The sequence below is a fragment of the Pseudomonas sp. GW456-L12 genome (genome assembly GCF_059424045.1).
This window is the reverse complement of record NZ_JBWKZA010000023.1, coordinates 55324-102330: the sequence shown is the minus strand read 5'-3', so window position 1 is coordinate 102330 and position 47007 is coordinate 55324. Positions and strand designations below refer to the sequence as shown.

Genomic DNA, 47007 nt, shown 5'->3' with positions numbered 1-47007 from the left:
CCCGCTGCCGTTTGTCTTCTAAAAGACCCCGGGCGATGGAATTTCTTGTTATAAACGCACTCCGATAACCGCCGCCAAAGCCAGCCCTGGCGGGCTTTCAGGGCTTATCAGACAAATCTGATGTCATTTCAGTTGCTGACGCCTCGAACCGGCCTTAGACTGCCGCCCCTCGTAAATTGAGTGCCGGGTGGCGCTTGGAATGTATGGCGCCTTTCCGATGCCCCGAAAGGGGGCACGGAAAACAGCTTTAATTCGCCTTAATGCACGTATTTTTTATAGAGAAATCAATGACAAAGGAAAAGTTGCTGGCCATGCCGGCGGATGACTACATGAACGCCGAGCAGCTGGCTTTTTTCACTGAGCTGTTGCAGGCCATGAAGGTCGAAACCCACGAGCGCATCGAACAGAACCGAATCGCCATTGAGAGCCTGGACACCCCGGCCGACCCTGCCGACGCGGCTTCCGTAGAGGAAGAGCGGACTTGGCTGGTCAACGCTATCGACCGCGACCAGCGCATGCTGCCGCAGCTGGAGCAGGCCCTGGGCCGTATCGGCGACGACAGCTTCGGCTGGTGCGACGACAGCGGCGAGCCGATCGGCCTGAAACGCCTGCTGATCAGCCCGACCACCAAGTACTGCATCGAAGCTCAGGAACGTCACGAGCAGATCGACAAGCACCAGCGTCAGGCCTGATCGCCAAGACTTCTTCCCCTCGCGGGCAAGCCCCATCCCAAGGTCGTCGAGACGCCTGGGATCGGCGGCTTGCCCGCGAGTCGTTTGTGGGCGTCTTTAAAGCCCGCGCATTTCTATTGATCTGCTGCAAAGCTGCGACTAATGGACCATGGATAATGGCTTTTTAGTGGCGTTCAATGCAGGCCAAATAATTAGAAAAGCGTGGGGTAATCCAGATGACGCAAGACGGATCTTCGCCGGCTGCCATGGCGCAACCGCTGCCAACAGGCCAAAGCACCCGGCGCTGGCAGGTTCCAACCCTGCAAAGCAGCGCCTTGCTGCTAGTGCTGTACGTCCTGTCCCAGGGGCTGCTTTCTTTCTACCTCGCCGTGCCGCTGATGCTGCTGATCGTCTGGCTGCCGCTCTTGCGCAGGTCCAAGGCAGCAGTGCCGGCGAGCAGCGTCGATAACAGCGAGATCGCCGCGCTGACGCGCGATCTGTCCTGCAGCACCAGCCATAACGCGCTGTCGGCCGCCGGCGTGGCCTATTCGGTCCGGCAACTGGCCGGGCGGGTGCAGTCGCAGCTGGACTCGGCGGCGCGCATCGTCAGCAGCGCCGAGGCGATGATCCACACCGAGCAACTGGCCGCGCAGCTCAGCCAGCAGGCCCTGAGCGCCGCCAGCGAAGCCCACCGCAGCAGCGCCGAAGGCAGCACAGTGCTGGGTGAATCCATCACCCGCATGCACCGCCTCAGCCAAAGCGCCAACGACAGCCGGCAACTGATCGAAGCCTTGAGCCAGCGCAGCGAAGACATCCAGCGGGTGGCGCTGGTGATCCAGTCGATCGCCAGCCAGACCAACCTGCTGGCGCTGAATGCCGCCATCGAGGCGGCGCGGGCCGGCGAGCATGGCCGCGGGTTCGCCGTGGTGGCCGATGAAGTGCGCGGCCTGGCCGGGCGCACGGCCACCGCCACCGACGAGGTCGGGGTGATGGTCGGCGATATCCAGCAGCGCACGGCCCAGGTGGTGGAGCAGATCCGCCAACTGTCCAGCGACCTGAACACCGGGGTCGAGCAGGTCGAGTCCACCGGCCAGCACCTGCAGAACATCGCCCGGCTGGCGGCCGGGGTGGAAAGCCAGGTCGGCGAGATCGCCCGCGGCGCCGAGACCAACCGCCAGCAACTGGACAGCCTGTTCCATGCCGTCGAGCAGGTGCGCGGCGACCTGGCGGTGAGCGACCAGCAGACCCGCCGCCTGGCCGAGGCGGCGGCGCAGATGGAAGGGCAGGCGGAGATCATCAGCGAACGCCTGGCCGAGGTCGGCCTGGATGACTACCACCAGCGCATCTACGACCTGGCCCTGGAAGGCGCCCGGCGCATCGCCGAGCAGTTCGAGGCGGATCTTGCGGCCAACCGCATCAGCCTCGACGATCTGTTCGACCGCAGCTACCAGCCGATCGCCAATACCCAGCCGGTGAAATACCAGACCCGCTTCGACCGTTACGCCGATCAGGTGCTGCCGGCGATCCAGGAACCGTTGCTGGCGCGTCACGAAGGCCTGGTGTTCGCCATCGCCTGCACGCCCCAGGGCTACGTGCCGACCCACAACCAGGCGTTCTCGCAGCCGCTGACCGGCGACCCGCAGGTGGATACCCTGCATAACCGCACCAAGCGCAAGTTCGAGGACCGCACCGGCCTGCGTTGCGGCAGCCACCAGCAGCCGCTGTTGCTGCAAACCTACACCCGCGATACCGGCGAGCTGATGCACGATTTGTCGGTGCCGATCAGGGTCAAGGGCCGGCATTGGGGCGGCCTGCGCCTGGGCTACAAACCGGAGCAGACCGCCGCGGCCGCGCGTGGCTGAGCCTGGACAGGGACCGGCCATTGTTACCGGCCCTGCAACGGAGCTGTGCCAGGGATGGCTTTTTCCCAGCATGGGAACTCATTAGTATGAGCGACATTGTTAGCTAGCTAACTAGTTGCCAGGAGAAGTCCTCATGCAAAGCAAAGTCGATGTCGCAGTGATGATTGGTAGCGGTGTACCGGCCACCTTTCGCGCGGTCGGGCTGAATGTGTGCTGGGTCGTGCTGGTCAATGGCGAGCGCCGCGGTGCGCCGTTCGCCAGCCGCGACGAAGCCCTGGAGTGCCAGGCATCGTGGCTGGCCCAGCTGGCGCGGGACAGGGTCGGGCACCCGCTGTTTAGTCGTTCGGCCTGACGGCGCAGGCCCCCGCGCCTTCAGACCTCGCTGCCGATCACCGCGCTTTCGGCCTGGAACAGCGCCACCTGGGCCATCGACAAGGCGCTGCTGGCGGCCTGCGCCTGGGCCCGGGCGGCGGACAATGCCTGCATGTGCGCGTCGGTTGTGCGATGCCGGGCGGCGCTTTGCACCATCGCCAGGCGCTCGTTGGCCTTGCGCAGCCGTTGCTGCAGCTGTTCGATCTGCTTGCGCAGCAGCTTGATGCGTTTCCTTTTCGCTTCGAGCACGCCGTCGGGCGCGGCATTGGTCGCTCGGGTGATCGCGGTGCGCAAGTCAAACGGATCGCTCGCCGGGCTTTCGCTGGCCGCCGCGCCGGGCAGGGCGAACTCGCCCAGGGAAGGCAGGCGGGTAGGTGGGTTGAGGTCGATCATCATGGCGCTCTTGAAATGAAGGCTCACCAAGGTATCGGTCGTGCGGGGCGTTCCTTTACCGCGCCCGCAGCGTCAGAGGTTCAGGGCACCCTGGTCGACGGCCTGCTTGAGGGCGCGGGCGGCGTCCTTGGCGGCGGCTTCGGCCAGTTCCGCGGTCTTGAACCAGCGGTCCTTTTCCACCTGGTGGCAGCGCACGGTGCGCAGCGGTGGCTTGGCGCGCATCACGATCACGGCCTGGAACTCGCCCTCGACATCCCGGGCCTCGCCATGGATGAAAAACTCGCCTATATCGAATTCCGTCACGTCCGACTTTCCCCTGGAAATTATGCTGGTGAAGCCTGGCCGGTGGCCGGCTTCAAGGTCGCGGCAGTATGGCAGTTGTTGCCGGTCGATGGCTGAGTTAAGTCACGCAAGTGGCTGACCGGCAGGGTGAAAGAGGTTTTTTCAGCGATTTGCTAACGCATGGGTTGCTCTGAATACATAAAGTTGCTCTAGAATTGCCCCGGCAGTCAGAGATTGATGTTTACCTGCAGCACTCCCGTCCCATTAAGGGTGACGAAAGGATCGTGAGGTTTTCCGATCGACAGTGAGTGCGCAGCTTTCTCGGCGGGCTGGAACCACTTCTTCTGCGCTTGATGCGGGCCAAACGGTCCGGTAGTCCTTTCGGTCTTTCTGGGGAGGGGCGCTCCGGTGTTTGCGCCTACGCGTTGGCGGGTGGTGCTTTTTCGGATTGTTTTCATGTGGAGTCACGGCGCCGGTTCGGCCGCCTTTTTCTGCTGTCCGTCGTTTACGCGGGCAGAGTCATTTTCAGTTTCGGGGATCTTTCCTTGGCAGTAAGTAATCTTGATATGCACGCGTTGTTCGTCCTGGGCGACTTGCGCGCAAAGTTGGTCAAACAGTTCCAGTCCCGTTTCGTCTACATCACCGAACAGACGCCGGAAGGCATTTACGTCGCCGAAATCGATACCGAGACGGCGCTGGTCGTGGACGACAAGCCGCGCCTGGAACTCAAGGTCGGCGACCATTTCCGCGCCGCGGTCCTGCCCAGCCGTGAGGGCGGCAAGTTCGAAATCCGGTTTCGCGAGATCAAGCTGGCCGTTTACGGCCTGGGCGAGTACGCCTTTGTCAGCACCGCCGACGGCCACGCCATCCTGTTCAAGGAAGGCCACAGCGTGGTGACGGTATTCGCCGCCAACCAGCAGTTGCAGGAAGGCCTGACCAAGACCCTGAAAGCCGTGACCGGCAAGGCCGCCAAATGGCGCAAGGGTGAACTGGTGAGCTTCAAGGCCAGCGAGTGAGCCGCGCCGAATTCCACCAGCAGCATCTTGCGCGCGCCCGCGCCGAGGCCCAGCGCCTGTTCGAACGCAAGGCCGTGCTGCAAGGCGCCTGGCTGGCCTGGGTGGCCTCGCAGCTGTATGTCCTGCAGCCGGCGGCATACGCCAGCATGGTGCGCCGCGAGTTGCAGCGCCTGCAGGAGCAGGGCGAAAACTGAAGTCCCCGTCGAAAGCAGGAACCTCTACTACAGTCAGATGACTCAATTAGTCAGAGGCTTGCGGTCCCAAACCGCGAGACCATCCTGCAACGCTGTGAACAGCCAAAGGGGCACAGGCATGAAAGGACTGCGGACACTGCTGGGCGGCGCGCTGCTTGGCTTGGGTATTTTGCTGGCGCCCGCCGGCGCCTCGGCGGCACCGTCGGTACAGCCGGCACAGGCGCCGATCCACTTCGCCGACCTGAACTGGGAAAGCGGCAGCCTGATCACCGATATCCTGCGCACCATCGTCGAGAAGGGTTACGGCCTGCCGACCGACACCTTGCCGGGCACCACCATCACCCTGGAAACCGCGCTGGCCAATAACGATATCCAGGTCATCGGCGAAGAGTGGGCCGGACGCAGCCCGGTGTGGGTCAAGGCCGAGGCCGAGGGCAAGGTGGCGGCCCTGGGCGACACGGTGAAGGGCGCGACCGAAGGCTGGTGGGTGCCGGAATACGTGGTCAAGGGCGACCCGGCCAAGGGCATCAAGCCGCTGGCGCCGGGCCTGCGCAGCGTCACGGACCTCAAACGCTACAAGGACGTGTTCAAGGACCCGGAAAGCCCGGGCAAGGGGCGTTTTCTCAACAGCCCCATTGGCTGGACCTCGGAAGTGGTGAACAAGCAGAAGCTCAAGGCCTATGGCCTGACCGACAGCTATGTGAATTTCCGCAGCGGTTCCGGCGCGGCGCTGGACGCCGAGATCACTTCATCGATCCGTCGCGGCCAGCCGGTCCTGTTTTACTACTGGTCGCCGACCCCGCTGCTCGGCCGCTTCAAGCTGATCCAGCTGGAGGAGCCGCCGTTCGATGCCGAGGCCTGGAAAACCCTGACCGACGCCGAGCACCCCAACCCACGCCCCACGCGTTCGCTGGCCTCGAAGCTGTCGATTGGCGTGTCCACGCCGTTCCAGCAGCAGTACCCGCAGATCGCCGAGTTCTTCGGCAAGGTCGATTTGCCGATCGAAGCGCTGAACAAGGCCCTGGCCGAGATGAGCGAGAAGCACACGCCACCCCGGGAGGCGGCGCGGGCATTCCTCAAGGCGCATCCGGACGTGTGGCGGGCGTGGTTGCCCGGGGATGTGGCGGACAAGGTCAGCGCCAGTCTCGACTGAAGACGCTGTGGCGAGGCTGAGATCGCTATCGCGGGCAAGCCTCGCTCCTACAAGGGATGTGTCGTTCATACGGTCGTTGTAGGAGCGCGCGGGCGGCGATCCGTCTTGCTCGCGATGCCTTTAGAAGCGGCTTTGCACTGCCAGCTCGAAGGTCCGCGGCGTACCCAGGTAGTAAGCCGGCGACACATGGGCGAACTCGGCGTAGACCTCGTTGGTCAGGTTGCGCACCCGCCCGGTGATCGAGGTGTGGCTGTCGAGCTGGTAGGTCAGGAAGGTGCCGTACAGGGTGTAGGAGGGCACGGTCAGGGTGTTGGCCGTGTCGGCGTACACCGAGGCCACATAACGCGCATCCACCCCGGTCTGCCAATGCGGCGCCAGGTCATAGGTCAGCCACAGGTTGCCGACCCGGTCCGGCACGTTGGTCGGGGTATTGCCCTTGCGGGACACCACCACGCCCGCGGCGTTCTTCTCGGTGAACGCGTCGTACTGCGCATCGACCCAGGCGAAGTTGCCCTCGAGCAGCAGCTTCGGGGTGACCCGCAGCGAGCTGGCCACCTCGATGCCCCTGGAGGTCTGCTGGCCCACCGGGATGCTCAGGGTCGGGTCCAGCGGGTCGGTCACCGCAAAGTCCTTGCGCTCGATGCGGTAGGCCGCCAGGGTCGCCGAGCCGCGGCCGTCCAGGTAATCGAACTTGCTGCCCACTTCCCATTGCTTGCCCGTGGAGACATCGAAGTCCTGGGTGGCGCTGTTGGGCTGTTCGGCGGCAGTGCTGTATTGCACGTAGACGTTGGCACTGGGCAGGAACTGGTAGGTCAGGCCGACCCGGCCGGTGACCGGCTCCCAGCTGCGCTTGAGGTGCCGCGGGTTGCTCGCCGTCACCTGGCGATGGTTGGTCACGTCCAGGTCGATGTGGTCGTAGCGCAGGCCGCTGAGCAGGGTCAGCCGGTCGGTCAGGGCCAGGCGATTCTCGACGAACAGCGCCTGGGTGGTGACCTCATTGGTCTTGTCGGCGACAAAGCCCTGGCGGGTGCCCGGCAGGTCGTAGAAATGCCCCGGCTGGTAGTTGTTCGGGTCGACGCTGTTGGCCGCCTTGACGTTCAGCGGCGAGTTGGTGGTGCGGTTGACCTTGTACTCGAAGCCGCCGGACCAGGTTGTGTCGAGGCCGAAGAGCGAGCTGTCGTGGCGCAGTTCGAACTGGTTGCCGTTCTGCTCGCCCTGGTGCCGCACCTGATAGGCCGTGGAGCGGTTCACCGCGCTGTTGTCAGCGTTGTACTGGTAGGTTTCCAGGTTACGGTAATCGCGCTGGCTGTCCAGGTGATAGAGGGTGTTGCGCAGGCTGGTGCTGTCGTTGATCCGGTAGTCGACGATCGAGCGCACCCAGATCGTGCGCTGCTCGTAGCGGCCGTCCTCGACGTTGTAGTTGTTGAAGCGGTTGTGCTTGTCGATCTTCAACTCGCCGGCCTTGGGGTTGAGCACCGGGGTGCCCCAGTACGGGCTGTCCTCGTGTTCGTCCTGGTATTCCACGGCCAGGGTGTGGGACAGGTTCGGCGTCAGGTCGCTGAGCAGGGAAAACGCCAGGCTCCAGGCATCCCGCTGCTGGCGGTCGATGTAGCCGTTGCTGGTGTTATGGCTGACGTCGAGGCGGGCGTAGTGCTGCACCTCGTCGCCAGCCTCGCTGAGGGCGTGGTTGAGGCCGAAGGCGGTTTGCGTGGTGTCGTAGCTGCTGTAGCTGACCCGGCCCTCGATGGCCCGCTCCTGGCGATCGGCCAGCTTGGTCACGTAGTTCAGCGAACCACCCACGGAGCCTGCGCCATTGACCAGCGAGGAGGGGCCGCCGAGCAGTTCGACCCGGTCATAGATCCAGGCGTCCACCGGTCGCGCCAGACCGCTGGACACGTTGATGCCGTTGAACATCTGGGTGATCTGGCTATTGCTGAAACCACGGTAGGAGACAAAACCGCCGAATCCCGGCGGGGCGCTGGCATTGACCCCGGGCAGGGTATTGGCGGCGTCCTGGAAGTTCTGCGCGCCGCGCCGCTCGATATCGTTGCGGTTGGCCACCGCCACCGAGGCCGGGGTTTCGCGGACGCTCAGGCCCAGGCGCGAGGCCATGCCGCTGGACTGGTCGAGGGCCAGGCCGGGTTCGGCGGGTTGCTCGCCGTCGATGGTGATCGGCGCCAGGTCGACGCTGGATTGCGCCCAGGCGCTGACGGACAGGCAGCCGCACAGGCTGGCCAGCAGGGGAATGTGTTTCATCGGTAGATCCTGAATTCTTGGCTAGGAAGCAGCCCACGAACCAGGGTCTGTACGAAAAGTGGCTACGCTCGGCCATGCTGCGTTAAAAACAGGCTCGGAATGCTCATGTAGGCCCCTACACTCCGCTTCCTCGCCTGTTTTTGCCTTGCCTGACCTTCGCTCGCCGACTTTTCGTACAGACCCTGATGCCGTGCATTGGCACGGGGCGGGCTGATGACAAGGGCGAAAGACTCAGGCGAAGGCGGGCGGCGCGCGCGGGTGGGCCGCGGGCCAGGTGAAGCGGGTGGGGACGTCGGCGGTGGCGCGCGGCGCCAGCGGCGGGCTGTGGTGCTGCGGCAGGATCGCCAGGGTCAGGCTGGAGTTGAATGCCGGGCCCATGCCGCCGGTGGAGCACAGCGGGCAACCGAAGGCCTTGGACAGGGTCGGCAGCGACTCGTCGACCGGGTTGGAGGAGGCCGGCGCCTGGGTGCGCGGGTCCACCGTACAGAACTGGCCGCCGATACCGTTGAGCTGCTGGCCGACCATTTGCCCGTGGCCGATGCTGCAGGCGAACACGTTGAACAGGACGCAGCAATAGAGCATCCAGGCAACGAGCGAGCGATCGGTTCGGGTTAATTTCATGGGGCGGCACTTTACCATCGCAGGCGACGAACGTACTTACAAAAACGTGCGGGTGGGTCCATTCTTCAGCGACATTTTTTGCCATGGACGTTTGCATATGAATGTTTTGATCGCGCAAGGGATGGCCGGAGCCTTCCTGCTGATCAGCCTGATCCACCTGTACTGGGCCGCCGGCGGCAAGCGCGGCAGCGACGCGGTGATCCCCCAGGTGCCGGGCAGGACGCCGGGCAAGCTGGAGCCGGCGTTCAAGCTCTCGGGATTCGCCACCTTGCTGGTGGCGGTGGGCTTGCTGCTGATCGCGATGCTGGTGTGCCTGCGGGTGGGTCTGTACCTGCCGACGGTGAGCCACCCGGCGCTGCAATGGGTGATCAGCGCGATGGCCTTGCTGATGTTCGCCCGGGCCATCGGCGACTCGAACCTGGTGGGGTTCTTCAAGGAGGTCAGCGGGTCCAGGTTCGCCCGGCTGGACACCCTGTTCTATTCGCCGTTGTGCGTGGTGCTGGGGGCGGGGTTGTTGGTGGTGGCCTGGAACTGAGTACCCTGTAGGAGCAGCCGGTCGATGCTCGATTGCTCGCGATAGCGGCGCCCCTGACACTCCGCAGGGCCTGCATCGCCAGCAAGCTGGCTCCTACAGATGTATTGCGATCTGGCAGTGGATCAACTGCCGCTTTCACTGCGTCGGCTGCTGACCTCCGCCGGTACATCGTGGCCGGCCATGCGCTTGCGGAACAGCGCGGCCCGCGCCAGCAGCAGGGTGGTCACCGGCACGGTGATCGACAGCAGGATCGGGATCAGCCAGGCGTGCAGCACCGGCCCCGATTTCATCCCCGAGAAATACAGGATCGACGCCAGGGCCACGCACCAGGCGCCCAGGGTCGAGGCCAGGGCCGGCGGGTGCATGCGCTGGAAGTAATCCTTCATGCGCAGCATGCCCAGGGCGCCGATCAGCGCGAAGCTACTGCTGAGCACCAGCAGGATCGCCACCGGTATTTCGATCCACCACGACAGTTCACTGACGGCATTCATTCGATCACCTCGCCACGCAGGAGGAATTTGGCCAGGGCGAAGGAGCCGACGAAGCCGAACAGGGCAATCAGCAGCGCCGCCTCGAAGTAGGTGTCGCTGGCGTAGCGGATGCCCAGCACCAGCATCATCAGCATCGCCAGGATGTACAGGTAGTCCAGGGCCAGGACCCGGTCCTGGGCCGAGGGGCCCTTGAACAGCCGGACCAGGGTCAGGACCATGGCCACGGAAAACAGGAACAGGCTGAACAGGATCGCATTCGTGAGCAAGGCACTCATTCGAAGATCTCCATCAACGGACGCTCGTAGGTCGTCTTGAAGTGCTGGATGAAAGCCGCTTCGTCGTCCAGGTCGAACACATGCAGCAGCAGGATGCTGCGGTCCAGGGACAGCTCGGACCACACCGTGCCCGGCACCACCGTGGTGATGGTCGAGAGCGCGGCCAGGCCGTTGGCGTCGCGCAGCTCCAGGGGGATCTTGACGAAGCGCGAGCGCGGCGGGCGGCGCCCGGCGTTGAGCACGCCCCAGGCCACGGCCAGGTTCGACAGCAGCACATCGCGGCCGACCACCAGCAACAGGCGCAGGATGGTCGCGGGGCGACGGATGCGGATCGGCAGCGGGCGCAACGGCCGCATCATCAAGGGTGCGCAGAACCCCAGCAGCGCGCCGAGCAGCAGGTTGCCGGGGCTGACGGACAGGTTCAGCACCAGCCACAGCAGCCACAGCGCCAGCGACAACCAGGGGGCGGGGAACAGGCGCTTCATGGCTGCACCTCTTGCAACGCCGCCTGGGCTTCGGGGCTGGGGACCGCCCGGGTGCCAAGCACGGCCATCACATATTGCTGCGGATCGTTGAGGCTGTCGGCGGCGGCCTGGGTAAAGCGCAGCAGCGGCTCGGCCTTGACGGTCAGCAGCATGCACAGCCCGAGCAGGGCGATGATCGGCACGCACTCGAAGCGCCGCAGCAGCGGCGAGGGCCGTTCTTCCGGGGCCCAGAAGCGCCGGATACCCAGGCGCGAAAAGGCGATCAGCGACGCCAGGCCGGAGAGGATCAGCAAGGCCAGCAGGCCCCAGGCGGCGCCGGACAGCGGCGCATCCGTGGCCTGGCCCAGCCCCAGCGGGTTGAGCAGGGCGCCGATCAGGCTCAGCTTGCCGATGAAGCCCGACAGCGGCGGCATGCCGATGATCAGCAGCGCGCAGGCGATGAAACTCAGGCCGAGGAAGGCCATGGTCCAGGGAATCACCTGGCCGACCACGGCTTTGCGCTCGTCGTCGAGGTTGGTGCCCGGTGGCGGTTGCAGCGACTCCTGGGGGCGGGGCAGGGTTTCGACTTCATCCTCCAGGGGGATCTCGTTGGCTGAACGCGAACGCTCGATCAGCTCGGCCAGCAAAAACAGCGCGCTCAGGGCCAGGGTCGAGCTGACCAGATAGAACAGCGCGCCGGCAATCAGCCTGGGCTGGGCGAAGCCGATCGCCGCCAGGAGGATCCCGGCCGAGACCAGGATGCTCAGGCTGGCCATGCGTTCCAGGCGTTGCGCGGCGAGGATCGCCAGGGCCGCGCCGACGATGGTCGCCATGCCGCCGTAGATCAGCCAGTCGCCGCCGAAGTAGGCCGAGGCCCCGGCCTGGCCGGAGAACAGCAGGGTCCACAGGCGCAGCAGGGTGTAGACCCCGACCTTGGTCATGATCGCGAACATCGCCGCCACCGGCGCGCTGGCCGAGGAGTAGGCCGGCACCAGCCAGAAGTTCAGCGGCCACATGCCGGCCTTGGCCAGGAACGCGGTGGCCAGGATCGCCGCGCCGGCGTGCAGCAGGCCACGGTCGGCTTCCGGCACCAGCGGGATCTTCAGCGCCAGGTCGGCCATGTTCAGGGTGCCGGTGACGCCGTAGATCAGCGCCGCGCCGATCAGGAACAGCGACGAGGCCAGCAGGTTGATCGCCACGTAGTGCAGGCCGGCGGACACCCGCGCCCGCCCCGAGCCGTGCAGCATCAGGCCGTAGGAGGCGGCCAGAAGCACTTCGAAGAACACGAACAGGTTGAACAGGTCGGCGGTCAGGAAGGCACCGTACAGGCCCATCAGCTGGATCTGGAACAGCGCGTGGAAACTGGCCCCGGCGCGGTCCCAGCGGGCCATGGCGAACAGCAGGGCGCTGACGCCGATGATCCCGGTGAGCACCAGCATCAGCGCCGACAGGCGATCGACCACCAGCACGATGCCGAACGGTACCTGCCAGTTGCCCGGCAGGTACACGCCGACGGAACCGGGCACGCCGGTCTGCTGGGTCCAGCACAGCAACAGCACGGAAATGCCCAGGCCGAGCATGCTGGAGAACAGGTTGATCCTGGCTTTGAGCGGGCGATGTTTCTCGCCGAGCATCAGCATCACCGCGGCGGTCAGCAGCGGCAGCAGGATGGGCGCGACGATCAGGTGCGGCATCAGGTTCATTCCTTGGGCTCCCGGCCATCCACATGGTCGGTGCCGGTCAGGCCCCTGGACGCCAGCAGGACCACCAGGAACAGCGCGGTCATGGCGAAGCTGATGACGATCGCCGTGAGCACCAGCGCCTGGGGCAGCGGGTCGGTGTAGTGCAGCAGGTCCTGGGGCACGCCGTCCTTGATGATCGGCTCCTTGCCGATGAACAGGCTGCCCATGCTGAAGATGAACAGGTTGACCCCGTAGGACAGCAGGCACAGGCCCATCACCACCTGGAAGGTCCGTGGCCGCAGCACCAGCCAGACGCCGGAGGCCGCCAGCACACCAATGGCGATTGCAATGACTTCTTCCATCAGGCGGCTCCTGGCTTGGCTTGGGGTTTGACTTGGGCACGCACCGACTGGTGCGCCAGCGCGGTGAGGATCAGCAGGGTCGAGCCGACCACCACGGCATACACGCCGATGTCGAAGAACAGCGCGCTGGCGATATGGATATCGCCCAGCAGCGGCAGGTCCAGGTGCAGGGTATGGGTGGTCAGGAACGGGTAGCCGAACGCCAGGGCGCCGAGCCCGGTCAGGGTGGCGAACAGCAGGCCGGTGCCCATCCAGCGCAGCGGCCGCAGGCTCATCTGGGCCTCGACCCACTGGGTGCCGGCGACCATGTATTGCAGGATGAACGCCACCGACATCACCAGGCCGGCGACGAAACCGCCGCCCGGCAGGTTGTGGCCACGCATGAACAGGTAGAACGACACCACCAGGGCGATCGGCAGCAGCAGGCGCACCAACACCGCCGGCACCATCATGAAGCCCAGGGCGGTGTCGCTGGCCTGGCGCGGGTTGACCAGGTCGGTGACCACGTCGGGCGCCAGCAGGCGCTGCTGGGCCGGCAGCTGCATGCTTTCCTTGGGCGGGCGGAAGCGTCGCAGCAGGGCGAACACGGTCAGGGCCACGGCCACCAGCACGGTGATCTCGCCCAGGGTGTCGAAGCCGCGGAAGTCCACCAGCATCACATTCACCACATTGCTGCCGCCGCCTTCCGGCAGGGCGCGGCTGAGGTAGAACGAGGAAATGTCGTTGGGGGTCTGGCGGGTCAGCATGGCGTAGGACAGCACGGCCATGCCCAGGCCGACGGCGATCGACAGCAGCAGGTCGCGCAGGCGGCGGGCACGGGCCTTGGGCAGGCTGCTGGGCAGCGGCGAAACATCCTCGATCCGCCGGGGCAGCCAGCGCAGGCCGAGCAGGATCAGCACCGTGGTCACCACTTCCACCACCAGTTGGGTCAGGGCCAGGTCCGGCGCGGAGAACCAGACGAAGGTCACGCAGGTCATCAGCCCGCAGACGCTGACCATGGTCAGGGCCGCCAGACGGTGGTACTTGGCTTGCCAGGCGGCGCCCAGGGCGCAGGCGATGGCCAGCAGCCAGAGGGTGACGAAGACGATGGAGCCCGGGATCTTCGGCCGGTCGCCCCAGCTCAGGCTGCTGTAGAGCATCGGGATCAGGCCGGCCAGCACCGCCACCAGCACCAGTAGGAACAGCTGGGTCTGCAGGCGCTGGGTGCTGATCCGCCGTTCCAGGCGCCGGGCCAGGCGCATCATGCTCACCAGGCTGCGCTCGAACAGGCGCTTGCCGTTGAAGCGGCCGATCAGCGGCGGATAGGCGAAATCACCGCGCACCAGCGGGGCACGCAACAGCAGGTAGAGCACGATGCCGCCGGACATGGCGATCAGGCTCATGATCATCGGCGCATTCAGGCCGTGCCAGATCGCCAGGCTGTACTCCGGCAGCGTGCCGCCAACCACCGGCTGGGCGGCCGCGGCCAGCAGCGGGCCGACCATCTGCGCCGGGAAGATCCCCACCAGCAGGCAGGTGAACACCAGCAGTTCCACCGGCGCGCGCATCCAGCGTGGCGGCTCGTGGGGCGTGTGCGGCAGGTCTTCGGCCGGTTTGCCGAAGAACACATCCACGGTGAAGCGCAGGGAATAGGCGACGCTGAAGGTCCCGGCGATGGTGGCGATCACCGGCAGGGCGGCCTCGACCCAGGCGGTGGAATTGATGAACACGGTCTCGGCGAAGAACATCTCTTTCGACAGGAAGCCGTTGAGCAGCGGCACGCCGGCCATGGAGGCGCTGGCGACCATGGCCAGGGTCGCGGTGAACGGCATCAGCTTGATCAGGCCGTTGAGCTTGCGGATGTCGCGGGTGCCGCTTTCGTGGTCGATGATGCCGGCGGCCATGAACAGCGAGGCCTTGAAGGTGGCGTGGTTGAGGATGTGGAACACCGCGGCCACCGCGGCCAGCGGGCTGTTCAGGCCCAGCAGCAGGGTGATCAGGCCCAGGTGGCTGATGGTCGAGTAGGCCAGCAGGCCCTTGAGGTCGTTCTGGAACATCGCGCAGTAGGCGCCCAGCACCAGGGTCGCGGCCCCGGCGCCGCCGACGATCCAGAACCATTCCTCGCTGCCGGACAGCGACGGCCAGAGGCGGGCGAGGAGGAACACCCCGGCCTTGACCATGGTCGCCGAGTGCAGGTAGGCCGAGACCGGTGTCGGCGCGGCCATGGCGTGGGGCAGCCAGAAGTGGAAGGGGAATTGCGCGCTTTTGCTGAGGGCGCCGATCAGGATCAGCGGCAGGAGAATGGGGTAGAGGGCATGGGCTCGGATGAGATCTCCGGCAGCCAGGACCTGGTCCAGGTCGTAGCTGCCGACCACATGGCCGAGCAGCATGACCCCCGCCAGCAGGCACAAGCCCCCTGCGCCGGTGACCATCAGCGCCATGTAGGCCCCGCGCCGGGCATCGGAGCGGTGGTGCCAGTAGCCGATCAGCAGGAAGGAGAACAGGCTGGTCAGTTCCCAGAAGAACACGATCTGGATCAGGTTGCCGGAAATCACCAGGCCGAGCATGGCGCCCATGAAGGCCAGGAAAAACGCGAAGAAGCGCGGCACCGGGTCTTCCGGCGACATGTAGTAACGCGCGTACAGCGACACCAGGGTGCCGATGGCCAGCACCAGCATGGAGAACAGCCAGGCGAAGCCGTCCATGCGCAGGACGAAATTCAGGCCCAGGCTGGGCAGCCAGTTGAACTCTTCACGGATCACGCCGCCATGGGCGATCTGCGGGTACATCGAGGCCACCGCCACGCTACCGGCCAAGGCGACCAGGCCTGCCAGCAGGGACTCGGTGTTACGTGCGTTGTGCGGCAGCAAGGCCGCCAGACAGCTGCCGATAAAAGGCAGAAGCAGTAGAACTATCAGGGACATAGGCTTCTAATCTGCGGGAAATTGTGATGCATCATACGTGCCGACTCTGTGATCACCAACCTTGAAGCTGTGGCAGGATCCTACAAAACCCCTTCGGCCAGCCGTCAAGGCAGGGGATAAGAACCGGCTTGGCCGAAAGCCCTGGCAGTGTGCCCGGGGTGAATGACAACAAAGCGCTGCGCGCGGTGTTATGGTCGCGCCCCTCGGCAACGGACCCGCTTGAAAGGAAGCAGACAGGCCCTTTATGACCCTCGGACCCTTTACCCGCAAAACCCTCGCCAGCCTGCTGTTGATGGCCTTCGGCGGCTGGATCGTCTGGCTGTGGCTGACTCTGGCCGGGCCCACTGCCGGCATGAGCCGCTTCAAGACCCTGGAACCCTTGTCGATCGAGGGGCAAACAGCGGCGGCCTTGCCCGCCGGCACCGTGCTCTATTACGACACCGGCTTTGCCGAGGGCCATGGCCGTTACCTGGCGTACTTCTATCACAAGGGCGTCATCGCCCAGGAAGCCTTGCCCAAGGCCTTCTGGCCGGGGCAGGAGCAGATCAGCCCCTTGTGGTTGTGGAATATCGATCCCGGGCAGATCCCGGATAAAACCATGACGCGAGAGGACATTGTCGCCGCCGTACAGGCCGGTCAACTGTCCCGGCAGGAACTGGCGGCCATTGTCGAGTCGTTGCCGCGTTAGCTCAGCGTTGCGAATCCGCGGTCTCATCCAGCCGATCCGCCTCGACCACTTCGCCGTTCTTACCCTTGGTCTTCAACTCGCTGACGATCACCGCCGCGACGATCAGCGCGCCGCCCAGCAGGGCCAGGGCCGGCAGGCGTTCGCCGGCGATGCGCCCGACCAGCCCGGCCCATACCGGTTCACCGGCGTAGATCAGGGTGGCGCGGGTCGGCGAGACGCTTTTCTGCGCCCAGTTCATCGCCACCTGGATCGCCGCGCTGGCGGCGCCCAGGCCCAGGGCGCTGGCCAGCAGCAGCCAGGAAAAGTCCGGGATGGCTTCCTGGGTCGGCACCACCATCAGGAACGACAGCACCGAGGTCGCGGCCAGTTGTACTACTGTGACCCGGCGCACATCGACCTGGCCGGCGTAGGTGCTGATCAGGATGATTTCCGCGGCGATGGCCACGGTGCTGATCAAGGTGGCGATTTCTCCCGGGCTGAAGTCCAGCGCGGCGCCGCTGGGCCCGGAGAGCAGCATCAGTCCGGTGAAGGCCAGCATGATGCCGATGCTCGGCATCAGCCCCGGGCGCTTGCCCATGAATAGCCATTGCAGCAGCGGCACGAAGGGCACGTACAGCGCGGTGATAAAGGCCGACTGGCTGCTGGGAATGGTTTGCAGGCCCACGGTCTGCAGGCCGTAGCCGAGCATGATGGCGGTGCCGATGAAGACCCCGGCCTTGAGTTCGAACAGGGTCAGCCCGCGCAGGCTGCGCAGGGAGAACAGCCCGACGATGCAGGCCGCCGCGGCGAACCGCAGGCCGACGAAGAACATCGGGCCGCTGACGGTCATGGCGTGCTGCACCGTGAGAAAGGTGCCGCCCCAGACCATGGTGATCAGCACCAGCACGCACTCGGCTTTGCTCAGTTTGAGGAAGAAGGAAGAAGATTTGCAGGAGTTCACCGACGTCATGCCCTTGCGTGCTACCCGGGGCGGCCGCACAATGCGCCGCGAAGTTGGGCAGTATACTGCGCAAACCCATACAGTGAGCAATATAGTGCACAAAGATCCTGGGCAGCGCGCTTCCGTGCTGCAGCATGTCAGTCACAACGTCCGGCGCCTGCGCCACGCCGCCGAGCTGAGCCAGAGCGCCCTGGCGGAAAAGTCCGGGGTCAGCCGGCGCATGCTGGTGGCCATCGAGGCCGGTGAGAAGAATGTCAGCCTCAGCACCCTGGACCGGGTGGCCGAAGCCCTGGGCGTGGCCTTCAGCGACCTGATCCAGGCCCCCGATGCCCGCGACCCGAGCCGGATCAACGAGCTGGCCTGGGCCGGGCTGATTCCCGGGAGCAAGGCGGTGCTGCTGGCCAAGGCTAATGCTTGCCGCGAAGTGGAGCTGTGGGAGTGGCGCCTGGAGCCGGGCGAGCAATACCTGTCGGAACCGGACGCCGAAGGCTGGAGCGAGCAACTGTATGTCTTCGAGGGTTGCCTGACCCTGGTCCTGGGCGAGCAGGAGCGGCGCCTGGACAGCGGTGAGTTCTTCATGTTCGCCAGCAACCTGCCGCATGCCTATCGCAACGATGGGGCGGTGGCGGTGCGTTTCGTGCGCAACGTGGTGATCTGAGCACTGTTGCCTGGGCAACAGTGCTTGAACATTTTGCCTGTTTTCAATTGATGCTGCTTCTTATGAACATCAATCAACTTACTGATTTGTAAGGCTTATAGTCTTCGGCATGACTTCTGCAATCTCCAGGTCAGAACGGATCTTCCGCATTCGACAGGACCTGGAGTCGGCCATGACAGCCACTGCTCAACCCACCCGAACCGCCCACATCATCCACTCCGACGCCGAGGCCATCGCCGTCGCCCGGACCCTGGCCGAGCGTTTCGCCGTCGAGGCCAGCGTGCGCGATCGCGAGCGGCGCCTGCCGTTCGCCGAGCTGGACGAGTTCTCCGCCAGCGGCCTGTGGGGCATCACCATTCCCAAGGCCTACGGGGGCGCCGGGGTGTCCTACGTGACGGTGGCCCAGGTGATCAAGATCATTTCCGCCGCCGACTCGTCCCTCGGCCAGCTGCCGCAGAACCACCTGGGCGTGCTCGACATCCTGCTGCAGACCGCCAGCGAGGAGCAGAAGCGCTATTACTTCGCCAAGGTGTTGCAGGGTTATCGCTTCGGCAACGCCTTCTCCGAAGCCGGCAGCAAGCATGCCGGCGCCTTCGAGACCCGCATTCGTTTCAACGCCGACGGCGCGCGGATCGACGGCGAGAAGTTCTACTGCACCGGCGCCTTGTTCGCCCATATCGTGCCGGCGGTGGCGGTCGACGAAGAGAACAAAGCGTTCATCGCCTTTATCGAGCGGGACAACCCCGGCCTGACCGTGATCGACAGCTGGGACGGTTTCGGCCAGCGCACCACGGCCAGCGGCGGGGTCACCCTCGATGCGGTGCAGGTGCCACTGAGCGCGGTGATCCCGGCCCATCGCGCATTCGACGAGCCCACCGCCGACGGGCCGATCTCGCAGATCATCCAGGCGGCGGTGGACACCGGCCTGGCAGTCGGCGCCCTGGAAGAAGCCAAGCGCCACGCGCGCCAGTCGCGCCCCTGGATCGACAGTGGCCAGGATCATGGCTGGCAGGACCCGTTCACTATCGCCGCCATCGGCGACCTGGAATGGCGGGTGCACGGCACCGAGGCGATCCTGGAAAAAGCCGGCCTGGCCATCGACCAGGCACTGCGCGAACCCAACGAAGACAGCGTGGCCCAGGCCTCGGTGGTGGTGGCGCAAGCCAAGGTGTTGTCGGCACAAAGCGCCTTGCTTGCCAGCAGTAAGCTGTTCGAGCTGGCCGGCACCCGCTCGGTGCTGGGCAAGTACAACCTCGACCGCTACTGGCGCAACGCGCGGACCCACACCCTGCATGACCCGGCGCGCTGGAAATACCACCTGATCGGCAACTTCCTGCTCAACGGCGTCAAGCCGGCCCGCCACGCCTGGAACTGAGGAATCGCCCATGAACGCATTGAGTCAAGCCACCGCCCATGAAACACCCGCCGATGAACAGGCCGAGCACAGCCACCACGACCTGCGCCGCGCCCGCGAGCTGCTGCAATCGACTCTCAAGTTTGTCCGTGAGCAGGCCAAACCCTGGCCCGGCAGCGGCCTGGCCCGAGTCAGCGACGACCCTTATGTGATCAGCCGCTTTGGCGACCTGCTGATTCGTATCGAAGTCGCCGCCGCCTTGCAGGAACGGGCGCAATCGCTGCTCGCCAGGGAGCCCGACGTCGCCGAAATCGGCGTGGCCCAGGCCGAGGCGGCCATCGCCAGCCGCGAGGCCTTGCTCGCGGTGAGCAACGCCGAGTTCGAGCTGACCGGCCAGCGCAGCCCGCTGCCCGCCGCGCAGGGTGAACCTTTGCGCTGGAAATACCCGTTGATCGGCAACTACCGTCTCAACGGCGTGGTGCCGCCCAGTTTCAGGAGTGCGGTTTGATGGCCCGGGAAATCCGTCTCAACGCGTTCGACATGAACTGTGTCGGCCACCAGTCGCCGGGCCTGTGGGCCCACCCCCGGGATCGCTCCTGGCAATACAAGGACCTCGAATACTGGACCGACCTGGCGCGGATCCTCGAACGCGGCAAGTTCGACGGCCTGTTTATCGCCGATGTGCTGGGCATCTACGACGTCTACCAGGGCAACGGCGAGGCGGCGATCCGCCAGGCGACCCAGGTGCCGGTCAACGACCCGCTGCAACTGATCCCGCCCATGGCGCTGGTCACCGAGCACCTGGGCTTCGGCCTGACCGCGTCGCTGTCGTTCGAGCATCCCTATCCCTTCGCCCGGCGTCTTTCGACCCTCGACCACCTGACCCGCGGCCGCGCCGGCTGGAACATCGTCACCTCCTACCTGGAAAGCGGGGCGAAGAACCTCGGGCAGAAAGCCCAGACCGAGCACGACGCCCGCTACGACTACGCCGAGGAATACCTCCAGGTTTGCTACAAGCTCTGGGAAGGCAGCTGGGAAGAGGGCGCGGTGCTGCGCGACCGGGAACGGCGGATCTTCAGCGACCCGAGCAAGATCCATGAGATCCGCCACGTCGGCCCACACTTCCAGGTGCCGGGCATCCACCTCTGCGAGCCTTCGCCGCAACGTACCCCGGTGCTTTACCAGGCCGGGGCGTCGAGCCGTGGCAAGCAGTTCGCCGCCGAACAGGCCGAGTGCGTGTTCGTCGCCGCGCCGTCCAAGGTGCTGCTGAAGAAGACCGTGGCCGATATCCGCCGCCGCGCCGCCGAGGCCGGGCGCGATCCGGCGCAGATCCTGATCTTCAACCTGCAGACGGTGATCCTCGGCGAGACCGACGCCAAGGCCAGGGCCAAGTTCGAGGAGTACAAGTCCTGGGTCAGCTACGAAGGTGCCATGGCGCTGATTTCCGGCTGGACCGGCATCGATTTCAGCCAGTTCAAGCCTGATGAGCCGCTCAAGCATGTGCACACCAACGCCATCCAGTCGGCGGTGGAGGCCTTCTCCACGGCCGACCCGAACAAGGTCTGGACGCCCCATGAGCTGGCGGACTGGGTCGGCATCGGCGGCTTTGGCCCGCTGTTCGTCGGCAGCCCGGAAACCGTGGCCGACCTGCTCCAGGAGTGGGTCGAGGACACTGATGTGGACGGCTTCAACCTGGCCTACGCGCTGACCCACGAAACCTTTGTCGATGCCGTCGAACTGCTGGTCCCCGAGTTGCAGAAGCGCGGCGTGTACAAGACCGAATACGCCCCCGGCACCTTGCGCGAGAAGCTGTTCGGCGCCGGGCCGCGCTTGCCGCAGAGTCATCCGGGCAGCGCCTATCGCGACCTGGCGGCCTGGCATCGCCAGGAGCAGCAGGTGGCCTCCATCCGGATACCTGCCTTGTAGCCGCTGCCGAAGGCTGCGATCGACCGGAACGGTCGCGGCGATGTTGCTGACGCCGAAGCCCCTGCGGGGCTTATCGCAGCCTGCGGCAGCGGCTACAAAGGCGCAGTTGTCAGCTGCAAACCAAAAACCGGCCAGCGGACCACCGCACGCTTTTGCCCAAGGAATCGAGGTCAGTCCATGAGCGTGCATGAACTCAAGCGTTCGCCCCCGGCGGATGCGCGAACACCGGAACACACTGTGCTGCTGCCCGCCGCCCTGGAGCTGTTGCAGCACTGGGCGCAGGTCAGCCCGCTGGCCAGCGCGTTGCGTCACAAGCGCCACGGCCATTGGTACAACTGGCGCTGGATCGATGCCGCGCGGGATGTCGAGCGCCTGGCCGACGGCCTGCGCCAACAGGGTTTCGACGAAGGCTCGCGACTGGCGTTGAGCGGCCTGTTCGAGCCCAACCTGCTGCTCCTGGCCCTGGCCGCGCAACGGGTGGGCGGCCAGGTGCTGACCCTGAGCGACGAACTCGACCCGCAAGCCCTGCGCCAGGCCCTGTGGAACCTGCGCCCCAGCCATGCCTTCGTGCATTCGCGCCAGCAGTTGCTGCGCTGGGTCGCTGCCGGTGAAAACAGTATTGCCCCGCAATTGTTGATTGCCCATCAGGCTGTTCCGCGCCTGCCGCAGGGTTCGCGCCAGCCGGTGCTGGCCTTCAGCGACCTGCTCGGCAGCCGGGAAAAGCCCCAGCGCCAGAACCACTGGCGGCATACGGCCCATGCCGCGCAGCTGTGGAGCGAGGAGGGCACGCACTGGCCGGAAGGCCTGAGGGTCTTGCTGCACCAGTGGCTGCACAGCGGCCATAGCCTGGCCTTCCCGGAAAGCCGCGGTTCGGCCAGCCGCGACCGCCGCGATGTCGCCCCCAGCGGCCTGCTGCTCTCGGGGCCTTGCCTGCAACGCCTGGCCGACGACATCGAAAGCCGCCTGGCGCCCGTGGGCAGTTGGCGCCGCCGCCTGTGCGACTGGGCCATTGCCCAGCCGCACCGCCCCCTGCAACGGCTGCTGAAGAACCGGGTGCGCCGGCTCCTGGGGTTCCAGCGCCTGGATTACATCTGGCAGGCCCCCGGCAACCCCTCGACACCTTCGGCGCCGGTGTGGCTGGCCGAACTCAAACGGAATATCGCATGAGCGCCGCCGACCCCATCCTGCAAGTCAATGCCATCTCCCTGTCGTTCAAGGGGGTGAAGGCGATCAACCAGCTGTCCTTCGCGGTCGCGCGCGGCGAGATCTGCGCGCTGATCGGGCCCAACGGCGCCGGCAAGAGTTCCTTGCTCAATATCCTCAATGGCGTCTATCGCTTCGACGCCGGCTCGATTGTCTTCGACCGCGAAGCGTTCCAGCGCATCGACCCCTTGCAGGCCGCGCGCCGGGGTATCGGCCGCACCTTCCAGAACAACGCGCTGTTCAAGAAGATGAGCGTGATCGACAACCTGCTCAGCGGCCTGTCGCGGCACACCCGCGCCCGCTTTATCGAACAGGCCCTGGGGCTGCCCCGGGCGCGGCGCGAGGCCGAGGCCCATCGGCAGCTGGCCCAGGGCATTCTCGAGTTCCTCGAGTTGCAGGCGCAGCGCGATGTGCCGGTGGGCAACCTGGCCTACGGCCTGCAAAAGCGCGTCGAGCTGGGCCGGGCCCTGATCGCCGGGCCCAGCCTGTTGCTGCTGGACGAGCCCATGGCCGGGATGAACGCCGAGGAAAAACAGGACATGGCGCGTTTCATCGCCGACATCAACCGCGACCTCGGCACCACGGTGGTGCTGATCGAGCACGATATGAACGTGGTCATGGACCTGTCCGACCATGTGGTGGTGCTGGACTACGGGCGCAAGGTCGGCGACGGCACCCCGGCCGAAGTGCAGGCCGACCCCGAGGTGATCGCCGCCTACCTGGGGGCGGTGCACTGATGAGCTTTTTCTTCGAAACCCTGCTCGGCGGCCTGCTGGCCGGCACCCTGTATTCGCTGGTGGCCATCGGCTTCGTGCTGATCTACAAGGCCAGCGGTGTGTTCAATTTCGCCCAGGGCGCGATGTTGCTGTTCGCCGCGCTGACCTTCGTCAGCCTGCACGACCAGGGCGTGCCCTTTGTCCTGGCGTTGCTGGCGACGGTGCTGGTGATGATCGCCGGCGCCTGGCTGATCGAGCGGCTGGTGCTGCGGCCATTGGTCAATCGTTCGCAGATCACCCTGTTCATGGCCACCCTGGGCCTGTCGTTCATCATCGAAGGCCTGGCCCAGGGGCTGATGGGCTCCCAGGTCAGGGCGCTGGACCTGGGCATCGACGACGTGCCGCTGTTGCTCGGGCCGCTGATGCTCAGCCAGTTCGACCTGATCGCCGCGGCCACGGCCGTGGTGCTGGTGACGGTGCTGGCGCTGCTGTTCAACAAGACCCGGATCGGCGTGTCGCTGCGGGCGGTGGCCGACGACACCACGGCCGCGCTGTCGATCGGCATCAATCTCAACCGCATCTGGCAGATCGTCTGGGCGGTGGCCGGCATCGTCGGGCTGGTGGCCGGGCTGCTCTGGGGCGCGCGCCAGGGCGTGCAGTTCTCGCTGTCGCTGGTGGTGCTCAAGGCTTTGCCGGTGCTGATCATCGGCGGCTTCACCTCGATCGGCGGGGCAATAGTCGGCGGGCTGATCGTCGGCGCCGCGGAGAATCTGGCCGAGGTCTACATCGGCCCGCTGATCGGCGGCGGCATCACCCCCTGGTTCGCCTATGTGCTGGCCCTGGCTTTCCTTTATATCCGTCCCGCCGGCCTGTTCGGCGAGCGCGCCATCGAGCGAGTCTGAACCCATGTCCATTCCCCTGACCCAGGCCACCGCGCCTGTGCTGTTGATCCCGCGCCGCCTGCCCTGGGGCCTGGGCAGCCTGCTGTTGCTGGCCCTGGTTGGCGTGCCCCTGGTGGGCAACGACTATTGGCTCAACGCCATTCTGATCCCGTTCCTGGTGCTGTCCCTGGCCGGGCTCGGCCTCAACCTGCTCACCGGCTACACCGGCCAGACCTCGGTCGGCGCCGCCGGCTTCATGGCGGTCGGCGCCTTTGCCACTTATGGCTTCCTGCTGCGCCTGCCGGAGCTGGGCCTGCCCCTGGCGCTGCTCGGCGGCGGCTTGATCAGCGCGGCGGTGGGCTGGCTGTTCGGCCTGCCCAGTTCGCGGATCAAGGGCTTCTACCTGATGGTCACCACCCTGGCGGCGCAGTTCTTCCTGGAGTGGCTGTTCGTCAAGTTTCCCTGGTTCTACAACTACGGCTCCTCGGGGACCATCTCGGCGCCCCGGCTGAGCCTGTTCGGCCATGACCTCAATACCCCGGTCGGGCGTTACCTGCTGACCCTGGCCTGCGTGCTGCTGTTGACCTGGGTCGCGCTGAACCTGGTGCGCAGCCAGGTCGGGCGCAACTGGATGGCGATTCGCGACATGGACACCGCGGCGGCGGTGATCGGCATTCCGGTGGCGCGCTACAAGCGCCTGGCGTTCGCCGTCAGTTCCTTCTACCTGGGCATCGCCGGCGCCCTGTGGGCCTTCGCCTACCTGGGCACCGCCAGCGCCAGCAGCTTCGATATCAATCGTTCGTTCCAGATCCTGTTCATCATCATTATCGGCGGCATGGGCAGCGTGGCCGGCAACTTCGTCGGCGCGGCCTTTATCAGCCTGCTGCCGATCCTGCTCAGCCACGCCGGGCAAGCCCTGGCGGGCGGTGCGGTGGATGCCGGGCAGTTGCAGAACCTGCAGAAAATCATCTTCGGTGTGCTGATCATCCTGTTCCTGATCAAGGAGCCGGAGGGCCTGGTCCGCCTGCTGGGCAATCTCCGTCAACGGCTGGGCCACTGGCCGCTGCGCTTCTGAATTCCACTCCTGAGTAGAGAGAAGATATGCGTGCATCCTTGAAACGTTCCCTGGCCGGCGTCGCGGTGACGCTGGCGATCCTCGGCGGCGCGGCGCCCGTGGCGCAGGCCGCGGCGGACCAGCAGTTCTTTCCGCTGGCCACTTACCGGGTCGGTGCCTATGCCTCCAGCGGGGTGCAGGTGTGGGCCGGCATGATCGACTACCTGAACTACATCAATCAGGTGGAAGGCGGGATCAACGGGGTCAAGCTGGTCTGGCAGGAGTGCGAGACCGAGTGGACGGCGGAGAAGGGCATCGAGTGCTACGAGCGCTTCAAGAATGGCCTGGATGGCGCGCCGGTGGCGGTCTACCAGCCCAACGGCGCACCGGCGGCCTATGCCCTGAGCGAGCGCGCCGAGGTCGACAAGATCCCGCTGATCACCCTGGGTTACGGCCGTACCGAAGCCACCGACGGCACGGTGTTTCCCTATAACTTTCCGGTGATGCTGACCTTCTACAGCGAGGCGTCGACCCTGGTGAACTACATCGCCGAGCGCGAGGGCGGCTTCGACAAGCTCAAGGGCAAGAAGATCGCCACGGTCTACCACGATTCGGCCTATGGCCGGGAAACCCTCGGCCCGCTGAAACTGCTGGCGCAGAAGTACGGCTTCGAGAACATCCAGATTCCGGTGGCCGATCCGGGTAACGAGCAGTCGGCGCAATGGCGCCAGGTGCGCCAGCAGAACCCCGACTGGGTGTTCCTGCGCACCTGGGGCGTCTCGACCCCGGTGGCGGTGAAGACCGCCGCGCGCTTCGGCTTCCCGGTGGACCACATCATCGGCGACATCTGGGCCAGCTCCAGCGAAGACGTATTGCCGGCCGGCGCGGCGGCCAAAGGCTACCTGGCGCTGACGCCTTATCCGGCGGGAAGCGATTTCGACATCCACCGGCGCCTCAAGCAACACATCCTCGACCAGGGCAAGAGCGACCTTGCGGACCTGAAGAACTTCGGCAGCGTGTACTACAACTCCGGGCTGGTGAACGCTGCGGTGGCGGTCGAGGCGATCCGCACCGCCCAGGGCAAGTTCGGCCAGCGCCCGCTCAATGGCGAAGAAGGCCGCTGGGGCCTGGAGCACCTGAATATCGACGACGCCCGGCTCAAGGACATGGGTTACCTGGGGTTGATGCAGAACCTCAAGCTGTCCTGCCGCGATCACGAGGGCGGCGGTTCGGCGCGGGTGCAGCAGTGGGACGGCGCCCACTGGACCCTGATCAGCGACTGGATCGCCGCCGACCGCGCCTTGCTGCGGCCGCTGATCGACGAGAAGTCGGCGGCCTTCGCCAAGGAGAAGAACCTCACGCCACGCAGCTGCACCGGGGATGAATGAAGCATGAGCCAGACTGCTCCGGCCGCCACGGCCGACGACCTGTTGCAGGTGCGCGATATCGAGGTGATCTACGACGGTGCGATTCTCGCGGTGGCCGGGGTCTCCCTGAGCGTGCCCGAGGGCGGCATAGTCGCCTTGCTGGGGGCCAACGGCGCCGGCAAGAGCACCAGCCTCAAGGCGATCTCCGGGCTGCTGCGCGCCGAGCGGGCCGAGGTCAGCCGTGGCTCGATCGCCTTTCTCGGCCAGGACAGCGCCGGCGTCGATCCCAGCCAGCGGGTGCGCCAGGGCATGGTCCATGTGCTGGAGGGGCGCCATGTGTTCCCGCAGCTGACGGTGGAGGACAACCTGCGCAGCGGCGGTTTTGTCCGTGGCTTGAGCCGCCGAGAACTGGCCGCCGACCTGGAACGCATCTACGCCTGGTTCCCGCGCCTGAAGACCAGGCGCGGCACCCGCGCCGGCCTGACCTCGGGCGGCGAGCAGCAGATGGTCGCCCTCGGCCGCGCGCTGATGACCCGGCCGCGCCTGGTGCTGCTGGACGAACCGTCCATGGGCCTGGCGCCGATCATCGTCCAGGAGATTTTCGAAATCGTCGCGCAACTCAATCGCGAGGCGCGAGTGAGCTTCCTGATCGCCGAACAAAACATTAATGTGGCGCTCAAGTACGCCTCCAGGGCCTACGTGCTCGACACCGGGCGCGTGGCCTGGTCCGGCACGACCGATGAACTGCTGGCCCGGGGCGATCTGCAGGACTTCTACCTAGGCAGGCACTGACCCGTGAGAACCCCATGAGCCAAACACCCAACGGACAGGCGAGCGGCGCCACCCGTGATGCCGATGTGCTGATCGTCGGTGGCGGCCTGAGTGGCGCCTTGCTCGCCGCCCAACTGCTGCGCCTGCCGGGCCGGCGCCAGGTGCTGGTGATCGAGCCGCGCAGCGAGCTGGGGCGCGGCGAGGCCTACAGCGCCGTCGAACTGGGCCACACCCTGAACGGCAACGCCGCGCGCATGAGCGTCGACCCGGACAACGCCGATGACTTGACTCAATGGCTGAGCGATTACATCGCCGCCGGCGGCTGGCCGGAATCGAAGCAGCAGCCCGTGCCCATCAGCGAGCTGTTTCCACCGCGCGGGATCTTCGGCCTGTATGTCCAGCAGCGGCTGGCCGAGGCCCAGGCGATTGGCGCCTCGCAGGGCTCGACGGTGGCGCATGTGCGTGCCGAGGTGGTGGACTTGCAGGCCGACGCCGAGGGTGCCTGGCTGACCCTCAACGACAGCCAGCAACTACGCGGCGCCTTTGCCGTGCTGGCCACCGGCATGTTCCCGGCGGCGCGTACGCCGCAGACTCAATCCAGCGGCCTCAATGCCGCCGCGCTGGACCCCTGGGACGTTTCGGCCATGAGCCGGCTCGACCCGCAGGCCACGGTGCTGATCATCGGTTCCGGGCTGACCATGGTCGACGCCGTGGTGTCTCTGGAGCAGGCTGGGCATCGCGGGCCGATCGAGGTGTTCTCGCGCCACGGCCTGTTGCCCCATGTGCGGCGCCAGCCACCGGCCTGGGTCGACTTCCTCGCCGAGGATCCCAGCCTGCGCAGCCCGCGCCAGTTGCTGCGCGAGCTGCGTCGGCAATGTCGCCAGGCGCTGGCGGATGGCGTGGACTGGCAGGCGCCGCTGGACACGGTGCGCGCCCATATCGGGCGCTTGTGGAGCCAGGCCACGGACGTGCAGCGCCGGCAGTTCGTGCGCCATGTGCGGCCGTGGTGGGAAAGCCATCACCACCGTTCGCCGCCGCTGAGCGCCGAGCTGGTGGCGCGTTTGCACGGGGAAGGGCGGTTGCGCATCCAGGCGGCCTCGTTCAAGGGCCTGGAGCCTTCGGCGGATGGGCGCCTGGCGATTTGCATCCGTCGCCGCGGCGAAGCGCAAACCCGCTGGGTCGCGGGGGATGCGCTGATCAACTCCAGCGGCATCGAATACGACTGGCGCCGGGTCGCCCGACCGTTGCCGCAGCAACTGCTGGCCCGTGGCCTGATCACGCCGGGGCCGCTGGCCCTGGGGATTTGGGCCGACAGCGATGGCGCGGTGGTGGATGCCGAAGGGCAGGTTGCCCGCCGGTTGTTCGCCATGGGCCCGCCGTTGCGCGGCATGTGGTGGGAAAGCACCGCGGTGACCGACGTGGCCAGCCAGGCCAAGGCGTTGGCGGCGCGGTTGGTGGGGTTGGCGTAACCGCCGCCGCTTCGCGGCTATCGCGGGCAAGTCGGATCGCCGCCCGCTCGCTCCTACAGACGCACGCATATCCTTGTAGGAGCGAGGCTTGCCCGCGATGACGTCCTCTCTAACGCCATCAAGCCCAAGGTCACACCGCGCCGACATTCACCCAACGCTGCTCCCGCGCCGCGACCCGAATCGCCGCCGCCAGGCGCTCGACCTGCCAGGCCTCGGCGAAATCCGTCCCGCCTTGCCCCTGGCCGCCCAGCGCCATGATCAGCTCATGGACCTCCAGGGTCTTGAGCTCGTTGTAGCCCAGTTGATGCCCCGGGGCCGGGCTGAAGGCGGCGTAGCCGGGCAGGGAGGGCCCGGCCAGCAGGCGTTGGAAGCCGCTATCACCGGCCCGGTACAGGCGCAGTTCATTGAGACGTTCCTGGTCGAAGGCCAGGGTGCCGCGGGTGCCGCTGATCTCGAAACTCAGGTGGTTCTTGTAGCCGTGCTTGAGCCAGCTGCTGCTGAACGTACCGCGGGCACCGCTGGCGAAACGCAGCAGGGCATGGGCCTGGTCGTCCACGGCGATCGGGCGCTGCTCCTGACTGCCGGCGCTGGCCGGGCGCTGGTGGTGCACGGTCTGGCTGTCGGCGCAGACCGCCTCGACCTCGCCCAGCAGATAACGCGCCATGGCCAGCAGGTGGCTGCCCAGGTCGGCCAGGGCGCCACCGGCGTGCTGCGGATCGCAGCGCCAGGAGAAGGGCGAGGCCGGGTCGGCCATGAAGTCTTCGCTGAACTCGCCCTGGAAGCTGACGATCTGCCCCAGTTCGCCGCTGTCGATCAGCGCCTTGGCCTGCACGATCATCGGGTTGTGCTGGTAGTTGTAGCCGACCCGGGTGACCACCCCGGCGGCCTGGGCCGCGTGCTGCATTTGCTGCGCCTGTTCGACGCTGACCGCCAGGGGCTTTTCGCAATACACCGCCTTGCCGGCCTTCAGGGCGGCCATGGCCATGGGGAAGTGCAGGTGATTGGGGGTGGTGATCGCCACCAGGTCGACCCGGGGGTCGTCGATCAGCCGTTGCCAGTCGCCGTGGGCCTGGGCAAAACCCCAGGCCGCCGCGCAGTACTCGGCGCGCTGGCGGTCGGCATCGGCCAGCGCCGCCAGGTGCAGGCGCACCGGCAACTCGAACACCGCGCTGACATTACGGAACGCCAGCGCATGGGCCCGGCCCATGAAGCCCGTGCCGATCAAACCTATTCCCAGTTCACCCATTGCCGACCCCTTGCAGAATTGTTGTTGTAAGGAATGCTCTTTATGGAATAAAAATTCCGTAATTGCAATCTATGGAATAAATTTTCAGCCGCGCGCCGCTGCTGCTCGGCAACCCGGCCGGGAAAAGCCGAAGGGCGCAAATAAAAAAGGGTGCAATGAACAGTCATTGCACCCATGGGCCGATCACCTGAGCAGGGTCAGAACTGGAAGGTGAACCCCAGGTTGACCGAGCTGCCACCGCCATGGCCGGACACCAGCCCGGTGTAGTTCAGCGACACCAGGGTGTCTTTGCTCATGGCCATTTCCGCAGCGGCCTTGACCACCGCGCCATCGCGAGACACCGGCACGCCGTTCACCGCAAAGGCCGCCGCACTGCCAGCAAATTTCAATGAGGTTTCACGATCCAGGTCGCCGTACTGGTGTTCCCAGCCCAGCTCGCCACGCAAGGTCACCGAGCGGGTGGCGCTCACCGGCAATTGCGTATGACCTCGCAGGCCAAGGGTCGAGAGCGTGGCGTCCTGGCTTTGCTTGCTGCCATGCAAGGCTGCTGCACCGCCGCGTTCCTTGAACGAGTCGTTCTGGAAGTTGATGTAGCTGAGGTTGGCGAAGGGCTCGAAAGCCGCCCACCGGGTGTAGCCGATTTCGCCGAACACCTGATCGGTACGCGCGTTGTAGTTGGCTTTTTCATGACTCGACTGGTTGCCGTACACCACGTCACGGGAAGTGTCGAAGCGGTGCCAGGTGGTGGCTCCGCCGAGGCGCAGGGCGATGCTGTCGAAACGTTTGCCGCCATAGATCGACAGGTGATAGTTGTCGCTGTCGGCGGAAGTCCTGGAGGCTCCGTTCAGATCGGTCCTGGTGTAGCCGGTTGCCGCACCGACGCGCCAGCCATCGCCGACGTCGGTGTCCAGACCGAGCAGGACGCCGGTGGTGGAAGTGCTGTAGCGCGTGGCGTTGTGATCGGCGTCGACTTGCCTGTGGCCGCCGAGCAATTGCACCCAGCCACCATTGCTGCTGGCCTGGATATCCATATCGGTATCCAGGACCTGAGCCTGTTGCAGGCGGCCGTTGACTGCGTCACGCAGGTAACGGCTGTCAGCGATCTGCGCAGCGGCGATGTCGGAGTGCACCTGGCCATCGAGCTGGTTGAAGGCTTGTCGCGCCAGTTCCGCCGAGTCGGAGGCCAGGATGCTCTCGTACACCGGATTACCTGCGTTCAATGTGTCGATGGCGCTGGCGACGGCACGCTCGTTACGGGTCAAGGCTACGCTGGCGAACGCGGTCTGGTTGCGGTAGATGCCCAGGTTCAGCTGGTTCGGCTGGTAGTCCAGGCGGGTGTCAAGGAACAAGAAACTGGGGGCGACGGAAGCGAACTGGCCGTTGATACCCTGGCTGGCGCTGAGGATGTTGAACTGCTGGCCCAGGTAGCTGCTGGCCTGGGCCGCAGACAGCAGGTTGGGGCTGTTTTCCATGGAGAGGGTGACCTGTCCGCCGTTGAGAGTCGCCACGCCCGTGCTCTGGAGGGTGTCGGTCTGCCCGTTGGCGGCGACTTCCACCGCGTACACCGAGCCCGGGTTGAACGTGACGTCGCCGGTGTGCAGGGTGCCGACCGAATGGCCGGGGGCCAAGGTACCGCCGTTGTTCACCAGCAGGGTGCCGATGCTGCCGTTACCCGCCAGGGTGCCGCCGATACGGGTGACCACCTGGTTATTGGCATCGACGGTGCCCACGGCGCTGCCATCGACCGTCACGCTGGAGGTCAATCTGCCGTCCACCGAGAGCTTGCCGCCACGGACCCAGGTACTGCCCGAATAGCTGCTCTGGCCGTCGAGTACCAGTTCCCCATCCCCGGACTTTGTCAGGCTGCCGACATAGGTCTGGCCGGTCAGCGGGTCCAGGCCGCGGGTCAGCGTTGCCTGCTCCCGGGCCATGCCGATCTCGTACTGGAATTGATCGTCCGCCGAGGCCCCGGCCGGTAGACCGTTGACCCAGCCTTTGTGCTGCTTGATCGTGCTCCAGGTGGCCTGTTCGGCAGCGTCTTCGCTGCGTCGGGCACGGATCGCTTCGTCGGAGATGTCGTTGGCCCAGATATCGCGGGTGCCGGCGGGCAGCGCCACGGCCAGTGCACCGACGAACTGTCCCGGGCCCTGCATGGCCTTTTTCAGGTTGGGCAGGCCCCAGCCGTTGACCACCCCTGGCACCTGCGGGGTGCCGGGAGCGGCGTCGTGCACCGGTTGCAGGTTGTCGTAGGTACGTCCGCCCGTCCGGTCGCCGACCGCGGTGTCCGGGCCGTCTGGGGTTTGCAAGGTGGAGGTGGTCAGCAAGACATCGCGGGCCTGGCTCGCGGTCATGTAGGGAAAGCGCTGGATCACCAGGGCCAGTGCGCCGGAAACGCTGGGGGCGGCCGCCGAGGTGCCGTTGGCGTTGGGGATGATCTCGCCTTCCGGTCCTGCGGACGGAATGCCGGAAACCCCCATGACGCACCACCACTTGGAGGTGCCGCAGCGGTTATAGACCTGGGCGCCGCTCTCGTCATAACCGGTGATGGACAGCCACTTGGACTCCAGGTCCGGCTTGAAATAGGGGAGGTTGGCGTTGGTGTCCGGGTTGGCGCCATGGCTGTCGTTGCCGGCGGAGATGATCTGGATGAACGAGTACTGCCGGCCGGCGTCGGCCATGGCATCCATCCAGGTCTTCTGGCCCGCGTGGGCCTTGTCCCAGAACGGCCGGTAGGCGGCGGTCATGTCCCTGAGGATATCCTGCGGGCTGTCGCCGACAGTGCCGAAGTGGTTCTCTACGTCATTACGCGAGTTCTGCCCCCAGCTCTGGTTGACGATCGACACTTTTTTCGCCGCCAGCGCGTCGTAGCTGGCCATGAAGGCGTTGTAGTCGAGGTCGTTGGAGCCTTGATAACGGTCGTTGTCGCTGCCGCCGGTGTTGGCCACGAACAGATTGGCGTCGAAGGCGATGCCGTGCATGCCGGTACCATTGCGACTGGCCGCCAGTACTCCGGACATTTCCGTGCCGTGGCCGTCGTTGAAGCTCGGGTCGTACTCACCCGGAATACTGAAGTGCTCACCTTTGTGGAACTCGCCGGCCGGCACCTCCAACCGATAGCGCGGATGGGTTGCGTAGTATTCGCCGGTAGAGGTGACCGCCTGCACACGGTTTTCGCCTGCGGCGTTCTTGCCCTGGAATTCCGAATGTTCGCTGAGGATGCCCGAGTCCAGCACGCCGACGTTTACCCCTTTCCCGGTGATACCCAGGGCATAGGCGTAATAGGCGTTGGTCCGGTCCAGGCCGGAGTTGACCTGGGCTTCCGGAGTCTTCCAGGTTTGCGCGTTATTGCTCCAGTTGCCGGTCGCGGCGGACCATGACTGTCCGGCATTGAGTTGTTTGTGCAGGTCCGTGGCCACGCCCGGCTCTATATAGGTATAAGGTTGGGCCGCCGGCAGGTTGGCAATAATCGCTTTGGCGAAGTCGAATATGTTCTGGGTATAACGGCCGGAGTTGCTGAACAGGCGGCTTTTATAGCGATCCAGATTGTTGTTGTAATCAAGTGGCTTGCTCGTATCGCCGAGCATTGCACTGATCGACAGGTTTTCCGTCTGCAACTCGTAGTTCTGCTGGAGCAACGAGTCGAACTTTGTCGATTGTGCGGCAAACTCTTTGGCTGCCAGGTCCAGGGTATTGCCTACACCAAAACGCAAGTTGGTATACACGGCGGTACCCGGCGCGAATGACGCAGCGGCTTTCCTGAATGCAGCCTCCAATACCTGGGGTGTATAGGGCGAGCCGGTGGGCGGATTATCTGCCAGAGCCATCTGGCCCTGACCCAGCCACAAGGCGATGGCCATTGCGACAGGGCTCAGGGAAGCTGGTTTTAAACGGTTGCTGCGTTTGCCTGAATCGATACCTGCTACGTCCATGTTCCTTTTCCTTGAGATATGTCCTTGGTCGAAACTGATGTTTCGATCTCTTGTAATAGGCAGGGCTTAAATGACGGGCTGAAACAAAGGTGCTGTTTAGAAACACGTGGTGTGTTTATTGTTTTTACTGAGCAATAGCGAGTTCAGTCTCGGTTATCGTTACTGTATTGCTTGATACTCACTAGGTGGTACATATTAAGAAGTCGACAATCAACGAATGGTCAGTTGTTGATCCCCAAGTTGTTTTTCTTTAAGACACACATCAACCTCCGCTGTTTTCAAACAATGGTTTTTCACATGAGTGGTGTTGCAGAAAAATAACTGCGAGAGGGTTATAGCATGACAAATGAGCTTGTAACAAAATATTTATAGAGTGCTACGAGCTTGATACCAGAACTGTGACAGGTTTGGTTTTCTGTTTGAGAAAGGTTGGGGCGAGGTGTGGGTGCCGGGCAATAAAAAGGCAGCCCGCAGGCTGCCTTTGTTGTACGGCGAAGGTCGATCAGGACAGGAAACCGCCGTCCACGTTCAGCGATACGCCCGTGGTGTAGCTCGAGGCGTCACTGGCCAGGTAGAGCACGGCGCCGGCCATTTCGCTCGGGTCGGCCACGCGCTTGAGGGGGATCTGCGCCAGGGCGGTCTTGAGGATGGCGTCGTTCTTCACCAGCGCCGAGGCGAACTTGGTGTCGGTCAGGCCCGGTAGCAGGGCGTTGCAGCGGATGCCGAACTGCGCGCATTCCTTGGCGAAGACCTTGGTCATGTTGATCACCGCCGCCTTGGTCACCGAGTAGATGCCCTGGAAGATGCCGGGGGACACGCCGTTGATCGAGGCCACGTTAATGATGCTGCCGCCGCCGTTGTCGCGCATCAGCTTGCCGGCTTCCACCGACATGAAGAAGTAGCCGCGGATGTTCACGTCGACGGTCTTCTGGAAGGCGCCCAGGTCGGTGTCCAGCACGTTGCAGAACTGCGGGTTGGTGGCGGCGTTGTTGACCAGGATGTCCAGGCGCCCGAACTGTTCGCGGATGCCGGCGAACACCTGGCTGATCTGCTCCATCTCGCCGATATGGCAGGCGATGGCGGTGGCCTTGCCGCCGGCGGCGACGATGGCGTCGGCCACATGCTGGCAGCCTTCGAGCTTGCGGCTCGAGACAATCACATGGGCGCCTTGCTGGGCCAGTAGCTTGGCTATGGCTTCACCGATGCCGCGGCTGGCGCCGGAGACGAAAGCAATCTTGCCGTCGAGGTCGAACAACTGAGTCTTGGACATGGTTTTTCCTTATTGTGTGCCTGGCGCGTCGGGACGATCAGAGGCTGGATTTCTTGATGACTTGCAGGCTCATCTGCTCCAGCAACTTGTTCATGTGAATGAACTGCGCGAAGCGTTTGTCCTGGGTCTGGCCATGGAAGAAGCGGTAGTAGATCTGTTGCACGATGCCGGCCAGGCGGAACAGGCCGTAGGTGTAGTAGAAGTCGAAATTGCCAATCTGGATGCCGGCGCGTTCGGCGTAATAGTCGACGAACTGCTGGCGAGTCAGCATGCCCGGGGCGTTGCTCGGCTGGCGGCGCATCAGTTGCACCGGCGCCGGGTCGCCCGCTTCGATCCAGTAGGCCAGGGTGTTGCCCAGGTCCATCAGCGGATCGCCGAGGGTGGTCAGTTCCCAGTCCAGCACGCCGATGATCTGCATCGGGTTGGCCGGGTCGAGGATCACGTTGTCGAAGCGGTAGTCGTTGTGCACGATGCTGGAGGTCGGGTGATCGGCCGGCATCTTGTCGTTGAGCCAGGCCTTGACCGCTTCCCACTTGGGCGCATCCGGGGTCAGGGCTTTCTCGTAGCGGTCGCTCCAGCCCTTGATCTGGCGTTGCACGTAACCTTCGGGCTTGCCCAGGTCGCTCAGGCCGCAGGCCTTGTAGTCGACGCGGTGCAGCTCGACGAACTTGTCGATGAAGCTCTTGCACAGGGCTTCGGTCCTGGCCGCGTCGAAACCCAGCTCCGGCGGCAGGTCGGAGCGCAGGATGATGCCCTTGACCCGCTCCATCACATAGAACTCGGCGCCGATCACCGATTCGTCGGTGCAGTGCACATAGGCTTTCGGGCAATACGGAAAGCCGTCCTTGAGCTGGTTGAGGATGCGGTATTCGCGGCCCATGTCGTGGGCCGACTTGGCCTTGTGGCCGAAGGGCGGGCGGCGCAGGACGAATTCCTGTCCCGGGTATTCCAGCAGGTAGGTCAGGTTCGAAGCGCCGCCCGGAAACTGGCTGATCTGCGGGGTGCCGGTCAGGCCCGGAATATGCGCCTTGAGGTACGGGTCGATCAGGTTGGCATCGAGTTCCTCGCCGGAGCGAGTACGGGTGGACTGGTCAGTAAGCGCCATGCTTATCCCTTCTGCTTATTCTGGAGGCCAGAGATTATTGGCTAATCTAATGCGCCCACCTGAGCGCCACAATCGCCGCAGGCCTTTATAGGTGAGCGTGTTGCCGGGCAATCATTGCTTTTGATACAAGCGTTTGAATGGGCCCGGCTTCACTCTAGTCCAGTTCGCCGGGCCTGAATGAGCATTCCGACCGGAGCGGCGCACGGCACTGTTTCTGCCTAGCGCCAAAGGCGCCCAGCACGGGGCATGGCCTGCGTGGCGTCTGTGGCGGCGGCGCCTGGTTCAGTTCGGGGCAGGCAGGGCGATGGGGGTCAACAGCGGCTGGCCGCTGAAGTGGGCGACGAGGTTCTTGCCCACCAGCTCCACGGTGGCCTGGGTCGCTTCCGGCGACAGCCCGGCGACGTGGGGCGTCAGCACCACATTGTTCAGGGTCTTCAAGGCGTCCGGCACCCGCGGTTCGTCGTCGAACACGTCCAGGGCCGCGCCGGCGATGCTGCGTTGCTCCAGGGCCTGCAGCAGGTCGGCGGTGTTCACCACGCTGGCGCGGGCGATGTTCACCAGGAAACCCTCCGGCCCCAGGGCCTGCAGCACGGCTTTGTCGATCAGCTGGCGAGTGCCTATGCCGCCGGGCGTGGCGACCACCAGGAAGTCCGAGTGCCGCGCCAGTTCGGTCGGGGTCGGGCAGAAACTGTAGGGCACGTCGCTGCGGATCTGCCGGTTGTGGTAGCTGACGCTCATGTCGAAACCGTTGGCGCAGCGCTTGGCGATGGCCAGGCCGACGGCGCCGAGGCCGAGCACGCCCAGGCGCTTGCCGGCCAGGGACGGGCGCATGACTTTCGGCCATTCGCCACGCCGCACGGCAGCATCGGCGCGGGGGATGTCACGCACCAGGGACAGCAACAGGGCCATGGCGTGGTCGGCCACCGACGAGGCGTTGACCCCGGCGCCGTTGCTCACCGCTATGCCACGGTTGCTCGCCGCCTGCAGGTCGACCTGCTCGTAGCCGGCGCCGATCACACAGATGATTTCCAGGTGCGCCAAGGCGGCGATTTCTTCGGCGCTCAGGCCCAGCGGACCACGGGTGAGCACCGCGTTGATCTGCCCGGCATGGGCCTTGATGGCGGCCGCCCGTTCGCTGGGCGTCGGCGCGAGGATCAGGTGGAAGCCCTGGTTTTCCAGAATCCACAGGTAGTCATTGATGGTTTCGACGAGGACCAGAACGGTGGCGGGCATGCGTGTCTCCTGAAGGACTGAAGAGGGACGGACGGCGTACGGCGCAGCGATGACAACCGGCGTACGGCTCAGGGAGCTGCTGTACCGTGATAAACCACTCAAGCGCTCAAGATTGCGGATTGCAGGGCACTTTGGCAAGGCGCGGTCGCGGGTTTTTCCCGCGACCGCGGCCTGGAGAGCGGCGCCGCATTCAAGGGCCTGATCGCCAGCAAGCTTGGCTCCTACAGAAGCAGCGGCGATCACGGTCTTGCGCCTGACATGGCTTCTGCAGAGAGGGCATTCAGAAGCGGATATCGGCGGTTTTCACTCGCCGGACAAAGGCGCCGTCCAGGGTCGCATTGTGGTGGTCGATGATCGCCCGGGCCGGGAGCGCCGGGGTGTCCATGCAGGTATGGGCATCCTCCGCCAGCACGGCGGCGAATCCCAGGTCCAGGGCGGCGCGGCAGGTGGCGTCGATGCAGTACTGGGTTTTCATGCCGACGATCACCAGTTCATCGACCTGCGCCGCCCGCAGGTGTTCGGCCAGCCCGGTGCCGACAAAACAATTGGGGCGGGTTTTGTCCAGCCGTTGGTCGCTGGCCTCGAGCTGCAATTGCGCCAGCAGTTGCCACGGCGCGCTGCCGGCGGCGATGGGCGAGCCTTGCGGGCCGGTATGGCGCATGGCGATCACCGGCGCGCCAGCCTGCCGGGCGCGGTGGATCAGTTGGTTGATGTTGTCGAGCACGCGCTGCCCCTCGAAGGGCTGCTCTGGTCCGTGAAACAGGCCGACCTGCATGTCGACGATCAGCAGGGCGGGGCGCTGGGCCTGGGGTGACGGCATGGTGTTTCTCCTTGTGAGCCAGCTGGACGGAGAAACAAAAGGCCCCGTCCATTGCTGGCGGGGCCTTGGGTTCGACTGCGCTGTTGTCAGCTCATGCAGCGACCACACGACCCGCCGGAAGCGGTCGTGGTGGTCGTGCGGGTGAGGTGGCGCGGGAAAAGATTCATGGCGCCGATCTTGGGGTCGGGGTCAGGTACTGTCAATGCGCTGTGAGGCTTGTCTGCAAAGTCCAGGGATCCAGGCAGCCCACGGCGGTGCGCAGACTCAAACGATGGAGCGGGTTCATCCGGTGCTCATTTTCGGTTTTTCGACAAGTTGGATGAGCTTGAGGCAAGAAGCGTCATTGCGTGCGCATGCGTGGATTGCATTGTAAGTATTCATTGAATGCATTGGTCGGAACATTCTGGTTTATGAAATATTTGTGACAGCTATGGGGTGAGTCAGAAGGATCTGTAATGCGTGGTTCCAAACACAAGGAAGCGTCGAGCGGTTTGCTTTCCGAGCGTTTTATGGCTTTTAAGCAATCGATGGCTGCTGTTGTGTTTTATCTTTTGCCATTCGTTGATCGAGTCAATACGCGAGCAGGCATATATGACCGTGGATGAACGAGCAAATAATATGCTGCTGTTGGCCTTGTCCGCCGGTATGGCGTCGATAGATGAGGATGAAACAAGAGGTTATGTCGAATATCTTCTGAGCTGTATCGACAGGCTCTGGTTGAATGAAAATCAGGAGCTTGTTGTGCAGTTCATGCACAAGACGAAGATGGTGTCGTTTGTCGACAGTATTTTTCCATTCGTTGAAAGTTGTCGGCTTTTCAAATTGGTGAAACTTTATCATGCGCTGGTTGCCGTGACCGCCGTCAGGCGTTCAATGCTGGAGCCGGTATTCAAGGCTCTCAAGTCTCGCAATGTTGACGTCATGCCTTATAAGGGTGTGGACTTTATTTATAACTACCGTAGTCGCGCGGCCCATCGCTTTATCTCCGATGTGGATTTGATCGTCAGACGTGATCAGTTGCCTCTTGCGCTTGACGTGTTTGAAAACCAGGGTTTTTTCCAGGCTCAGGTCAGCAAAAACAAGTTGTCGCCCGATGGGCAGTCCTTATATGTACAGCCATGGGCGTCGAAGTCCTTGGTCGCATGGCGGAACGAGCAGGATATCCGACCGTATATCAAGGTGGCGAAAGTAGAGGCTTTGCAAGTCCATCAGGAAATACTTTCCGAATATACGGTTATTTATCTGTCGGGGCAGCCGATGGTGATTGCCTATATCGATCTGGAGTTTTCCGTGCTGCCGGGGGGCGATGAACTGGATGTCTGGAGGCGGACACGACATGCCAGGGTCGCCGGCAATGCTTACCCCGGGCTTTGCCGCGAACTCTATGTTTGTTCATTGCTCCAGAGGGCCTGTAGCGTATCGAACATTCTAGAGGGGGCGGCTGTTTATCCCTTCGTGGATGCGCTGAGAGTGCTGGCCGCCGGAGGCATCGACTGGGATTACCTCTGGACGCTGGCGCAGCGATACCAGCTCGTTGTAGTCGTTTCTCGCGGCCTGATCGAAGTGGCCGGCATGGTGAGGTCCGCGATACCGGCGCACGTGTTCAGCCGATGCCGTAAAAACCTGCAAGCCCATGAAGCATCCCATGTTCCGCCGCTATTGGAATGGCTGGGGACGATCAATGCTGTCCGCTAGTTGATGGGGTCTGGTGTCCGGGGTACGGGTTAAACAACAAGGACGATGCGCACATGTGGATCAACACACCGAAGTCGAATGCCGGCCGTCTTTGCGTGATCGGAGGTACCGGTCAGGTCGGACAGTCTCTGATGTCATTGCTGGGAAGCTGCGAAAACTGGGAGGTGGTGTTCTATGTTGAAAGCCATGAACAAGCCTGTCGGCTGGAATGCAGCTTTCAAGATCATCTGGCGCAGAACTGGAAGATATCCTTCGATCGGGCCTCCATAGCTAATAGCCATACCGTTCTTTTTATCGCCGGTACCAAAACTGCTGCGCAGGGCAGTAAAAATGATTTGTTTGCCGACAACAAGAAGATTATCGATCGTTATCTGGAGTTGATGCGTGGGAAAAATATCATCCTGGTGACGAATCCCTGCACTCGGTTGGGTTGGTATGTCGAATCGACTATCGATGCTTTCACCATTGGCGTCGGCGTACAGAATGACTATAACCGCTTGTCTTATCAGAAACCTGATATCGATTATATTTTTGGGGCGCACAATATACAGGAGCAAGTGTTCTACGATGTTCGAGAAGAGTGCGTGTTCGACGGATTTTCCAATGCGCAGCTCTATAGGTATCATCGTGAAACTCAAGATAAATATGTGAGCGCGCAACTGTTTGACTTGCTCAGGGAGGAACTGAGCCAGGATGAATATTTTAAATGGTGGAAGATGCAGCGCTATCACTCGATTGCGAATCTCTCCAGTTATTCTTGTGCTCGCGCGATTGTTCAAACGCTCGATTATATCGGCGGGGCTCGAGCCACAAAGATCCATGGGGAAGTCAGGGTGAGACTGGCTTCGGGTGACAGCGTCTTTGTCGGCGTGCCCATTTGCAATGACCAACTTTATTGCACTTCTCGATCACTTGAATCGTTTTTAAAGGCCAAGGACGAATACTTTGAGAAATACAGGCTGGCGTGAGTTCGATTTGAATTACTATGGTTTGGTCGACTTGAGGGTCTGCTGTACGGGCCAGCAGGATGCCGAACTATTCGAAGGCGTCCTTAAGGATTATCTGCTGCCGTTCCTGCAGTTGAAGCAACCTGCTGGCCAACCTCATTACACAATTGTGTTGCGCCAGGGGGGGGTTACTCAGGTCGGACCCGATTGGCAGCCCATGACGTTCTTGTTGGATGACGCTGTTTCGGACTTTCGTTTTGGCAAGATAAAACAGTACTCCCCGTCAAGGCGCGACATATTCAATCCTCTGAATGGAACGCTATTCAGCATTTCCGGCACCCAGATCGAGATTGTTTATGTGACCGAGGAGGCCTTGATCAAGGATGTTCAGCGGGTCATCAAACAACTGCTGATCACTGAAATAGAAAACACCGGCGGTGCCGTGCTGCATGCCTCCGCTTTTTCGTTGGCCGGTAGAGCCATTTGTTATGTCGGAGAGAAGGGGCAGGGCAAGACTACTTGCTTGTTGGAATCGCTGAAGGCCGAGGGTGCCCGGTACATCACCAATGACCGTTTGCTCCTCATACCGATTGCCGGGGCGTTCCATGTATTGGGGTGGTTCGAGGAGCTGCGGCTGGTTCAGCCCTCTGGCGGCAGGAAGAAGAAGGTAAGGGTCTCGCAACTGTGTGAGCCCTCGCAGATAGAGACGTGGCCGGTGCTGCCCAAACTTATCGTATTGCCCGACTGCCAGAGCAGGCTGGCGGGCGAGAGTGACGATCGGAAGGTGATAGCAGGGCAGTTGTTGACGCCTGTCGATCCACAGCGTCCGAAGTGGCTTGGATATTCGAAGTCGCTGAGCTTTGACAGCAATGCCTTGCTCGACCCCCTCCCGGTAAAGCGTCTTGAGTGGCAATTCGAGGAGCGAGAGACGCTGCTCAACAAGATCCGAGAGGTTGTTGCCAGTGTATGACCTCGTGCTGGTCGTCGGTCCTTGTAGGAGCGGGACTACTTTTGTCTTCAACGCTTTGTCGCACAGCGACTTCGTGGGTTTTTTCCAACCCTTGAAGCATCAGATCCGCTGCGCCCTCAGCGGGACGTCGAGCGAGACGCGACTGGAGCGTTATGCAGGGAGGCGCGTTGTGGTCAAGGAGGCATTTGGCCCCTACCGCCTGGAGGAGGCGGACTACGACCCGGTTCGCAAGGCTATCGATATTTTCCAGGCCGAAAAAGTCTTGCTCGTGCTGGTCTTGCGTTCGCCGGTGCAATGCCTGGCGTCATGGGAAAAAGCCTTTTATCCCGACAGCCCTGTCAACGATCAAGTGTTCAACCAGGCCTATCTGAACACCCTGCGACTGCAGCGTAAGTATGCGCAGGTCTTGGACGTTGAAACCCTGATCCTGGAGCAGGAACAACCCTTCATTCGCACCCTGGACGAGATCAGGGCCAGGCTCGGAGGCACGGATGCGAGCCAGCGTTATAGCGACTATGTGAAACCCCGGGACCCGCGTCGATACGAGGTTCGTGGCCTGCTGGACAAGGCGCTGCAGGGCAAGGACTACAACGCCGCTTACGTCTCGAAAGAGGCGGCAAGCGTGGACATGTCGCGAATAGCCGTGGCGTTGCAATGCTACGGCACCGCCCAGCGTGGCTGGAACGAACCGAGCGAGAACTTTCATGAGCTATGAAGTGCTGCATAAGCTGTTTCCTGAGCGTCGCCAAGGGATTCGTGAGAACGAACTGTTTATCTTTGCCGGTCCCTGCGTGGTCGAAAATGAAAGCGTCACGTTCCGGATTGCCGAAGAACTGGCGCAAGTTCGCCAGGCCTGCGGGATTGATATCGTATTCAAGGCGAGTTTCGTGAAGGCGAACCGAACCTCCAAGGACAGTTTCACCGGGCTGGCTCTGGACCAGTCGCTGAGCATCCTGCAGGCGGTCAAGACCCGCTTTGGCTTGAAGGTCCTGAGCGACGTGCACGAGTACACCAACCTCGACGAGATAGCCGACGTCGTCGATGTGTTGCAGACCCCGGCCTTTCTGGTGAGACAGACCGAATTCCTGAGGCGGGTAGCCGCTGCCGGTAAACCGATAAACATCAAGAAGGGCCAGTTCCTGAGTCCGACGGAAATGATCAGTGCCGTCGACAAGATCCTGTCCTTTGGTAATAGCGACTTGTTGGTATGCGAGCGCGGCAGCTCATTTGGCTACAACTACCTGGTCAACGATTTTCGAGGGATGCAGCAGTTGATGCAGAGGGCGCAACCATTGGTATTCGACGCCACGCATTCCGTTCAGCGCCCCGGCGCTTTGGGTGACAGTTCCGGTGGGGACGCCAGGTACGCGCCGAGGCTGGCCAAGGCGGCAGTGGCGGCGGGTGTGGATGGCATCTTTATGGAAACCCACCCGGACCCCGCCGCGGCGCTGAGCGACGGTCCCAACATGATCCCTTTGGCTCTCGTCAAGCGCTTGCTGGGCGAGTTGAAGGAGCTTCATCAAGTGGTCAAAGGGCAATCTGCCTATATCTGATACAGGTCTGATCGTACCGATCAATCCAGCAAAAGGAGCTCGCTGTGAATTGGCAAAGTTGGCATGAGAACTACCGGGATTTTTCGCCACTGCAAGCGCGACTTGTGGAAGTCAGTCGGCAGGTCGCGGAGGCGATCGACTCGATGGCGTCACCGCATGTGCAGATATTGAGTCTGTGCGCAGGCGATGGGCGTGATCTATTGCAGGCCTTGTCGTCGGTGCAGGCGGGCAAAGCGGTGGACGCGACCTTGATCGAGTTCGATCAGGCGTTGGTTGACCAGGGCCGAAGAGCATTCGCCGCTCAGGGGTGGGGCGACAGCGTGCGGTTTCGCTGCGCGGACGCGACGTTGTTTTCCACCTACCGGGATTTGCCCAAGGTCGAGCTGGTCATGGTGTGCGGAGTATTCGGCAATGTACGCAACGAGCATGTGCAGAGGCTGATAGGTGCGTTGCCGGGGTTTTGCCGTCCCGGGGCCCGGGTCGTGTGGACCCGAAGCCTCAATGAATTCGACGATGGGGAAGCGGCCGCAGACCACATAAGGCGCTGTTTTGCGCACTCTGGTTTTCGCGAGGCGGTGTTCGCGCGGACCCCGGAAGGTACATTTGCCGTCGGCAGTTTCATTTATGAAGGGGAGCAAGAATGTCTGCCGGCTACGGGGCAGATATTCGAGTTTTCTGCATTCTGGGATCGGCACTGATGGCGGATAGACAGATGCTCGCTCAGAACCTGACCTGGCACCGCAGCTCGGTAACGCCCGAGATGCGGGCGGTATTGTCGGCGCAACGCCCTTTGACGCTGTGGTTCACCGGATTGAGCGCCGCGGGCAAGAGCACGCTGGCCTTCAATCTGGAGAGCTTGCTGGTCGCCAAACGCATTCATTGCTGCGTCCTCGATGGCGACAATGTCCGTCATGGCCTGTGCCGCGACCTGGGTTTCGACAGTCAGGGTAGGACTGAAAATATACGGCGGGTGGCGGAAGTCGCGCGGCTGATGAACGACGCCGGGCTGGTCGTCATGGCGGCTTTCATTTCTCCCTATCGGCGGGATCGGGAGCTGGCCAGGAGCATTATCGGGGTGGAGCGCTTTCAGGAAGTGCATGTCAGCGCCCCGCTTCATGTCTGCGAAAGCCGGGACCCGAAGGGGCTTTACAGGAAAGCACGCAGGGGCGAGCTAAGTGGCTTTACCGGTGTCGATGACCCCTATGAAGTACCGGACTGTCCGCACGTTTACCTAGACACCTCCCGTACTTCCTTGTCTGACTGTCTCGAACGGCTGTCCGGGTTGGTAACCGTTCGTCCGCACCACGACGCGCAGGGATAAATGCTGTGGCTGCGGGCACTTGGCCACGGAATGGGGCAGGCATCTGATTGATTGCGTTCGTATTGTTTTGGGCTCAGTTCCTGGTCGTTGGCAATCTCCTCATCATGCCGGTGTTATTGCTGGGCGTGCGTGACGGGTTTTCCCTGGACGCCTGTTCAATGGGGCTGTTGCTGGCTGCGTTTCCCTTGATGGCATTGATTGGCAACCTGTTCGTCGGGCGGTTCATCGATAAAGTCGGTCGGCCCCTGAGCCTGCAACTGGGGCTCTGCATGAGTGCTGCCTGCTTTCTCCTCATGTTCTTTGCCGAGAACGGCAGCGCCGCCATTGTCTCGCGGGGCCTGACAGGTCTGTGCATGCCCCTGATAGGGGCGAGCCTGTATGCGGTGATCGCGGATGTCTATGCCGGCCAGGCGCGTCGGCGAGTCACCGCGCTGGTCAGCACCGCCGCTTCATTGGCGGGACTGGTCATTCTGCCGCTGGGGATAGGCTTCTCTACCGCGGCGAGATGGCATTACGTTTTTCTGGCGTTTGCCATGGCCAGCCTTGGCCTGGGAGTGATCAGCTACTTTTCATACTATCGCCGCTATGCCCCCGCGCGGGCGGAGGCGGCCGGTGTCAGGCAAGGTGCCGCGAGGCTTTATCAGGATGATGGGGTATTACGCAGCTATGCCTTGTTGTACTGGTTTCAGGGCTTTGCCTATTTCGCATTGATTTCATGGATGCCGTCATATTTTCAACGGCTGCTGGACGACGGCGAGTCGTCCATGGCGCTGTTTTTCGGCGGAGCCGGGGCTGTGCTGGGGGCATGGTGCCTGACGGCGTTGGCAGGCAGGCGAGCGAAGATGTTCTACGTGGTGCTTGGGATCAACGGTATCGCCGTCCTGAGTCTTGCAGCTTCCACCCTGGGCTTGTGGGCCGCCTGTGCGGCCTGGTTCGTCTACAACGCCTGCCGCCAGTTGTTGTCCGCGCATATCCTCTCGGGCGCGAACGCGCATTGCGGCAATTCCGACCGCGGGACCTTGAACGCGACGATGAACGTGGGATACCAGGCGGTGGGAGCCGTTGCCGCATTCGTCGTCGCGCAACTGCCTTTCGTGCCTGATTCCATTTCGATCATTTGCATCATGGCGACGCTGATGTTGTTGCCGGGTTTTTACTTTTATAAAAGCCTCGGCCGTTCGGATGCATTGTGAATCATGAAGGGTTGCATGTGAGGGGGTGAGAGACATGGCACCCAAGGCAACGGGTGGGAAGAATACGGAAGTCGCCGGATAAAACAGGATGGCCCCCAAGAATACTGGGCTTTATGAGGCTATTCGGGGGGCGAGTTTCTTTCGGTGCCAAGCACGTTGCAGGATGCATACTTAAGAAGAATGAGCGGATGGCTCGTTTCTCGTGGGCTGTTTGGCATTTCGACTACGCGCTAGTCGTTTGCATGAAGTAGCCGGTCAAAGGATTACATGTCTATTTGGCGATTCAGTTTGCTATCTGGACGTGGGTCATAGCAAACGAACAAAGGCCGAAGCGCTCGCCGGTCCGGCTCGGCCTATTAAAGCGCTGCATCAGCGAGCCCGGCGGACGGGTAATCGATGGCCCCGTGGACTACGCTGAGCTGGCTTCAGTTTCTGGAACTGGGTCGGGTCAGCGCTCCTGACCAGCAGGTCGCTTTCAGGACACGATGGGTCGCCTGGGTGCAATCGCCGGACCATGGCGATGGGCAAGCTTCCAGGATGCCCCGGACCCGGTGCGCCAAGACACTTGGCCGGAGAGCAAGAATGGCGACCGACAATCCACGCCTCCGTGACGTGGCCGGGCGCTGCAGCCGAAGACTCCGGACGGCTACCGCTATATAGCGATGTCGTTCGAGATGCCGAGGTACGTTTATGTCTGATGACACGCTTCACCTGCCTCTGATTCACAGCGTGTTGGAGCGCGAAAAGGACACTCCCGGTGCCTTGCTGCCCATTCTCCACGCCATTCAGGACGGTTGCGGGTACATCCCCGACACCGCCATCCCCGAGATCGCCCATGCCCTCAACCTCAGCCTGGCTGAAGTGCACGGCGTGATCAGCTTCTACCACGATTTCCGTACCACGCCGCCCGCGCGCCATACCCTGCGCCTGTGCCGGGCCGAGTCCTGCCAGAGCCGGGGCGCCGAACGCCTGGCCGCGCAACTGCGCGAACAACTGTTGCTGGACGACCATGGCACCACGGCCGACGGCAGTATCAACCTGCGACCGGTCTACTGCCTGGGGGCCTGCGCCTGTTCGCCGGCCCTGGAACTGGACGGCGAGTTGCACGCCCGGATCACTCCCGAGCGCCTGCGCCAGCTGGTGAGTGGCTGCCTGGAGGATGGCGC

General features: G+C 63.6%; 45 protein-coding genes and 1 pseudogene (1 of these 46 only partly in view). 29 read left to right on the top strand and 17 right to left on the bottom strand.

Annotated features, from left to right (window positions below):
* Positions 1-287: 287 nt before the first annotated feature.
* The 3 genes from AC07Y9_RS23945 to AC07Y9_RS23935 all read left to right on the top strand — a co-directional run bounded on the left by AC07Y9_RS23945 (position 288) and on the right by AC07Y9_RS23935 (position 2885).
* Positions 288-692 carry a TraR/DksA family transcriptional regulator gene (locus AC07Y9_RS23945; protein WP_007923643.1) on the top strand — a complete coding sequence of 135 codons (405 nt, stop codon included), beginning with the start codon at positions 288-290 and terminating at the stop codon, positions 690-692.
* Positions 693-907: 215 nt separating this feature from the next.
* Positions 908-2533 (top strand): methyl-accepting chemotaxis protein, encoded by a 1626-nt coding sequence (locus tag AC07Y9_RS23940; protein WP_102680103.1) that lies wholly within the window; start codon positions 908-910, stop codon positions 2531-2533.
* A 133-nt stretch (positions 2534-2666) separates the two neighbouring features.
* Positions 2667-2885 carry a hypothetical protein gene (locus AC07Y9_RS23935; RefSeq protein WP_053260737.1) on the top strand — a complete coding sequence of 73 codons (219 nt, stop codon included), beginning with the start codon at positions 2667-2669 and terminating at the stop codon, positions 2883-2885.
* Between the two features lie 20 nt (positions 2886-2905).
* Here the strand turns inward: AC07Y9_RS23935 and AC07Y9_RS23930 are convergent, their stop codons facing one another.
* Positions 2906-3325 carry a hypothetical protein gene (locus tag AC07Y9_RS23930; RefSeq protein WP_173679785.1) on the bottom strand — a complete coding sequence of 140 codons (420 nt, stop codon included), beginning with the start codon at positions 3323-3325 and terminating at the stop codon, positions 2906-2908.
* Between the two features lie 45 nt (positions 3326-3370).
* A complete protein-coding gene (locus AC07Y9_RS23925; RefSeq protein WP_007923647.1) occupies positions 3371-3601 on the bottom strand; it encodes a hypothetical protein in 231 nt (76 codons plus the stop codon).
* Positions 3602-4146: 545 nt separating this feature from the next.
* Here AC07Y9_RS23925 and AC07Y9_RS23920 point away from each other — a divergent pair.
* The 3 genes from AC07Y9_RS23920 (at position 4147) to AC07Y9_RS23910 (ending at position 5943) form a co-directional block, all read left to right on the top strand.
* Positions 4147-4596, top strand: coding sequence for a hypothetical protein (locus AC07Y9_RS23920; protein WP_007923648.1), 450 nt, complete (start codon positions 4147-4149; stop codon positions 4594-4596).
* Positions 4593-4790, top strand: coding sequence for a hypothetical protein (locus tag AC07Y9_RS23915; RefSeq protein ID WP_007923649.1), 198 nt, complete (start codon positions 4593-4595; stop codon positions 4788-4790). The genes AC07Y9_RS23920 and AC07Y9_RS23915 overlap by 4 nt, the downstream gene beginning before the upstream one ends.
* A 118-nt stretch (positions 4791-4908) precedes the next feature.
* The gene (locus AC07Y9_RS23910) at positions 4909-5943 is read left to right on the top strand and encodes an ABC transporter substrate-binding protein (protein WP_007923651.1); all 1035 of its coding nucleotides are present in this window, start codon (positions 4909-4911) and stop codon (positions 5941-5943) included.
* Between the two features lie 120 nt (positions 5944-6063).
* On the opposite strand, the gene AC07Y9_RS23905 is transcribed toward AC07Y9_RS23910, so the two are convergent.
* Complete coding sequence (locus AC07Y9_RS23905) at positions 6064-8199, bottom strand: TonB-dependent receptor (RefSeq protein ID WP_102680102.1); 2136 nt, start codon at positions 8197-8199, stop codon at positions 6064-6066.
* A gap of 231 nt (positions 8200-8430) precedes the next feature.
* Positions 8431-8820: a DUF2946 domain-containing protein gene (locus AC07Y9_RS23900; RefSeq protein WP_053260741.1), complete on the bottom strand. Its 390-nt coding sequence runs from the start codon at positions 8818-8820 to the stop codon at positions 8431-8433.
* A 97-nt stretch (positions 8821-8917) separates the two neighbouring features.
* Between AC07Y9_RS23900 and AC07Y9_RS23895 the strand changes: the two genes are divergently transcribed.
* Positions 8918-9355, top strand: coding sequence for a DUF3995 domain-containing protein (locus tag AC07Y9_RS23895; protein ID WP_102680116.1), 438 nt, complete (start codon positions 8918-8920; stop codon positions 9353-9355).
* A 122-nt stretch (positions 9356-9477) separates the two neighbouring features.
* Here the strand turns inward: AC07Y9_RS23895 and AC07Y9_RS23890 are convergent, their stop codons facing one another.
* The 6 genes from AC07Y9_RS23890 to AC07Y9_RS23865 are packed head-to-tail and all read right to left on the bottom strand — an operon-like array spanning position 9478 to position 15532.
* A complete protein-coding gene (locus AC07Y9_RS23890; protein WP_053260743.1) occupies positions 9478-9846 on the bottom strand; it encodes a Na+/H+ antiporter subunit G in 369 nt (122 codons plus the stop codon).
* Positions 9843-10121, bottom strand: coding sequence for a K+/H+ antiporter subunit F (locus AC07Y9_RS23885; RefSeq protein WP_007932799.1), 279 nt, complete (start codon positions 10119-10121; stop codon positions 9843-9845). The genes AC07Y9_RS23890 and AC07Y9_RS23885 overlap by 4 nt, the downstream gene beginning before the upstream one ends.
* Positions 10118-10606 carry a Na+/H+ antiporter subunit E gene (locus AC07Y9_RS23880; RefSeq protein ID WP_053260744.1) on the bottom strand — a complete coding sequence of 163 codons (489 nt, stop codon included), beginning with the start codon at positions 10604-10606 and terminating at the stop codon, positions 10118-10120. Before AC07Y9_RS23880 ends, AC07Y9_RS23885 begins: the two co-directional genes overlap by 4 nt.
* Positions 10603-12288 (bottom strand): monovalent cation/H+ antiporter subunit D, encoded by a 1686-nt coding sequence (locus AC07Y9_RS23875; RefSeq protein WP_053260745.1) that lies wholly within the window; start codon positions 12286-12288, stop codon positions 10603-10605. The genes AC07Y9_RS23880 and AC07Y9_RS23875 overlap by 4 nt, the downstream gene beginning before the upstream one ends.
* Positions 12285-12629, bottom strand: a complete 345-nt coding sequence (locus AC07Y9_RS23870) for a Na+/H+ antiporter subunit C (RefSeq protein ID WP_003202835.1) — start codon at positions 12627-12629, stop codon at positions 12285-12287. Before AC07Y9_RS23870 ends, AC07Y9_RS23875 begins: the two co-directional genes overlap by 4 nt.
* Positions 12629-15532, bottom strand: a complete 2904-nt coding sequence (locus AC07Y9_RS23865) for a monovalent cation/H+ antiporter subunit A (RefSeq protein ID WP_102680101.1) — start codon at positions 15530-15532, stop codon at positions 12629-12631. Before AC07Y9_RS23865 ends, AC07Y9_RS23870 begins: the two co-directional genes overlap by 1 nt.
* Before the next feature lie 244 nt (positions 15533-15776).
* On the opposite strand from AC07Y9_RS23865, the gene AC07Y9_RS23860 reads away from it, so the two are divergent.
* Positions 15777-16220, top strand: a complete 444-nt coding sequence (locus AC07Y9_RS23860; RefSeq protein WP_102680100.1) for a hypothetical protein — start codon at positions 15777-15779, stop codon at positions 16218-16220.
* A 1-nt stretch (position 16221) separates the two neighbouring features.
* On the opposite strand, the pseudogene AC07Y9_RS23855 reads toward AC07Y9_RS23860, so the two are convergent.
* A pseudogene (locus AC07Y9_RS23855) lies at positions 16222-17239 on the bottom strand (DMT family transporter).
* 15 nt (positions 17240-17254) lie between these two features.
* Between AC07Y9_RS23855 and AC07Y9_RS23850 the strand changes: the two are divergent.
* The 11 genes from AC07Y9_RS23850 (at position 17255) to AC07Y9_RS23800 (ending at position 28559) form a co-directional block, all read left to right on the top strand.
* Positions 17255-17818 carry a helix-turn-helix domain-containing protein gene (locus AC07Y9_RS23850; RefSeq protein WP_102680099.1) on the top strand — a complete coding sequence of 188 codons (564 nt, stop codon included), beginning with the start codon at positions 17255-17257 and terminating at the stop codon, positions 17816-17818.
* A gap of 172 nt (positions 17819-17990) precedes the next feature.
* Positions 17991-19193, top strand: coding sequence for an SfnB family sulfur acquisition oxidoreductase (locus AC07Y9_RS23845; protein ID WP_102680098.1), 1203 nt, complete (start codon positions 17991-17993; stop codon positions 19191-19193).
* Between the two features lie 10 nt (positions 19194-19203).
* A complete protein-coding gene (locus tag AC07Y9_RS23840; protein ID WP_102680097.1) occupies positions 19204-19680 on the top strand; it encodes an acyl-CoA dehydrogenase in 477 nt (158 codons plus the stop codon).
* Positions 19680-21098, top strand: a complete 1419-nt coding sequence (locus AC07Y9_RS23835; RefSeq protein WP_102680096.1) for an LLM class flavin-dependent oxidoreductase — start codon at positions 19680-19682, stop codon at positions 21096-21098. The genes AC07Y9_RS23840 and AC07Y9_RS23835 overlap by 1 nt, the downstream gene beginning before the upstream one ends.
* A 177-nt stretch (positions 21099-21275) precedes the next feature.
* A complete protein-coding gene (locus tag AC07Y9_RS23830; protein WP_102680095.1) occupies positions 21276-22265 on the top strand; it encodes an AMP-binding protein in 990 nt (329 codons plus the stop codon).
* Positions 22262-23038 (top strand): ABC transporter ATP-binding protein, encoded by a 777-nt coding sequence (locus AC07Y9_RS23825; protein WP_102680094.1) that lies wholly within the window; start codon positions 22262-22264, stop codon positions 23036-23038. The genes AC07Y9_RS23830 and AC07Y9_RS23825 overlap by 4 nt, the downstream gene beginning before the upstream one ends.
* Positions 23038-23919, top strand: coding sequence for a branched-chain amino acid ABC transporter permease (locus tag AC07Y9_RS23820; RefSeq protein ID WP_087087895.1), 882 nt, complete (start codon positions 23038-23040; stop codon positions 23917-23919). Before AC07Y9_RS23825 ends, AC07Y9_RS23820 begins: the two co-directional genes overlap by 1 nt.
* Positions 23920-23923: 4 nt before the next feature.
* Entirely contained in the window at positions 23924-24973 is a 1050-nt protein-coding gene (locus AC07Y9_RS23815) for a branched-chain amino acid ABC transporter permease (protein WP_102680093.1), read from the top strand.
* A 26-nt stretch (positions 24974-24999) separates the two neighbouring features.
* A complete protein-coding gene (locus AC07Y9_RS23810; RefSeq protein ID WP_102680092.1) occupies positions 25000-26340 on the top strand; it encodes an ABC transporter substrate-binding protein in 1341 nt (446 codons plus the stop codon).
* Positions 26341-26343: 3 nt separating this feature from the next.
* Positions 26344-27111, top strand: coding sequence for an ABC transporter ATP-binding protein (locus AC07Y9_RS23805; RefSeq protein ID WP_007923885.1), 768 nt, complete (start codon positions 26344-26346; stop codon positions 27109-27111).
* A gap of 14 nt (positions 27112-27125) precedes the next feature.
* Positions 27126-28559, top strand: a complete 1434-nt coding sequence (locus tag AC07Y9_RS23800; RefSeq protein WP_102680091.1) for an FAD/NAD(P)-binding protein — start codon at positions 27126-27128, stop codon at positions 28557-28559.
* Positions 28560-28689: 130 nt separating this feature from the next.
* Here AC07Y9_RS23800 and AC07Y9_RS23795 read toward each other — a convergent pair whose 3' ends face one another.
* The 6 genes from AC07Y9_RS23795 to AC07Y9_RS23770 form a co-directional block, all read right to left on the bottom strand.
* Entirely contained in the window at positions 28690-29805 is a 1116-nt protein-coding gene (locus AC07Y9_RS23795) for a Gfo/Idh/MocA family protein (RefSeq protein WP_102680090.1), read from the bottom strand.
* 197 nt (positions 29806-30002) lie between these two features.
* Positions 30003-33734 carry an autotransporter domain-containing protein gene (locus tag AC07Y9_RS23790; protein WP_102680089.1) on the bottom strand — a complete coding sequence of 1244 codons (3732 nt, stop codon included), beginning with the start codon at positions 33732-33734 and terminating at the stop codon, positions 30003-30005.
* Positions 33735-34236: 502 nt separating this feature from the next.
* A complete protein-coding gene (locus AC07Y9_RS23785; RefSeq protein WP_007923881.1) occupies positions 34237-35004 on the bottom strand; it encodes an SDR family oxidoreductase in 768 nt (255 codons plus the stop codon).
* A gap of 37 nt (positions 35005-35041) precedes the next feature.
* Positions 35042-36109: a phosphotransferase family protein gene (locus tag AC07Y9_RS23780; RefSeq protein ID WP_009043417.1), complete on the bottom strand. Its 1068-nt coding sequence runs from the start codon at positions 36107-36109 to the stop codon at positions 35042-35044.
* A 282-nt stretch (positions 36110-36391) separates the two neighbouring features.
* Positions 36392-37342, bottom strand: a complete 951-nt coding sequence (locus tag AC07Y9_RS23775; protein WP_053260761.1) for a 2-hydroxyacid dehydrogenase — start codon at positions 37340-37342, stop codon at positions 36392-36394.
* A gap of 280 nt (positions 37343-37622) precedes the next feature.
* Entirely contained in the window at positions 37623-38162 is a 540-nt protein-coding gene (locus tag AC07Y9_RS23770) for a cysteine hydrolase family protein (protein ID WP_102680088.1), read from the bottom strand.
* Positions 38163-38617: 455 nt separating this feature from the next.
* Between AC07Y9_RS23770 and AC07Y9_RS23765 the strand changes: the two genes are divergently transcribed.
* The 10 genes from AC07Y9_RS23765 to AC07Y9_RS23720 form a co-directional block, all read left to right on the top strand.
* Positions 38618-38767, top strand: coding sequence for a hypothetical protein (locus tag AC07Y9_RS23765; protein ID WP_156376434.1), 150 nt, complete (start codon positions 38618-38620; stop codon positions 38765-38767).
* Positions 38768-38780: 13 nt separating this feature from the next.
* The gene (locus AC07Y9_RS23760) at positions 38781-39857 is read left to right on the top strand and encodes a nucleotidyltransferase family protein (RefSeq protein ID WP_087087883.1); all 1077 of its coding nucleotides are present in this window, start codon (positions 38781-38783) and stop codon (positions 39855-39857) included.
* Between the two features lie 53 nt (positions 39858-39910).
* Positions 39911-40825, top strand: a complete 915-nt coding sequence (locus tag AC07Y9_RS23755; RefSeq protein WP_125738017.1) for a hypothetical protein — start codon at positions 39911-39913, stop codon at positions 40823-40825.
* A complete protein-coding gene (locus AC07Y9_RS23750) occupies positions 40803-41774 on the top strand; it encodes a phosphoenolpyruvate carboxykinase (ATP) (protein WP_256580952.1) in 972 nt (323 codons plus the stop codon). Before AC07Y9_RS23755 ends, AC07Y9_RS23750 begins: the two co-directional genes overlap by 23 nt.
* The gene (locus AC07Y9_RS23745; RefSeq protein ID WP_238437511.1) at positions 41767-42489 is read left to right on the top strand and encodes a sulfotransferase family protein; all 723 of its coding nucleotides are present in this window, start codon (positions 41767-41769) and stop codon (positions 42487-42489) included. The genes AC07Y9_RS23750 and AC07Y9_RS23745 overlap by 8 nt, the downstream gene beginning before the upstream one ends.
* Positions 42479-43327 (top strand): 3-deoxy-8-phosphooctulonate synthase, encoded by an 849-nt coding sequence (kdsA, locus tag AC07Y9_RS23740; RefSeq protein WP_053260763.1) that lies wholly within the window; start codon positions 42479-42481, stop codon positions 43325-43327. Before AC07Y9_RS23745 ends, kdsA begins: the two co-directional genes overlap by 11 nt.
* Positions 43328-43371: 44 nt before the next feature.
* Positions 43372-44025, top strand: a complete 654-nt coding sequence (locus tag AC07Y9_RS23735) for a class I SAM-dependent methyltransferase family protein (protein ID WP_158245996.1) — start codon at positions 43372-43374, stop codon at positions 44023-44025.
* 14 nt (positions 44026-44039) lie between these two features.
* Positions 44040-44648, top strand: coding sequence for an adenylyl-sulfate kinase (gene cysC / locus AC07Y9_RS23730; protein WP_256580950.1), 609 nt, complete (start codon positions 44040-44042; stop codon positions 44646-44648).
* A 47-nt stretch (positions 44649-44695) separates the two neighbouring features.
* Complete coding sequence (locus tag AC07Y9_RS23725) at positions 44696-45841, top strand: MFS transporter (RefSeq protein WP_102680087.1); 1146 nt, start codon at positions 44696-44698, stop codon at positions 45839-45841.
* A 690-nt stretch (positions 45842-46531) separates the two neighbouring features.
* Positions 46532-47007, top strand: the 5' portion of a protein-coding gene (locus AC07Y9_RS23720; RefSeq protein WP_007923877.1) for a formate dehydrogenase subunit gamma. Its footprint extends 7 nt past the window's final position; only the first 476 of its 483 coding nucleotides appear in the window; it begins with the start codon at positions 46532-46534; its stop codon lies beyond the right edge, outside the window.

Bases quoted from the DNA above. Each gene is read 5' to 3' on its own strand.
- AC07Y9_RS23875 (WP_053260745.1), bottom strand. From the start codon at position 12,288: ATGAACCTGATGCCGCACCTGATCGTCGCGCCCATCCTGCTGCCGCTG.
- AC07Y9_RS23935 (WP_053260737.1), top strand. From the start codon at position 2,667: ATGCAAAGCAAAGTCGATGTCGCAGTGATGATTGGTAGCGGTGTACCG.
- AC07Y9_RS23895 (WP_102680116.1), top strand. From the start codon at position 8,918: ATGAATGTTTTGATCGCGCAAGGGATGGCCGGAGCCTTCCTGCTGATC.
- AC07Y9_RS23820 (WP_087087895.1), top strand. From the start codon at position 23,038: ATGAGCTTTTTCTTCGAAACCCTGCTCGGCGGCCTGCTGGCCGGCACC.
- AC07Y9_RS23825 (WP_102680094.1), top strand. From the start codon at position 22,262: ATGAGCGCCGCCGACCCCATCCTGCAAGTCAATGCCATCTCCCTGTCG.
- AC07Y9_RS23830 (WP_102680095.1), top strand. From the start codon at position 21,276: ATGAGCGTGCATGAACTCAAGCGTTCGCCCCCGGCGGATGCGCGAACA.
- AC07Y9_RS23775 (WP_053260761.1), bottom strand. From the start codon at position 37,342: ATGCCCGCCACCGTTCTGGTCCTCGTCGAAACCATCAATGACTACCTG.
- AC07Y9_RS23805 (WP_007923885.1), top strand. From the start codon at position 26,344: ATGAGCCAGACTGCTCCGGCCGCCACGGCCGACGACCTGTTGCAGGTG.
- AC07Y9_RS23815 (WP_102680093.1), top strand. From the start codon at position 23,924: ATGTCCATTCCCCTGACCCAGGCCACCGCGCCTGTGCTGTTGATCCCG.
- AC07Y9_RS23880 (WP_053260744.1), bottom strand. From the start codon at position 10,606: ATGAAGCGCCTGTTCCCCGCCCCCTGGTTGTCGCTGGCGCTGTGGCTG.
- AC07Y9_RS23885 (WP_007932799.1), bottom strand. From the start codon at position 10,121: ATGAGTGCCTTGCTCACGAATGCGATCCTGTTCAGCCTGTTCCTGTTT.
- AC07Y9_RS23795 (WP_102680090.1), bottom strand. From the start codon at position 29,805: ATGGGTGAACTGGGAATAGGTTTGATCGGCACGGGCTTCATGGGCCGG.
- AC07Y9_RS23845 (WP_102680098.1), top strand. From the start codon at position 17,991: ATGACAGCCACTGCTCAACCCACCCGAACCGCCCACATCATCCACTCC.
- AC07Y9_RS23770 (WP_102680088.1), bottom strand. From the start codon at position 38,162: ATGCCGTCACCCCAGGCCCAGCGCCCCGCCCTGCTGATCGTCGACATG.
- AC07Y9_RS23760 (WP_087087883.1), top strand. From the start codon at position 38,781: ATGCTGCTGTTGGCCTTGTCCGCCGGTATGGCGTCGATAGATGAGGAT.
- AC07Y9_RS23945 (WP_007923643.1), top strand. From the start codon at position 288: ATGACAAAGGAAAAGTTGCTGGCCATGCCGGCGGATGACTACATGAAC.
- AC07Y9_RS23920 (WP_007923648.1), top strand. From the start codon at position 4,147: ATGCACGCGTTGTTCGTCCTGGGCGACTTGCGCGCAAAGTTGGTCAAA.
- AC07Y9_RS23810 (WP_102680092.1), top strand. From the start codon at position 25,000: ATGCGTGCATCCTTGAAACGTTCCCTGGCCGGCGTCGCGGTGACGCTG.
- AC07Y9_RS23900 (WP_053260741.1), bottom strand. From the start codon at position 8,820: ATGAAATTAACCCGAACCGATCGCTCGCTCGTTGCCTGGATGCTCTAT.
- AC07Y9_RS23860 (WP_102680100.1), top strand. From the start codon at position 15,777: ATGACCCTCGGACCCTTTACCCGCAAAACCCTCGCCAGCCTGCTGTTG.
- AC07Y9_RS23890 (WP_053260743.1), bottom strand. From the start codon at position 9,846: ATGAATGCCGTCAGTGAACTGTCGTGGTGGATCGAAATACCGGTGGCG.
- AC07Y9_RS23905 (WP_102680102.1), bottom strand. From the start codon at position 8,199: ATGAAACACATTCCCCTGCTGGCCAGCCTGTGCGGCTGCCTGTCCGTC.
- AC07Y9_RS23780 (WP_009043417.1), bottom strand. From the start codon at position 36,109: ATGGCGCTTACTGACCAGTCCACCCGTACTCGCTCCGGCGAGGAACTC.
- AC07Y9_RS23865 (WP_102680101.1), bottom strand. From the start codon at position 15,532: ATGTCCCTGATAGTTCTACTGCTTCTGCCTTTTATCGGCAGCTGTCTG.
- AC07Y9_RS23765 (WP_156376434.1), top strand. From the start codon at position 38,618: ATGCGTGGTTCCAAACACAAGGAAGCGTCGAGCGGTTTGCTTTCCGAG.
- AC07Y9_RS23800 (WP_102680091.1), top strand. From the start codon at position 27,126: ATGAGCCAAACACCCAACGGACAGGCGAGCGGCGCCACCCGTGATGCC.
- AC07Y9_RS23910 (WP_007923651.1), top strand. From the start codon at position 4,909: ATGAAAGGACTGCGGACACTGCTGGGCGGCGCGCTGCTTGGCTTGGGT.
- kdsA (WP_053260763.1), top strand. From the start codon at position 42,479: ATGAGCTATGAAGTGCTGCATAAGCTGTTTCCTGAGCGTCGCCAAGGG.
- cysC (WP_256580950.1), top strand. From the start codon at position 44,040: ATGCTCGCTCAGAACCTGACCTGGCACCGCAGCTCGGTAACGCCCGAG.
- AC07Y9_RS23835 (WP_102680096.1), top strand. From the start codon at position 19,680: ATGGCCCGGGAAATCCGTCTCAACGCGTTCGACATGAACTGTGTCGGC.
- AC07Y9_RS23940 (WP_102680103.1), top strand. From the start codon at position 908: ATGACGCAAGACGGATCTTCGCCGGCTGCCATGGCGCAACCGCTGCCA.
- AC07Y9_RS23790 (WP_102680089.1), bottom strand. From the start codon at position 33,734: ATGGACGTAGCAGGTATCGATTCAGGCAAACGCAGCAACCGTTTAAAA.
- AC07Y9_RS23785 (WP_007923881.1), bottom strand. From the start codon at position 35,004: ATGTCCAAGACTCAGTTGTTCGACCTCGACGGCAAGATTGCTTTCGTC.
- AC07Y9_RS23840 (WP_102680097.1), top strand. From the start codon at position 19,204: ATGAACGCATTGAGTCAAGCCACCGCCCATGAAACACCCGCCGATGAA.
- AC07Y9_RS23870 (WP_003202835.1), bottom strand. From the start codon at position 12,629: ATGGAAGAAGTCATTGCAATCGCCATTGGTGTGCTGGCGGCCTCCGGC.
- AC07Y9_RS23755 (WP_125738017.1), top strand. From the start codon at position 39,911: ATGTGGATCAACACACCGAAGTCGAATGCCGGCCGTCTTTGCGTGATC.